The organism is Isoptericola sp. NPDC055063, assembly GCF_053608125.1.
This window is the reverse complement of the sequence record NZ_JBSGUW010000011.1, coordinates 157,363-206,443: the sequence shown is the minus strand read 5'-3', so window position 1 is coordinate 206,443 and position 49,081 is coordinate 157,363. Positions and strand designations below refer to the sequence as shown.

Below are 49,081 nucleotides of genomic sequence, written 5' to 3'. Positions count from 1 at the left end.
CCTCTCCCCCCCCGCGAAACGGGTATTAGACGCTGTGATGCCCCCTTTCACCCCCCCCTCCCTTTTCCACCTTCTTTTTCGCCGGGGTCACGGAGCGAGCGCGACGGCGACACGCCGGGTTTGCCCCGGGCACCGGGGTCGCGGTTAGCCTGACCGGCGACCGCGCACCGTCGCCGCTCCCGAGCCGTCGGCGCGCGCCCCGCCCGCCCCCGACGCCCCACGGTGATCCGCCCGCATGACGACGCCCGTCCGAGACCACGCCCGCCCCGCCCCCGCCGGGGCCGCCCGGACCCCGGACCGCCCCGCCCCGCGACGGCCGTTCCGGCCCGAGGTGCAAGCCCTGCGGGCGCTGGCGGTGGGGATGGTCGTCCTCTTCCACTTCTGGCCGGGCCGGGTGCCCGGCGGCTACGTGGGCGTGGACGTCTTCTTCGTCATCTCCGGCTTCCTCATCACCGGCCACCTGCTGCGCGAGGCGGAGTCCACCGGCCGGGTCCGCCTGGGGCGGTTCTGGGCGCGCCGGGCCCGCCGCCTGCTGCCCGCCGCGTACCTCGTCCTCGTGGCCACCGTCGTCGCGACGCTCCTCCTGGCCCCGCACTCCCTGTGGCAGCAGTGGTTCCGCGAGACGCTCGGGGCCACCCTCTACGTCGAGAACTGGGTGCTCGCGGCCGACGCGGTCGACTACCTCGCCGCCGACGCCGACCCGTCGCCGGTCCAGCACTACTGGTCGCTGTCGACGGAGGAGCAGTTCTACCTGGTGTGGCCGCTGCTCGTGGTGCTCGCCGCCGCCGTCGCGGCCCGCACCGGCCGGGCCACGCGCCGCACGACCGGCGTGCTGCTCGCCGTCGCGACCCTCGCCTCGTTCGCGACGTCGCTGTGGCTCACCGCCGCGGACCCCGCGCCCGCCTACTTCGTCACGAGGACCCGCGCCTGGCAGTTCGGCGCGGGCGCGCTGCTCGCCCTGTGGCTCGCGCGGACGGGCTGCCGCCCGGTGGGCGACCGTGTGCGGGTCGCGGCGAGCTGGGCCGGGCTCGCCGTCCTCGTCGCGTGCGCGTTCGTCTACGACGCCGGCACGCCGTTCCCCGGCACCGCGGCGATCGCGCCCGTGCTCGCGACCGTCGCGGTCATCGGCGCGGGGACGCCGGCGGGCAGGTTCTCCCCCGCCGGCCTGTTCGCCTGGCGGCCCGTGCCGTACGCGGCGGAGATCTCCTACTCCCTGTACCTGTGGCACTGGCCGGCGATCGTGTTCCTGCCCCTCGCCCTGGGGCACGAGGCCGGGCTGCTCGAGCGCGTCGTCCTGCTGGCCGGCGTCGTGCTGCTGGCCGACCTCACCAAGCGGTGCGTCGAGGACCCCGCGCGCTTCTCCCGGCGCTGGGACCTGCACCGCACGGGCCGCGCCCTGTCGCTCACGGTGGCCGGGGCGGCCGTCCTCGCCCTCGTCGCCGGCGGCGGGCTCGCCGTCGCGAAGCACCGCGTGCAGGAGCAGGAGGCGGTCGCGGCGCGCATCGTCGCCGACGAGCCCGCCTGCTTCGGGGCCGAGGCGATGGACCCGGCAAGGCCCTGCGACAACCCCGCGCTCGACGACGTGGTCGTCCCCGCGCCCGAGGCCGTCTCCGACGACATCGCCCGACCCTTCGACTGCTTCGTGGACAACGACGAGTCAGCGCTCGCGGACTGCACCTTCGGCCCGGTCGACGACGCCGACGTCCCGCACGTGGTCCTCGTGGGCGACTCGCACGCCCGCGCCCTGATGCCGGCGTTCCGCGAGCTCGTCGACGAGGGCCGGATCAGCCTCAGCGTGCAGTTCAAGTCCTCCTGCGCGTGGAGCACTGGCCCCACGAACGTGGGCGGCGAACCCGCCCGCACCTGCGAGGAGTGGAAGGACCAGCTGGGGCCCTGGCTCGAGCGGCAGGCGCCGTCGACCGACGCCGTCGTCACGACCGGCTACCTCGACTACCTCTCCGGGAGCGCCGCGGAGCAGGCCGCCGACCTCGCCGAGGCGTGGGAGCCCGTCGCCGACGAGGGCGTCCCGATCGTGGCGCTGTCGGACAACCCGCAGCACGACGACGAGCCGTCCCTCTGCCTCGACCGCGGCCTGTCGAGAGACCCGGCCCGCTGCGACCAGCCCGAGCAGCAGGCGTTCCCCGACCGCCAGGTGTACGAGGACGCCACCGAGCAGGTGCGCGGCGCGTCGTACGTCGACCTCACCGACCTGTACTGCCAGGACGGCACCTGCCCCGCCGTCATCGGCGGCGTGAACGTCTACCGCGACACGCACCACGTCACCGCGACGTACGCCCGCACCATGACGCCGTTCATCGAGCGCGAGCTGCGCGAAGCCGGCCTCCCTGTCTGACCGCCCGCCCCCACCCGAGGTGCCGAACAGGCAGTTGACACCGTTATGGACGCTTGTAGGGCTCCATAACGGTGTCAACTGCCTGTTCGGCGAGCTGCGGCGAGGGCGGAGCGGACCGTCGGCCCGACAGCTTCGCGGGCGACGTGCCCGGCGTCGAAGTGGAGGAGACGCACGCCGACCGCAGCCAGCGCGTTGTCCCGGTCCCGATCGCGGCGCACGCCACCGGGGCGGTCGTCGTGCCACGCGAAGCCGTCCATCTCCGTGACGAGCCACCCGTCGCGCAGCCGCCACGCCATGTCGCCGACGGCGAGCAACCGTCCGGCACGGTCGTGCACGGGAAACTGGAGCACGTCGGGCGGTACCCCCTCCGCGATGCACTGCCATCTCCCCCGGGACTCCAGCGGTGACGCGGCGAGCGGGCTCGCGAGCTCCCACAGCTCGTGGCGCAGTGCCACACCGCGCCGCCCTCGGGCATGGTCGTGGGAGCGCGCCAACCCGTGGCGGTCCACGGCGCCCAGCCGCAGCGCCGAGTCCAGGACCGCCAGCCCGTCGCCCATCGAGAGCTCCGGCACCGCCTGGGCGAGCGCCCACTCCGCGGAGGCGATCCGGCGCGGCCCCGTCCGTCGGTCGCCGAACTCCACGGTCGTCATGCCGTCGTCGAACTGCCGGAGCGGGGCGCCCGCCCGCCCAGGACGGCGTGAAGCGGCAGGGAGCGCGGTCCCGGAGCGATGCCAGGTCGGCAGTCCCTCCACGCCGTGAAGGGCGAGGGCGTCCCCACCGACGGCGATCGCATCCGGACCGTACGCGAGCAGCCCGATCCACGCGTGCCGGCGCCGGAGATGACCGTGCAGGACGTCGCCGTCGTTCTCCGGCGGCCACGGCGTCAGACGGGGCGCGGTGCGCACCGCGAGCGGCATCACGACACGCCCCGGTGCGTCCGCCGCCACCCGCGCTGCCGGTGCCACGGCGACCGTGTCGACGACGCCTCGGGTCACGGCGGACCAGCGCCCGGCGGCCACCAGCCGGGACCGTCGTGAGGCACCGACACCGTGCCGTTCGCACTGCTGCGCCGACAGCAGACCCTCCTGGGCGTCGGCGAGGCCCTGGAGGAGCGGCGGGATCGGAGCGAAGGTGCGCATCCCGACACACCACCAGGCGAGACCGCGCCGCGGGACCCCGTCGGACCGATCTGTGGACGGCCGAAACCTGGGGGCAGCCTCCGCGCCCTGTGCCGAACAGGCAGTTGACACCGTTATGGACGCCGCGGGGCGTCCATCACGGTGTCAACTGCCTGTTCGGCACCCCCCGGAGGGCTCGACTACATCATCACTGTCAGGCGGTGAGCTTGTTGTCCACCATGGAGAGGGCGGAGCCGATGGCCATGTGCATGTCGAGGTACTGGTACGTGCCCAGGCGGCCGCCGAAGTGCACGTCGGGCTCGTCGGCCATCAGCTCGCGGTAGCGCTTGAGCCGCTCACGGTCGGCGGGGGTGTTCACCGGGTAGTACGGCTCGTCGCCGCGCTCGGCGAAGCGGGAGTACTCGCGCACGATGACGGTCTTGTCGCTCGCGTACTCCCGCTCGGGGTGGAAGTGGCGGAACTCCAGGATGCGCGTGTACGGCACCTCGGTGTCGGCGTAGTTCATCACCGGCGTGCCCTGGAAGTCGCCCACCGGCAGCACCTCGCGCTCGAAGTCGAGCGTGCGCCAGGACAGCGACCCCTCGGCGTCGTCGAAGTACCGGTCCACCGGGCCCGTGTACACGACCGGCACCTGCCCCACGACGGCCTTCTTGCTCACCGGCTGCGCGTCGTCGAAGAAGTCGGTGGACAGCCGCACCTCGATGTTCGGGTGGTCGGCCATCCGCTCCAGCCACGCCGTGTACCCGCCGGTCGGCAGGCCCTCGTGCGTGTCGTTGAAGTACCGGTTGTCGTACGTGTACCGCACCGGAAGGCGCGAGATGATCGACGCCGGCAGCTCGCGCGGGTCGGTCTGCCACTGCTTGGCCGTGTACCCCTGGATGAACGCCTCGTACAGGGGCCGCCCGATGAGGGACACGCCCTGCTCGTCCAGGTTCGACGGCCGCTTGTCCCCCAGCTCCGCGGCCTGCTCGCGCACCAGCGCCCGCGCCGCGTCGGGGCCGTGCGCCGACCGGAAGAACTGGTTGATCGTGCCGAGGTTGATCGGCATCGGGAAGACCTCACCACGGTGCGTGGTGTACACGCGGTGCACGTACGACGTGAACGCCGTGAACCGGTTCACGTACTCCCACACCCGCTCGTTCGAGGTGTGGAACAGGTGCGCCCCGTACCGGTGCACCTCGATCCCCGTGTCCGGGTCCGTCTCGCTGTACGCGTTGCCGCCGAGGTGGTCACGACGGTCGATCATGAGCACCTTGCGCCCGCGGTCGGCCATCCGCTCGGCGACGGTCAGGCCGAAGAGCCCGGTGCCGACGACGACGAGGTCGGTCATGCTGCTGCCTCCAGGTCGGGGGTGGTCAGTCGGGCTCGTACCCGCCGCGCAGGCGGGTGTACGCGCGGTACCCGGCCTTGCGGACGGCCTCCGGCACCACGCGGTAGCCGGCGCGCACCACGACGTTGCGCACCATCTGCGGCCCGGTGAGGAACCCCTCGGAGTGCAGGGTGCGCTGCAGCGCGAGCTCGGACGCGAGCAGCCGGCGGCCGCCGCGGCGCGCGTAGGCGCCCGCGCCGACGCGGTACAGGACCAGCGGCTCGACGACGTTCTGCGCGTCGGCGCCGCCCGCGATCATGCGCGCGAACAGGAGGTAGTCCTCCATGAGGTCGAGGTGCTCGTACCCGCCCGCGGCCGCGACGGCGGAGCGCCGGTACACGACGGACGGGTGGTTGAACGGGTCGCGGAACCGGGCGGTGGTCGCGATGTCGGCGCCGGTCGGCGGCACGCGGACCATGCCCGGGTCGTGCTCGTCGTCGTCGAACTCCTGGATCGCGGAGCCGACGATGTCGCAGCCCGCCGCGACCAGCGGCACCTGCACGGCGAACCGCTCGGGGCGGGAGATGTCGTCGGCGTCGGCGCGCGCGACGATCTCGTGCTTGCAGGCCTCCAGCCCCGCCTCGAGAGCGCGGGCGAGGCCGACGTTGCGCTCGAGCGGCACCAGGGTGACGGGCACGTCGGTGAGCTCGTGCAGGCGGCCGAGGACGGCGGAGATGTCGGCGCCCACGGGCCCGTCGCGCACGACGACCACCTCGTCCGGCCGCAGCGTCTGGTCGCGCGTCACGGACAGGAAGCCGCGTTCGAGGTGGGCCGCGTCGTCGCCCGCGTACACGGGCAGGAGCACGGAGAACCGGTGGTCGTCGAGCGCGCCGGGCGCGGCCGCGGCACGGGGGGCCGCGGCGGGGCCCGCCGCCGGCCGCGGCACGGACTCCTGCCGCTCGGCCCGCCCCAGCTCGACCCGCGCGACGCTGAGCGCGGCGGGCCCGACGCCGGCGAGCACCTCGGTGTCGGCGCGGGGGCGGCGCACGACGCCGTGCCACAACCCGCGCCCGCCGGCCTTGAGGAGGGTGCCGCGGTCGGAGGAGCGCGCCACGGTGCGGGCCCAGCGCCGCAGGGTGGACCCGCCGTACAGGACCCGCTCGGACAGGCCGAGCGCGGACGAGCGCGTGAACATCCAGACCTTGTTGCGCACCTCGTAGTAGAAGCGCGGGCCCGGGTCGTGGTCGGTGCCGACGAGGCGGGCCGTGCGGTGCTCGACGACGCTGCCCGGCACGTACAGGCCGGTGCCGCGGCGCAGCATGCGCGTGGAGTACTCGAAGTCGTCGTTCCAGATGAAGTAGTCGCTGACGGGCAGCCCGTGCTGCCGCACGGCGCGCGCGTCCACCATCATCGACACGAACGACATCGACCGGACCGGCACGGCTCCGGCGGCCCGCGCGCGGTTCAGCTCCGCGGGCGACGCGCCGGGGCGGGTGCGCGGCGTGTTCATCGGGTGGTCGCTGCCGTCGGTCCACACGACGCGGCTCGCCATGGCGGTGACGTCGCCGGCGTAGGCGTCGCGCGCGCCGAGGAGCGCCTCGAGCGCCGTCTCGGTGGGGACGGTGTCGTCGTCCATGAGCCATACGAGGTCGGCGTCCAGGTCGGCGACGGCGGTCGCGATGCCGACGGCGAAGCCGCCCGCGCCGCCGGTGTTGCGCTTGAGCGCGACGACCTCGGGGGCGCTGGGGTGGGACCGGGCGACGTCGAGCGCGTCGTCGGTGGACGCGTTGTCGACCACGAGCACCCGGTCGACGGGCCGGGTCTGGGCGGCCAGCGCGTCGAGGGCCGCGCCGAGCAGCGCGGACCTGTTGTACGACACGACGACCGCGACGACGGAGGGGGTGGACATCCTGGTCATCCTAGTGGGGCGCCCGGGGTGCGAAGGTCGCCCGCCAGGTCTCGGGGTCGACGAGCGCGGGCGCGGCGGCGCGCCACCGCGCGGACACGGGTCCCCACCGCAGCGCGAGGCGCACGTGCGTGGCGACCGTGGCCCCGAGCAGCCGCCAGAACCGCCGCGGGTCGCGCCGCAGCCAGGTCCCCGAGGCGCCGTCGCCGGCCAGCACGAGCACCGAGTCGTGGCGGGGCGTCTCCCACCAGGTCGCCTGCTCGCGGGTCAGCACGGACGCGGGGACGGACCCGCCGCGCGCGGGCCGGAGCTGGCGCAGCAGCCCGGCGGCCGCGAAGCGCGCCAGCGCCGCCGACGTCGGCTTCTCCCCCGGCCCGCCCGCCCGGGCCCGCCCCGCCGCGGCGTCGAAGGCGGGGTCGCCGGCGCGGTGCACCGTCGTCTCCGGGTACGCGGCGCCGACCGCCCGCGCGGCAGGAACCACGCGCTCGAGGTCGGCGTGCAGGTCGCCGGGCCCGGCGAGCACGTCGCGCAGGGCGCGGACGTGCAGGTCGACGGCGTAGTACCGCATCCCGAGCAGCAGCTTGAGGTCGTTCGCGAGCAGCAGCGGCAGCAGCAGCCCGGCCCGCGGCCGGCGTGCGCGCAGCAGCGCGGCGGCCACGCGGTTGCGCACGTGCAGGTAGGCCTGCCACTCGACGGTGTCGTCCTTCTCCGTCCACGCGACGTGCCACAGCGCGGCGCCCGGGAACGAGACGGTGGCCCGGCCGGCGTCGCGGGCCCGCAGGCCGAACTCGGCGTCGTCCCACTTGAGGAACAGCGGCAGGGACAGCCCGACGGCGCGCAGGACGTCCGTCGGGATGAGGCACATCCACCAGCCGTTGAAGTCGCTCTGGCCGCGGGCGTGCAGCCAGGGGGTGTCGCGCAGGGTGCCGGCGGCGAGGTCGTGCCACTGCTGGTCCGCCTCGGGCGGCCCCCAGTTGAAGCTGCGCTCGTGCACCACCTCGCTGAAGGAGTTGAGCACGGTGGGGCGGTGCAGGTCGAGCATGTGCCCGCCGACGACGACGGGCGTGCGCGCGGCGCGGTGGAACCGGATCGCGCGCAGCAGCGCCTCGGGCTCCACCTCCACGTCGTCGTCGAGGATGAGGACGGCGTCCGCCGCGGGCCGGTCCAGCGCCTCGAGCATGCCGCGCGAGAAGCCGCCCGACCCGCCCAGGTTGCGCTGCTCGATGACGGTCAGCCGGTCGCCGAGCGCGGCCGCTGCCTCGGCGTACCCCGGGTGGTCGGCGACGCGGCGCGAGCCCTGGTCGACCACCAGCACCGTGCCGACGGCCTCCGCGAGCGCGGCGGAGCCGGCGATCCGCTCCAGCGTGGCGACGCAGAACTCCGGCTTGTCCATCGTGGTGATCGACAGGCACACGTCGCCGGTGCGGCGCGGGGCCACGTCGACCAGCCAGCGCGCTCCGGTGACGACCACCGCGTCGTCGCCCGCGTCGACCTCGAACCAGAGCCAGCCGCCGTCGGCCGCACCGGCGACGTCCGCGTCGAGCGCGACCGTGCCGCCATCGGGCGCCACCTGCGCGGCCGCGACCGCGCTCGCGGCGCCGCTCGCGTCCGAGCGGACCAGGCGCACCTCGCCGGGTCCGGAGGCGTCGACCTCCAGCCGCACGGCCGCGACGCCGGCCCACCGCACCCAGTACGACGCCGGGAACGCGGAGAAGTAGGTGGCGAACCCCTGGGTGGATCCGGCCGGCACGCGGACGGTGCCGTGCTCGACGGCGGCGGGGCCGTCCTCCACGACCAGGGCGCGGCGGTCGGCGGGGGTGGACAGGATCAGCTGTTGCGCGAGATGCACCGGGTGAGCCTAGCCGCGCTGCACGCGCCGCTTGGCGCGCGAGCCGAGCGCCCGGACGAGCTCGCGGCCGCTCGCGTCCGCGAGCGCCTTGCTCCTCGTCAGCTCGCCGCGGAGCGCGGCGTTCTCCTCCTCCAGGCGGGCGACCTCCTCGCGGGCGGTGGCCAGCCGGTCCTCGTCGCGGCGCCCCTGCCGGGTCACCCCGAGGATCGCCTCGACGGCGGCGTCGATCGGCACGACGGCGCTGCTCAGCGGCGCATCGTCGCTCGACGGCACCTCGGCGGTCAGGAGGTCCAGGTCTCCGACCACCCGGACGCCGGACTCCCGGATCTGCGAGACGGACCGCGCCGCCCGTTCGTGCGCCACGTCGGCGGCCCACGTGGGCAGGACGAGCTTGGTGTCGTGCTTGCCCGGCTTGCGGCGGGTGAGGACGGAGACGGACGCGCTGTCGCGCAGCCACTTGCAGTACTCGAGCCACGTGAGCTGCTTGCGGAGGCGCTTGTTGAGCGCCCGGAAGAGCTCCGCCTCCTCGAGGGACAGGCCGCGGTTGCTCGACCTGCCGTCCAGCTTCGCGGTGCCCAGGAGCCCGTGCTCGATCCCGAGCATCGACTCGAACGCGTCGAACAGCAGCGCGGGCGTGGACTTGTCCACGACGACGACCGTGACGTTCTCCGGGCCGAAGGCCTCCGCCCACCGCGTCACGACCCGGCCCTGGTCGATCCGGTCGCGGAAGGAGCTCAGGGCGGACGCCGGATCGTCCGACATCACGCCCTCGAGCCACTTCTGGAAGGTGGCCGTCTCGCCCTCCTTGGTCATCTGCTGCCACAGCGAGGGGAGGATGGAGGCGTAGTTGCGGAGCGTCACGACGACGTGCGCGCGCTCGCCCAGCTCCTCGCGCCACCGGGCGGCCGTCGCGTCGTCGGCGTTCGCGCCGAACTCGTGCCCGATCCAGATCCGGTTGTCGGTGTCCCGGTCGATCTCGGCGCGCAGCTTGCGCCAAGCCCCCTCGACGGGGGTGGTGTCCCAGCCCCAGTGGTGGCCCATGAAGTCGTTCACCGCGCTGCGGTGGTTGAAGGTGCTCCCCGGGTAGCGGACCCCGCGGGCGAGCAGCTCTGGCCGCAGCGCCGCGGCGGCGTTCTGCAGGCTCGTGGTCCCGGTCTTCATCAGCCCGATGTGCAGCAGCAGGGCCCGCTCGGGCAGCTGCAGCGACTCGGACTGGCCCGCGCTGGTCGACATCCCATCTCCTCCAGGACCGTCTGGTCCCCCCTCGACACCGGTTCGTCGCGCCGAAGGTAACCGGCGTCCCTGCACGCAGGCTGTGCGCTCCGTCGCGACGCCCGGCCGGGTCCCCCTTGCGACGACCGCGAGGCTACCAGCGCGCCAGGGAGATGTGGCTGACCCGCACCTTCTTCCCGTCCTTCACCTTGCGGAGGGTCACGGTGCCGTCCTGGTGCCCGGAGAGGACGAGAGAGAAGATCCGGTCGCCGTCCGACGGCTTGTTGAAGTCGAAGGTGCCGCGCACCGCGCCCCCGACGAGCACCTGGAGCTTGCCGTCACCGGGCGCCGTGGCCCCGCGCACCACGACGCGGTGCACCTCGTTGGCGCTCTTGAGGCTGATCGTCGCCCCGCCCTTGGAGGTCTGGTAGGCGTAGTCGCCGTAGTACACCGGATGGTGCACCTTGCTCCAGCCGCTCGAGAACGACCACGACCTCGGCAGGATCGTGGTGGTGGTCCACACCAGGGTGGTCATGGGCCCGCGGTGGTACTTCTGCCCGACGGCGCGCACCGCGAGCTGGCGTGCCGTGCCGCGCTTGAGGTTCACGGTGACCGACGTCGCCGTCGTGGCCTTGAGCACCCGCCAGTAGTTGGTGGACGGCATGTCGGAGCTCCAGTGCGCCTCGCGGTACAGCACCTGGTAGTAGCGCGCGCCGGACACCGCCTTCCACCGGTAGGTGGCCTTCGTGGACCACTGCACGGGCGACTGCGACGCGGACGGCGCGTACCGCTTCGGCGCCGCGACCGCCCACCGGATGGCCCCGTACTTCTTGATCGCCGCCTGCCGCCGCGCCTCCGCCGAGCTGCGCAGGCTGCCCATCTTCGCGGCCAGGTAGCGCCCGGGGCAGGCGGTCTGGTTCGTGGTCTTGTGCATGAGGACGATGGGCACCTTCACCGTGCTGCCGGGTCTCGCCCGCGTGCCCGACCCGGTGCTGCTGCCCGTGACCAGCGTGGTGGTGCCCTTGGCGTTGAGCTTGTACTGGTACGCCTTCCAGCCGATCACCTTGGACAGCGCGGTGAGCAGGGCGCTGGTGGGCTGCGCCGTGTCGAAGTTGCCCATCGCGGACACCCCGATCGTGCCCGTGTTGTAGCCGCCGGCCTGCGCGCCGATCGGGTTGTCGGTGCGCGCGTCCTTGCGGCCCTGGAAGACGTTGCCGTAGCGGTCCACGAGGAACTGGTAGCCGATGTCCGGCCACCCGCGGGACTTCGTGTGGTACGCGTAGATGCCCCGCACGAGCGCCGCCGACTGGCTCTCGGAGTAGCTGTTGGTGCCCGCCGTGTGGTGCACGTAGATCGCCTTGAGCGCCCTGGAGGTCTCGGGCCAGCTGCCCGCCAGCGACTCGTCGGCGCCCCAGCCGGCGCGCGTCACGATCTTGGGGCGGATCTCGAAGCCCGTGCCGGCGCTCGCGGACGACGGAGGCGCTCCGTCGTCGCCGACCAGGGCGTCGGCGCGCGACGTCCCCGGGTCGACGACGTCCACCTGCAGCCCGCGCGGCGATCTGCCGTCCGCGGTCCGCACGCGGGCCTGGACCCCGTCGGCGCCGGTGGAGACGATCGGTTCGGTGCCGGCGCGCCCGCCGTCGACGGTGACGCCGTCCAGGCCCAGCGCCTGCCACGCGCTCCAGCGGCCGTCCTCGCGCAGCCGCACGGCGACCTCGGTGACCTCGCTGGGCGTGGCGGAGTCCCAGGTGACGCCCGCGACGAGGAAGTCCTGCGTCGTGGTGCGCTCGCTCAGCGCGGCGAGCGCTCCGTCATCGGGCTCCTCGTGCGGGAGGGCCGTCGTGCCGCCGCCGGGAGCCACCTTCTTCGCGGTCTCGGCCGCGGAGGGCGCCTCGTGCTCCTCCCCCACGGCGGCGTCCAGCGCGCCCTTCTGGTGGCGGGCGTCGGTGTCGACGCCGCGCACGGGGACGTGCTCCACGTCCGGGGCCACGGCGTGCGCCTCCGGCACCGGGAGGGAGACCGTCGGGAGGACGACCCCGGCGAGCGCCAGCGCCAGCACCGTCGTCGTGGTGACGCCCGTCCGCGCCGCCGCCCTGGCCCTCGACCGGGCCTGCGTCCCGGCCTGCTTCCCGGGCGTCCCGTCGTCCGGGCTCGTGGTGGTGGTCGTCATGCTCGTCTCCGCTCGTCCGTCATGGTCGCGCCGGGCATCTGACCCGCCCGACGATAAGGAGTGCCGGGCGCACAGGCACGCCGAGAGCGCCGCCCCGTTCCGGATGCTGGGCCCCCGCCCCTGGGGCACAGTGCAAGAGGGGGTGGTCACGATGAGCAAGGGACGCTGGGCGCGCCGCGCGGTCGCGGGGGCGGTGGCGGCACTGGTGACGCTCGCGGGCGGGACGGTGGCGGCGACGTCGGCGCAGGCCGCGGTGCCGAGGTCGTTCACCCTCACCGGCTCGGGGTTCGGCCACGGCGTCGGGATGCCGCAGTACGGCGCGTACCAGATGTCGCGGCAGGGCAACCTCGGCCGCGACATCCTGCGGTACTACTACCCGGGCGCCGCGGTGTCGTGGAAGACGACCCCCAAGGACGTGCTGGTGCAGGTCTTCGGCCCGGACCCGGGCGGCTCGACGGCGTACGGCGACCGCAAGGCGTCGACCACGGTCACGGTCACGGGCGGCGACTGGCGGCTCCGCAGCGCGGCGGGCACCACCCTGGCCTCCGGGACCGGGACCACCACCCTCAAGGTGGCCGCGACCGCCGCGGCACGGACGCGCGTCACCGTCGGGACGAAGTCGTACGAGGGCGCGCTGCTGCGCATCCACTGGTCGGGCACGCGCTACTACAAGCCGACGGGCAAGAAGGCGGTGGCGACCGTCGCGGGCACGCACGGTTCCTACCGCAACGGCCGGCTGACGGCGACGGTCCAGCAGGGCTGGACCAACCTCACCAACGACGTGCTGCTCAACACGGAGTACCTGTACGGGATCGCCGAGATGCCGTCGTCGTGGGGCCTGAACGGCGGCTTCTACGCGCTCTCGGCCCAGGCGATCACCGCCCGCTCCTACGCCATGTCGAAGCCGTCGCTGCGGGCCGGGTGCCGCTGCAACGTCGTCGACGACGTGCGCGACCAGTACTACTCCGGCTGGAAGAAGGAGAGCGAGGGCACGGACGCGAAGTACGGCAAGGTCTGGACGTCCGCGGTCCGGGCGTCCGTGCGGAGCGCCACGGAGGCGCGCGTGCTCACGTACGCAGGCGCGCCGGTCGCGGCGCACTACTACTCCTCCAGCGGCGGGCGGACGGCCAACTCGGAGGACGTCTGGGCCGCCGTGATCCCGTACGAGCGGTCCGTCGCCGACCCGTACAGCAAGGCCGCCCCCGGCAACTCCTACGCCTCGTGGACGCGCACGATCACGCAGGCGCAGGCCCGCACGCTGTTCGGGCTCGGGGACGTGAAGTCGATCAAGGTCACCGCGAAGTGGTCCAGCGGGCAGCTGCGCACGCTGGTCGCGACGTCGTCGACCGGGAAGACCGCCACCGTCACCGGCAAGGCCGACGTGATGCGCGCCAAGGTCGGCGCCCGCACGACGGCCGGCTCGATGCCCGCCGCGTGGATCACCCGGATCACCGCTGTGGCGTAGCCGCGCCGCTCAGCCGGTCAGCGGCTCAGCGGCGCTCAGCCGTCGACCGTGAACGAGTCGAGGTCGATCCCGTGCCCGGCGAGCACGGCGCGGGCGCGCTCGACGTCGTCGTCGTCGAAGTACTGCTTCCACTGCCCGATCGAGCCGTCGCGGGTGAAGTAGCCGTCCAGCTTCACGACCATCGACCGCCCGGTCCGCTCCTCCATGGCGCGCACGGTGGTGATGTCCGAGAGCGCGAGCGCGACCTCGACGGCGTCGTCGTCCAGCGGCAGGGCGAGGAACCGCACCACCTCGCGGAACCGCCGGCCCGGGTCCTCCTTGAGCGCCTCGTAGGAGGCCACGTGCACGTCGGGGTCGCCGCGGTAGCTGTCCAGGGTCAGGTAGTGCCGGGCGTACGTGTCGAGCATCGTCTCGATGACGTCGCGCGGGTGCTCCGCCTTGTCCCGGTGCTGCGGCCGCTGCTTGATCGTGTAGTGGTACAGCGACACGACGTAGTCGAGCGGGTTGCGGTACAGCATGATCTTGCGGCCCGGGGAGAAGACGAACGGGTCGACGTCGTGCCGGAAGTGCTGCATGGTCACGTCGGACACCCCGTGCCGGGCGAGCAGGCCGGACGGCGGCCGGTAGGGCTCCGCCTCCCGGAACACCTGCCAGCGGTTGTTGCCGTAGTACTCCTGCTGCAGCTGCGGGTAGGAGATCGGCACGCGCACCTGCGGGTCCGCGAGGGCCCGCGCGTAGTTGGTGAGGAAGAACCGCATCCAGTGGGTGCCGGACTTCTGGATCGTCGCCACGGTCACGACGTCGGCGCGGTGCAGGCGGCCGAACGCGTCCGCGAACGCGGTGCCGCGCTCGTCGGCGAGCGTCCCGAGCCGCCAGCGGGCGACGTCGCCCAGGTAGCGCAGCGCCTCCCCCGGCTCCTCGGGCAGCGCCGCGAGCACGGCCGCGTCCTCGCCGGCGCGCAGGCCCGTGAGCGCGCCCGCGAGCCGCGCGTCCTTCGACGTGGTCCCCGCCCCCGCGGCGAGGGCGTCCCAGTCGCGGGTCAGGAGGGCCGGCCCCAGGTGCGGGGGCAGCCGCTCCTCGGCGGCGGCGCGCGCCCGGCGCGCCACCCTCGTGGGGGTGAGCCAGCGGGCCGTGTCCCGGGCCAGGTCCCGAGCCATGTCACTTCCTCCGGTTCCGGTAGTACTGGGAGAGGATGCCGCTGCCGACGGCGACGGTCGCGACCGGGCCCCGGGCCCGCTCGAGGGTGCGCAGCGCGTCGCGGCGCCGGCCGAGCCGCATGGACGCGATCGCGAGCCGGCGCTGCTCCGCGGTGGTGAGGCGCCGCTTGCGGCCGGTCTCGGCGAGGAGCCGCGCGGCCTGCTCGGTCCGCCCCTCCGCCAGGTGCGCCTTCACGGCCCGCAGCACGTCGGCAGGCGCCTGGGCGGCGGTGGTCGACAGGTCGGTCTGGCGGCGCAGGTCGCGGATCAGCTCGTTCTTCTCGGCGTCGGCCAGGTAGCCGAGCCACTCGAGGTCGAGGGTGTCGTACCGGTCGTCGCCGCCCGCGGGCTCCCACGGCTTCTTGCCCACGTAGTGCAGCACCCGCACGTCCTCGTCGTGGAACAGCGCCGGGTGGTGGGAGAAGATCCGCTTGGTCGTGTTGTCCTCCGGCGGCAGCGCGCGCCACGACTCGAAGAACACGTTGAGGAAGCCCTGGTCGCCGCCGTCGTACGACGGGGTGTGCGCCAGGCGCGACATCATCGCCTCGAACGTCGCCTGCGACGGGGTGAAGGCAAAGACGCCGGAGTTGAAGACGCCGGGGTTCGGCGCGTCGAGGCCGGCGTCCGGGACGGCGGCGAAGTCGTCGCCGGCGAACAGGTCGTCGACGTTCTGCTTCACCACGGCGTCGCTGTCGACGTAGACGGCGCGGTCGAGGAAGTCGAGCCGGAAGACGTGCAGCTTCGTGTAGGTCGCCGCGAACCGCTCCTGCACCTTCTGGTCGGTGCCGCCCGCCCGGCCCGCCCGCAGGACGGGGTTGGCGATCGGCGGGACGTCGAGGGTGCGGATCCCGCTGGCGGCGAGCGCCGCCTTGTCGGCGTCGGGCGTGCACAGCGCGACCAGGGGCACGTCGGTGACGCGGCGCAGCGAGTTCGCGAGCGCCCGCGCGCCGTGGTGGTAGGAGCCGGAGACGACGGTGACGTAGGCGCACCGCCGCCCGTCGACGTCCTTCCACGCCGGGCCGTCCACCCTCGGCACGGTGAGCGCCTGGACGCCCCCGGCGGCGGGCAGCTCGATCTCGACCGTGTCCTTGGTGGCCCCGACGACCGACCCCTCCCCCGGGGCGAGGGCCGGGCGGTCGGCGGGCAGGTCGTCGGCCGGCGGCACGTACAGGTGCAGCAGCTCCGACTGGCTCACGGAGCGGACCGTGGCGTCCGGGTACGCGGCGAGGCAGGAGCGCAGGAATGCGAGGTCGGTGTCGAGCCCGTGCGCCGCCTCGTAGCCGGGCGTCGCGTCCTTGGCCTCCAGCCCGAGCTCGGCGACCTGCGGCATCGTGTACCCGTAGCGCACGTCCTTCGACTCGTACAGGTCGATGCCGGCCAGGTAGACCTCGCGGAACCCGACGCCCAGCCCGAACGCGAGCGCCTGCATCCCGGTGGTGGGCAGGCCGGGGCGGCTCATGAAGTGGCGCGCGAGGCGCGGGGTGCGCGCGGGCACGGCCCACGAGTCCAGCTCGGCGACGTCGGTGAGCGGCTCGAGCCCGTACCGGTCGCCGTCGCGGTGCGCGGCGTGCCGCATGGGGGATGCCAGGCGGCGCACGTCGTAGCGGCCCGACCGGATCTCGTCCTGCAGCAGCTTCTCGAGCCGCTCGTGCGGGACGGCGCTGAACCACGCGTCGACGCGGTCGCCGAAGTGGTAGTTGCTCTCCAGGAAGAACCAGTTCATCCGGAAGACCACGACGTCGGCGGGGATGCGGTGGTACGGCGGCATCGCCGACGACGGGCCGTTGCCGACCACGAGCAGCGGCCGGTCGGTGAGGCCGGCGAACGAGGCGATCTCCGCGTCGCCCGGCTCGCGGCCGAGCGGGACGCTCCGCATGGTGGGCATCGGTGCTCCTGTCTGGGTCGTTCCGGTCGGTGCTGGGCGGGGGCGGGCGGGCTCGGGGTCAGCGCGGACGCACGAGACGGCGGGCGCGGCGCGCGGCGCGCGACACCAGCGACCCGCGGGCGACGGACGCCCGCGCGGCCCGCAGGGTGGCGCGCACCTGCTCGATCTCCGCGCCGAGGGTGCGCAGCTCGGCGTCCTTCGCCCCGAGCTCGCGCTCCGTGGCGCCGAGCTCCTGCTCCTTGGCGCGGAGGCGCTGCTCGGCCTTGGCCTTCTCGACGGCGGCGTCGTACGTGCGGGCGGCGAGGCGCCGCTCCTTCGGCGTCAGCGGCGTGAACGACGGCGCGACCGCCACCCCCGTGAGGCGCTCGTAGATCGTGGCGAGGTTCACCAGCGTCGCGTCGTAGAGGCCGCGGCGCGTGACGGCGAGCTCGTCACGCAGCTCCCCCTGCCGCTCGGTGACGTCGTGCACCGTGCGGTAGAGGTCGTCGGTGAACGTGGCGGCCCGCGGGTCGAGCGCCCACTCCGCGTGCCCGATGTCGGTCGCGAAGTACCGCGTCTTGTGGTGCACGTGCAGGGACAGGGGGACGGTGCCCATCCCGAACGGCACCATCTGCGCGTGGCCGCGGGTGCCGAGGATCACCGGGAGGTCGGCGAACGCCTCCAGCCCCTGGAACAGCACGTCCCGGCGGCCCCACAGCACCCGCTCGGAGTCGACGAGCCCGCGCTCGGCCAGCAGGTCGTGGAACCGCATGTCGGCGCGCGCGTGCGGCACGCTCACCAGCCGCCACCCCTCGCCGCGCAGCCGGGCGAGCACGTCCGCCTGGTCGGCGTAGATGCGCCCGGGGTCGAACCCCGCGGCGACCTGCCGCTTGCCGACGATCGACTCGACGGCGAGCACCCTGCCGTCACCGACCTCGAGGCGCTCGCGGTACAGGTCGGGGAACAGGATCGACGAGATCGTCGTCGGGCACGGCTGGTACTCGACGCGCTCCGGGTCGTGGTCCACGTACTCGCGGATGGTGCGGACCGAGCCGTGGTTGCGCAGCCCGAAGAACACGGACTTGTCGAGCGTCAGGTTGAGGTGCTCGCGGAACGGCTCCGCGAAGTCCTCCTGGTCGATGAACCGGTTGTTCCCGACGGCGAAGACGACGATCGGCACCTTGAGCCGGCGCAGCTGCTCCAAGGAGATGTTCCACTGCCACCCGGAGCGCGCGTTGGCGTTGGTGTCGCGCAGGAACAGCCCGCCGCCGCCCACGACCACCGCGTCGAAGTGCTCGTTGATGTGGTCCACCAGCTTCGGCCCCACCGGGTCGCGCAGGGACCGGCTGCCGGCGACCTCGAAGCACGCCCCGCCGGCGAACCCCTCGAAGGTCTCCCGGACGGCCTCGAACAGGAGGGTGTCGCCGTAGTTCCCGTACGTCTTGATGTCGAAGTGGAACAGGCGCAGGCGGCGCCCCGGTGGGGCGGGGCGCGCGGCGGCGGCGTGAGTCGGCACGGCGCGAGCGTAGGCACCGGATGGCCGGCGCAAGGCCGGAAACCGGCGGGATCACCGGCTGCTCATCGAGAGTTCATCTGCGCGCCACGGTGCGCTCCGTGGGAGTTCGCCGAGGGCCCGCGGGAGGGCCGTCGGCGGGCCGGTCAGAGGGGGCGCGCGTCGCTCTCCAGGAGCACCGGGATGCCGTCGCGCACGGGGTACGCGAGCGGGCGCTCCGGGTCGGTCGAGCGCAGCTCGGGCTCGCCGTCGGGGCCGACGCCGTCCACCAGCTCCGCGCCCGTCACGGGGCAGCGCAGGATGCCGCGCACCCACGGGTCGATCGTCGGCGTCGCGGGCGCGCCGGTGTCGGTCGTGCCGTCGGTCGTGCCGTCGCTCATGCGTCCTCCGTCCGCCGCACGAGCGACAGGACGTCGTCGCGCACCTTGACCATGATGTCCTCGTCCGCGGCCTCGACGTTGAGCCGCAGCAGCGGCTCGGTGTTCGACGCGCGCAGGTTGAACCACCACTGCGGGTGGCCGTCCCAGTGGGCCACGGTGAGCCCGTCGAGCTCGTCGACGTCGGCCTGCGGGTAGGCGGCGGCGTAGGCCTCGCGCACCCGCTGCGTCGCGGCGGCGGCGTCCGGCACCGTCGAGTTGATCTCCCCCGACGCCACGTACGGCGAGTACATCTCCGCCAGCACGGACAGCGGGTGCGGCTGCCCGCCCAGGGCGGCCAGCACGTGCAGCGCGGCCAGCATGCCGGTGTCGGCGAAGAAGAAGTCGCGGAAGTAGTAGTGCGCGCTGTGCTCGCCCCCGAACACCGCGTCGTGCTGCGCCATCTGCGCCTTGATGAACGAGTGCCCCACCCGGGTACGCACCGTGGTCGCGCCGGCGGCCTGCAGGAGGTCGGGCACGGCGCGGGACGTGATGAGGTTGTGGATCACCGTGGGCGTGCGGCCCGCCTCGAGCTCCTTGGCCACCTCGCGCAGCCCGACGAGCGCCGTGACGGCCGACGGCGAGACCGGGTCGCCGTGCTCGTCGACGACGAAGCAGCGGTCGGCGTCGCCGTCGAACGCGAGGCCGAGGTCGGCGTCGTGCTCCACGACGGCGGCCCGCAGGTCCTCGAGGTTCTTCGGGTCCAGCGGGTTGGCCTCGTGGTTCGGGAAGCTGCCGTCCAGCTCGAAGTACAGGGGCACCACGTCCAGCGGGAGGGCGGGCAGCCCGGCGGCCGTGCCGAGCACCGCGGGCACGGTGTGCCCGGCCATGCCGTTGCCGGCGTCCACCACGACCTTGAGCGGCCGGATGCCGGAGACGTCCACCAGGCCGCGCAGGAACGCGGCGTAGTCGGCGAGGGTGTCGGCGTCGGTCACCTCTCCCGCGACGGGTGCCGCCTCGGCGGCGGCCGGGTCGTCGAGGAGCCGCTGCGCCAGCTCGCGCACGTCGGCCAACCCGGTGTCCTGCCCGACCGGGCGGGCGCCGGCGCGGCACAGCTTGATGCCGTTGTAGACGGCGGGGTTGTGCGACGCGGTGAACATCGCGCCCGGCGCGTCCAGGGCGCCCGACGCGTGGTACAGCCCGTCGGTCGAGCACAGGCCGATCCGCACGACGTCGAGCCCGGCGGCGGCGACGCCCGCGGTGAACGCCTCGACGAGCTCGGGCCCGGAGTCGCGCATGTCGTGCCCGACGACGACCCGGGTCGCCCCCTCGGGCGCCGCGACCACGCGGGCGAACGCCGCCCCGATCGCGCGGGCCACGGCCGGCGAGAGCTGGTCCGGCACGGTGCCGCGCACGTCGTACGCCTTGATGATGGTGGCCAGGTCGATCGTCACGTCCCACAGCGTACGTGCCTGCGCCCGTCCGGGCGGGGGCCTCGCGGGTGGGCCGCCGGGTGGTTCTGCCACGGGCCGCGGGCCCGGACCGCGGCCCATGTGGAAGGGTGGTGTCCGTGCCCGAGCTCTACCCGCTGGAGAACACCGTCCAGCACTACGACTGGGGCTCGCGCACGCGGCTGCACGACCTGCTCGGCACCGCCCCCGACGGCGACCCGGCCGCGGAGCTCTGGCTCGGCGCCCACCCGAGCGCGCCGTCCGTGGTGGGCGGCGACGGCTCCCTGCTGGAGCTGGTGCGCTCGGCGCCGGACGCAATGCTCGGCCGCCGCGTCGCCGACGAGTACGGCCCCCGCCTGCCCTACCTGCTCAAGGTGCTCGCCGCCGACCGGGCGCTCTCCCTGCAGGTGCACCCGAAGCCGCACGCGGCCCGCGCGGGCTTCAACCGCGAGAACCGGAAGGGGCTGGCCCCCGGCGACCCGGGCCGCTCGTTCCACGACGACCAGCACAAGCCCGAGATGGTGGTCGCACTCACCGAGTTCGAGGGCCTGGCCGGGTTCCGCGCCCCCCGCGCGGTGCTCGACCTGCTCCACGGCCTCGACGGCGACCTGGTGGGCGACGTGCGCGCGCTGCTGGCCGCCGACCGGTCGCCGGGCGGCGTACGGGCCGCGTTCACGCGCCTCGTGGCGGCGCGGCGCGACCCGGGCACCGCGGCGGACGTCGCGGCCACGGTCGCCGCGGTGACCGCGCGGCTCGCGGCGGGCTCGCCGTCGTCCCGGGCCGACGCGACGGTGCTGCAGCTGGCCGACCAGCACCCCGGCGACCCGGGCGCGCTCGCCTCCCTGCTCCTCAACCGTGTCACCCTCGACCCGGGCCAGGGGCTGTTCCTGCCCGCCGGGGAGGTGCACGCCTACCTGTCGGGCCTGGGCGTGGAGATCATGGCGTCGTCGGACAACGTGCTCCGCGCCGGCCTCACCACCAAGCTGGTCGACGAGGCGGCGCTCCTGGAGTGCGCGTCGTTCGTGCCGCGCCCGCCGCAGCCGCCGCGCACCCACGCCGCGGGCGGGCGGGGCCAGGTCACCACCTACCGGGCGCCGGTGCGGGAGTTCGCGCTGACGGTGGCGGACGTCGGCCCGGACGAGAAGGTCGAGCTGCCCGACCAGGGGCCGCGGATCGTGCTGTGCCTGTCGGGCGAGCTCGAGGCCCGCGCCGAGGGGTGCCCCGCGCCCGCGACGCTCGGCCGCGGCGCCTCCGTCTTCGTCCCGCACGACGCCGGCCCGCTGCGGCTGTCCGGAGCCGGGCACGCCGTGTGCGCCTGGGTGCCCTGAGTCACCCGGCGGGAGCGTCCGCGGCAGCGGGGGCGTCCGCGGCGGCGGGGGCGTCCGCGGCAGCGGGGGCGTCCGCGGCAGCGGGGGCGTCCGCGGCGGCGCCGAGACCCTCCAGCGCGGCGACGACGTCCGCGGCCCGCCGCTCCGGCGCGAACAGCACGTTGTGGTACCGGGTGTAGGTGTACCCGACGCCCGAGGGGTAGGTGAGGTCCGGCCGCACGGGCACGGCGCGGCGGTTGTCGTCGTCGACCACCCAGGCGCGCGTGTAGCCGCGCCGGCCGAGCAGGTCGTAGATCGTGGCGAAGTCCTCGCGGGAGAGCACCTCGGCCAGGAGTACGGGCCGCTCGGCGTCCAGCAGGCCCCGCGCCCCGGCGAGGACGTGGCGCTCGTGCCGCTCGACGTCGAGCTTCACGAGGTCGACCCGGGGCCGCCCCTCCCCGTCCCACCAGGCGTCGAGCGTGGTGACCTCGACGTCGGTCGTCGTGGCCCCGCGGGCCGCGCCGCGTTCGGCGATCGCCTCGAACGACGACCCGGTGGCGAGGCGCGCCGACGCGTTGTGGTGCAGCGTCAGCGTGCCCGGCTCGGCGGAGACGCCGACGGCGTGCACGTGCACGCGGCCCGCGAGCCCGGAGAGCCGCACGTTGGTGGTCGCCCGCCGGGCGATGCGGTCCAGCACCTCAAAGGCGTGCACGACGACGTCGGGCGACGACGCCCCGGCGACCAGCGCGAAGACGCCGGTGTGCGCCCCGACGTCGAGCACGTGGTCGGCGCGCGCCGCCAGCGCGGAGAACACGGCGGTCGAGAGCGACTCGTAGGCGTTGGGGCCGAACCAGAACGACACGGCCGCGACGAGGTCGTCGTCGTCGAACCACATCCAGGCCGGGCGGCTCCCGCCCGCCTGGACCAGCACGGGCCCGGTGTACGGGTGGGCGCGGCGCAGGGCGCGCAGCTCGGGAGACTGCACCCGCGTCGGCACGGAGCGGCCGTCCGCCAGCCACGGGCGCGCGGCGTGCGCGTCGATCGCCGCCCGGGCGGGCCGCGGGGGCGCGGGCCGGGCCGCCGGGGGCCTCGGGGCCGGGGCGACGGGCGGCGCGGACCCACCCCGCTCCGCCAGGGCGCGGGCGACGCGCGCGTCGACGAGCCGGCGGAGCTCGTCGCCGGCGAGCGCGTCGGCCCACCTCAGCAGCCTGCGGCGCGCTCCCCCGCGCCGGTCGCCCCGGTCCTCTCCCGTGGTCCCGCCCATCGCGTCCTCCTCGTCAGCGGCTCTCCCGCCCCAGGCCCAGCCGGCGGCGCACGTACCGCGCGCCGCGCCCGGCGGTCGTCGCCGGGGCCGTGGGGTCCGACACCACCTCGAGCGCGCGGCGCACCTGCGTGGCGCGCGCCACGTCCCCGTCGGCGTACAGCTCCTCGCGCCGCTCGCGGAGCCACGCGCGCGCGACGTCGGCGCGGTCCAGGTCCGACCGGGGGGCCGACACGGGCGCCGGCGCGGCGGCGGCCGCCTGCGCGGCCTGCGCCGCCTGTGCCGCCTGGGCTGCCTGTGCCGCCTGGGCGGCCTCGCCGCGGGTCCGGCCCTCGAGCGCCATGGACTTCGCGTGCAGGCGGCTGGACAGCCACACCTCGAGCTCGCCGAGCGGCAGGCACTCGCGCTCGGACGGCACCCGGCCGGTGAGCGCGTGGTAGATCCGCGAGAGGTTCTCGAGCGAGACGTCGTAGAGCCGCTCGCGCTCGGCGCGGGCGCGGTCCTGCCGGGCGGCGTACTCGTCGTGGCACCGCTCGACGTTGGCGACGATCCGCGCGCCGAGGTCCGGGTCGTCCACGTCGATCAGGAGGTCGTCGACGCCCACCTCGCGGGCGAAGTAGACCATCTTCGGGGAGGTGTCGATCGGCACCACGAGCGAGCCGGCGCCGAACGGCACCATGGCCCCGTGGCCCCGCGTGGAGACCACGACCGGCACTTGCGAGAAGTGGCGCGGGCCGAGGAGCATGTCCCGCCCCTGGGTGTTCATCTCGACGAACGTGAAGTCGTCGAAGCCGTGCGCGCGCAGGTGGTCGACGACCGGGGTGTCGAACTTGGCGAAGAACGACGCGAGCTCGATCTCGTACCCCGCCTGCCGGAGGGACCGGCAGGCCCGCAGCACCTCGTCGGCGACGCGGTCGTCCTGCTCGGACGGCGAGCGGGTCACCTGCAGGGTCACGCGCCGCGAGCGCTCGGGCACGGCGTCCGGGTCGCCGGCGCCGTCCACGAGGTGGCGCAGGAACGTCGTCGGGCAGGGCTGGAACACGATGCGGTCGTGGAACCGCCGGTCCACGACCTCCTTGAGCCGCTCGATGGAGCCGTGGTTGCGCAGCCCCACGAACGGCGAGTTCTCGATGACCGCCTCGAAGTGCTCGGTGAACTTCGGGGAGAGCCCCCGGTGGTTGCGGTAGAGGTTGAAGCCGACCGCGAAGACGATCGTGCGCCGCATCTTCCGGGCCGTCGCGACGCTCGACCGGAACGCCCATCCGGACAGGTCGTGGTTGCGCGGGATGATGACGCCGCCGCCCGCGATCAGGCCGGCGTCGTACGTGTTCGCCTTCTCCACGAGCCGCGGACCGACGGGGTATCGGCTGTCCGCGCCGTCCTCCACGCGGAAGCAGCGCTGCCCGCCGAACGAGTGGAAGAGGTAGCGCACGGCCTCCGCCAGCAGCGCGTCGCCGTAGTTGTTGTGCGTGTAGTACTGCCAGGAGAACAGCCGTGCGGGGGTGGCCGGCGTCGTCATGAGGTTCCTCTCGTCTCAGGCCGCCGCGAGCGCGTCGCGCCCCGGCTGCCAGGCGTCCATGAGGCCGGTGGTGCCGGACCCGGTCGCGTCGTCCTGGAGCGCGCCCGCCAGCATGCGGGCGTCGGCGGCCGTCGGCGCCTCGAGGAGGCGCGACAGCGCCCAGGTGGCGGAGTCGGGGCGCATCGCCAGCAGCGGCACGCGCTCGCCGAAGCGGGCGAACACGTCGTCGACGAAGTCGGCCACGCCCCGCTGGATCTCGGCGTTGCGCCGGTCCACCGCCACGGTCGGGGCGAGGACGGGCCGCCCGTCGGGCCCGAAGCCGTGGCACTCGGGCAGGCCGACGGGCGTCAGCAGGTACTCCAGCACCGTGCCGTACCGGAAGAAGGTGCGGTCCTGCGACCAGGGCTCGAACCGGGCGCCGGTGATCACGGCGTACTCCAGGGCGTGCTCCATGCCGGTGAAGTACAGGCCGTCGACGCGCCGCCCGAGGCTCGTCATGATCGCCCGCTGCGACGACCCCGAGTACCCGAGGTCGACGACGACGGGCCGCTCGGCCGTGCCGAGCCGCTCGGCGTAGTGCCGGCGGGCTGCGGCGCTGCGCCCGGCGCACGCCGCCGCGACCTGCTCGGCGTGCTCCACGAGCACGGCCGTCAGGGCGGCCGCGCGGTCCCGGCCGAGCGGCGCGTCGAGCTCCGCGATCCCGGCGCGCGCGAGGGCGGGCTCCAGCAGCCCGACGACGCCCGCCCCGAACCGGGTGGTGAGGAGCGTGCGCGGCGTGTTCGCGGGGTTGAGCCCGTGCACGAACTGCGTCGCGGCGACGTGCGCGGGGTCGCCGGAGAACACCTGGAAGGCGGCGCGCCGCGACGCCAGCAGGTAGCGCCCCGGCGGCAGGTCGGGGTCCGTGGCGCGCAGCCGCTCGTAGACGCGGTGCGGCACGTACCCGTCGCGGGCCAGGAACGACACGTCGTCGTACCCGAGGTCGCGCGCCTGGCGCGCCACCCAGAGGGTCCAGCCGAGCAGGGCGGGGCCCGCCACCGCGTACCCGAGCGCGTAGGGGGTGCCGAGGGTGACGGCGCCCTTCGGGAAGGCGACGAACGGGTTGTCGAAGAACCGCTGCGCGACGACCCCCTTGACGAGGGACAGGCCCTTCTCCTCGCGGCACCCCCGCCACAGCCCGCCGAGCGCGTGCGTGCGCCGGGCGGCGTCGGCGGCCGCGGGCACGTGCAGGGTCTCGATGCCGCGCTCGGCGGCGCGCTCGACGTCGGAGACCCGGTTGTCGCCGACGTGCAGCAGGTCGCCGGCGTCGGTGCCGAGCTCGCGCAGGACGACGTCGAACAGCGCGCCGGACGCCTTGGTCGCGTCCGCGTCGGCCGACGCGACGACGAACCGCGGCTCGACCGGCAGGTGCGGCCCCACCAGCTCGAGCAGCTCGGCGGCGGAGTAGAAGGTGTCGGAGACGAGGCCGACCCGCTTGCCGAGCCGGTGCGCGAACAGCATGAGCGCCGCCCCGAGGGCGCGCGGCGCGAGGTGCCGCTCCTCGAGCGCGACCTCGGCCGCGAGCAGGGTCTTGCCGTCGGGGACGCCGCCCAGCAGCCGCGCCGTCTGGTCGGCCACGGCCTCGATCGGGTACTCGTCCCGCTCCGTGCCAGAGGCCCGGTCGGCCGCGCGCAGGGTGCTCACGGCCGCGTTGCGCGCGTTGCTGTAGCGCGCCATGGGCGGCAGGTCCGGCGCGAGCTCGCGGTCGAGCACGCTCACCAGGTCCGCCGCCCGGCCCGCCGGCCGCGTCACCAGGGTGTCGAACACGTCGAACGAGACGTGCCGGGCCGGCGTCGCGAGCACGGTGCGGAACGCGGCCGGCAGCGCGGAGGTGACCGCCCCACCGACGCCGCGCACCGCGGCGAGCAGCGGGTCCTGGGTGGTCGGCGGCACCGCGTCGAACTGGCGCTCCAGCACCGTCCAGGGGTCGACCCCCACGTCGGCGGCGGGGAGCCGGTCGAGCGCGGGCACCCGGTCCCGCAGGGCCAGGTAGGTGGCGAGCTGCCCGGTGCGCTCGGCGCCCAGGCTCGCCGACATCCGCAGCCCGAAGTCGACGTCCACCCGGAACGACGGCACCCCGAGCAGGTGCGGTGCGGTGAGCAGCAGCGTCGAGCTCACGGCGACGACGGCGGCCGGCCGCGACGTCGCGATCAGCACCTCGAGGGGCAGGTCGCGGCCCGACATGAGGCTCAGGCCCGCCGCCGCGTCCGCCGGCAGCGCCGCGGCGATCCGGTCGTGCACGGCCGACGCGTGCCGGGGGTGCGGCTTGTAGGCGACGCGGTAGCCCTTGGCCAGCAGCGCCTCGACGGCGTCGCGGTAGACGTCGACGAGCTCGTCGGTGGAGACCGCGTCGCCCTTGCGGTCGAAGTACTGCTCCACCAGCACCACCGTGTCGGGGGTGAGGCCGGCGTCGTGCCGGCCGCAGGCCCGCTCCAGCGCGCCCGTGAACGCGGTCGCGTCGATCTCCTCGAACAGCTCCGGGCGGTCGAGGGCGGACAGCGGGGCGAACGCGCCGAGGTAGTGGTGGTACTCGACGCGCACCACCCGGTCCAGGAACGTCAGGGCTCGCAGGTTGTCCGGGTAGAGCCCGGCCATCCCCTCCTCGAACAGGCTCACCCCGGCGTCGGGGAACGCCCCGGCGAGGGCGTCGAGCAGCCAGTGCGAGTGCGACAGGAACATCCGCAGCTGCCCGGGCGTCCTCCCGCCGCACAGGGCGGTCATCCGCTCGGGGTCCGCGAGGATCTCGAGGTACTCCGCGGGCTCGGGGAGTAAGGCGACGCTCCGCACGCCCCGCAGGCGGCGGATCCGCTCGGCCAGCACCGGCTCGTCCGCCGGGTCGGAGAAGAGGACGACGACGTGATGGTCGTCCTCGGGCCCCACGTACCGGGACGCGAACGAGTTGACCGCCGAGTACAGGCCCGTGACCAGGTGCAGGGTGGTCATGCGCGGATCCCCACCGCGCGCCGGCCCGCCGCCGACCACAGCCGCGCGTACGTGCCGGCGGACGCGCGCCGCTGGCCACGGCGGCGCTGCACCTGCGCGAGCACCCGCAGGTTGCGCACCGACCCGGGCCACCGCTCGAGGTTGTGCAGCGCCACCTGCTCGGCCTCGTCGAGCCGGCCGGAGTCCATGAGCTCGCGCGCCACGAGCCAGCGCTTGCTGGTCGTGACCCCGCCGAGCACCCCCGCCGGCAGACCCGGAGACGCGGCGCCACCCGCGCCGCCCGGCCCGTCCGCCGCGGCCTCGGCGGCCTCGGCGTCGCGCCGGGCCCGCTCGCGCCCGAGCTGCCAGAGGGTGAGGTAGCCCAGGTAGTCGGGGCCGAGGCGGTCGAGCCAGAGGCCGACGAGCGACTCGGGCAGCTCCGGGGCGCGGTTCCACGGCTTGGGGCCGACGAAGTGCAGCACCTTGACGTCGCCGAGCCCGACGACGCCGGGGTTCGACTCGAGCATCCGCCACAGCGTGTTGTAGGAGCTGTCCAGCCAGGCGACGTCCGGGAAGTAGCTGTTCAGGAAGCCCTGGTCGCCGCCGTCGTACGACTCGAGCGTGCCGTTCTTCGCCATCATGTCGCGGAAGACGTCGGCGTCCGGCGTGAAGGCGAAGACGCCGCTGTTGAAGATCTCGCGGTGCAGCGTGAAGCCGAAGTCGGGCGCCGCGGCGAACCCGTCGCCGTCGAACAGCTCGTCGAGCCCGTCGAGCACCACGGTGTCCGCGTCGAGGTAGACGCCGCGGTCGAGGAACGTCAGCGCGAAGACGCCGAGCTTGGAGAACGTGAACTCGAACCGCCCCTGGTGCCTGCCGCCGAAGAGCTCGTTGCGGATGCGCGGGGCACGCACGATCGTGAGGTTCTCCGGGAGGAACGGCACGTCCGGGATCCGGTAGCCCGCCGGGACGAGGGCCAGGAGCGGGTAGGACGAGACCGCCGCCAACGACCGCGCCATGGCCAGCGCGCCCCAGAAGTACCCGTCGTCGTCGAAGTAGGTCACGTACGCCACCCGCCGCTCGCCCGAGGGCGTCTGCCGCGTCGCCGCGAGCCGGTGCGTCGCGAGGTCGGCGCCGGGCTTCGCCTCCGGCGTCATGCGGGCCCCCGCCACGGCCGGGGCGTGGGAGACGAACTGCTTGAGCGGCTCGCTCGCGGCCCCGTCGACGATGGCGGCCCCGGGGAACGCGTCGCGCAGCCGCTTGAGGTGACCCAGCTCGTAGGAGTACGCGACCCGGCTCGACGAGCGCAGCCCGGCCGTGACCGCGTCCTCGGTGAGGATCGAGCGGCGCACCTTGCCCACGTACGTGCCGTCGGTCTGGCCGTCCAGCACCACCACCTGCTCGAAGCCGAGCGACAGCGCCGTCGCGAGCATCGCGGTGAGCATGCTCGGCGGGTGCGGGTCCGCGAGGACCGCCGCCGTGGCCGGCGTGCGCACGAGGTAGTCCGCCCAGTCCTCGAGCTGCCCGTCGCGGACCATGCCCTCGAGGGTGTGCGCCACGAGCTGCTCGGCGCGGCGCAGGTCGGTGAGCACCGCGCCGATCTCGTAGTCGCCGCGGTAGACGGTGGCCCGCACCTTCGCCAGGGCGGCCTGCCGGGGCGGCACGAACCACGCGGCGATCTCGCGGCCGAACCAGAAGTGGTCCTCCGCGGCGACGTCCCCCTCGCGGAACACGTACGCGCCGGCCGGGAGGCTCGCGTAGTCGATCTCCTCCAGCGACACGCGCGCGGTCACGAGGACCACCGGCCGCGTCACGTCCAGTCGGCTCAGAGCCTCCACCGGCCCGCCCTTCCCGGCCCCGACGGGGCCCGCTCCCTGCTCCTGCGGGAGCCGCGCTCCCAGTGACCTGCCAGGAGACTAGGCACGCCCGGGGGCCCGTCCGGGCGTCTTCGCGAGAACGTCGACGGAACGTTCCAAGAGTTCATCGCGCGGCCCCGCGGCGTTCACCCGGGGGCGTGCCGGGCCCGCCCCCGGGCCCCGCGCGCACCGCGGAGTTCGCCGTCCGGCGCACGGGGTTCGCCTCGCCCGCCGCGCCGGCCGCCGAACGACGTCGGTGGCAGCACGACGTCGGTGGCAGCACGACGTCGGCGCGCGACGGCGCACGACGTCGGCGCGCGACGGCGCACGACGGCGGCGAGGGACGAGCGCCGCAGGAGGGCGGAGGAAGGGCGGGCGGAGAGGCGGCAGGGGCGGCGTGGGCCGCGACCGGTCAGTCGGCCTCGCGCAGCACGCGCAGGTGGCCGCGGCGGGCGGTCTCGGTGACCGACGAGGGCTCGCTCGCCGGCTCCTGGCGCACGCGTCCGGCCTCGCGGACGGCCTCCGCGAGCGCGGACAGGTCGTCGGGGGACGGCGCGGGTTCCTCGAACGCGGGCGTGAGGCGCACGACCTCCCACCCGCGGGGAGCGGTCAGCCCCTCCGCATGCTGGGCGCACAGGTCGTAGCTGTGCGGCTCGGCGTGCTGCGCGAGCGGACCCAGCACGGCCGTGGAGTCCGCGTACACGTACGTGAGCGTCGCGACGGCGGCATGCGTGCATGCCGTGCGCGAGCACTGCCTCACCGATCTCACGTCCGGGACAATACGCCGCGGCCGGGGGGCGGCGCGCGGGGCTCGCCGCACCGGCGCCCTCGTGATCGCACCGTGACCCGCGACGAGACCCGCGACGAGACCTGCGACGAGGCCCGCGCCCAGGTTCCCCGCCCAGGTCCGCACCCGGCTTAGGCTCGTCGGGTGCACCACGCCGCCGACCCCTCGCCCGACCCCGAACGCGTGCCGGCTCCCGCGCCCGTGCCCCCCGTGCGGCGCCGGGACCGGCGGGGGCGCGGCGTCCGCGGCCCGCTGCTGCCGCCGGGGATGCCGGCGCACCGCACCCGCGCCGAACAGTTCGACGACCTGGTGCTCGACGTCGTCGAGTCGCTGCAGCGCCGGTGGGGCCCGCAGCTCGCGGGGACGGAGTTCGCCGTCGAGGACGTGCCGCCGTCGGAGCCCGCGCCGTGGGAGTCCGACGGCGTGCCGCTGGGCCGGTGCTTCCCCGCCGAGTCCGGCCGGTCCGCACGCGTCGTGGTGTACCGCCGCCCCGTGGACTTCCGCGCCGCCGACGACGCCGACCGCGCCGACCTCGTGCGCGACGTCGTCGTCGAGCAGGTGGCGCACCTGCTGGCCCGCACGCCCGAGGAGATCGACCCCGGTTACGACTCCTGACCCGCCCGCGAGCTGTCAGGGCCAGGGCAAGGTATGCGTGACCGTGGCCCTGACAGGTCGCGTCAGCCGGCGTCGACGGCGCGCACCTCGACGGCGCCGGGGGTGGTGACCGCGGGGGTGGGCGCGACCGACGCGACGAGGGTCCCCGCGGACGCGGTCCCGTCGTCGGCGCGCAGCACGGCGGCCCACGTCACCGCCACGTCGCCGCCCTCCGCGTCGCCCCGGTCCACGCTCACGCCGGCGGGCACGGCGCCGTCGTCGACGACGTCCGCCAGCTCGACCGAGGAGGTGGCCCCGGCGGTGAGGTCGACGTCCGTGCTGCCGATCTCGGCCCCCGACGCGTCGTAGGCCCGCAGCGTCACCGGCACGACGCCGGCCGGGTCGGTGTCGGGGTCGCGCACCGCGGGCAGCGCCGACAGCACGATCCCCGTGGCCACTCCCCCGGGCACGCCCAGCTGGCCCGCGGCCCCTGCCGCGCCGGTGACGGCGACCGGCTGCCCGGCGGACCACGCCACGTCGTAGGGCGTGCCGTCCACCACGGAGTCGTCGGGCTGCGCGCCCGGCCGGTCCGAGCGCGCAGCGCCCACGACCGGCACGTCGGCGTCGACCACCACGGTGTACGCGCCCTCCGGCAGGCCGCCCAGCGGCACGTCCGTCACGACGCCCGCCGGCAGCTCCACCTCGTCGGCGCCCCGCAGCACGACCGGCCCCGACGGCCCGTACACGCTGATGCGGGCCGTCCCGTCGGCCTCGCCCGGCACGAGGACGCGCAGCCGCGGGGCGTGGGGGTCGTCGACCGCCTCGCCGCGGCTCTGCACGCCGGGCACGGCGAGGGTCTGCCGCGGGCTCGCACCCGCCGTCAGCAGGTCGACGCCGGCGGGCAGCAGCCCGTCGATCGCCTGCGTCTGCAGCGCCGCGGTGACGCGAGCGCCCGAGGCGCGCACGTTCACCGCGAGCCGGTCCTGCTCCGGGGCCACGGACTCGAGGCGGGTGGTCACCAGGTCGTGCGGCGCGACGGTGAACGTGCCGCTGCCGCCCAGTGCCACGGGACCGTTCGGGCCGTACACGTCGAGGGCGACGGTCGCGGGGCGCTCGGACGGGTTCTGCACGGTGAGGGTGGCCGTCTGGCCCACCTCGGTGCCCCCGCCCACGAGCCATGCCGACGTCGACGGCGCGGCGCACGACCCGGCGCCCAGCCCGCGCAGGTCGCCCTGCGTCGTCACGGACGCCATCGTGCCCGCGGCGCGGAACGGCTCGTCCGCGACCGGCGTCGCCCGCAGCACGCGGGTGCCGGTCACGTCCGCCTGCTGCGCCGCCCCGGCGTCCCCGACGGCGAACGGTGCCGCGGACCTCCCGTCGAGCCCCGTCGTGCTCACGTCGCCCGTCGCGCCGCCCAGCACGACGGCGCCGAGCCGGCTGGTGGTGGGCACGGGCGTGGCGTCGAACTGGGAGTCGCCGACGTCGGCGCCGTCCGGCAGCGCGACCGGCCGCGGGCACACGAGCGTCACGTCGGCGGGCTGCACGCCCACCGTCCGCGTCCCGGCCGCGACGGCCCGCTGCTCCGCTCCCGTCCACGACTGCGCCCACTGGTCGCCGAGGACGGCCACGGCGGCCAGCGCCGCCACGGCCGCCAGACCGGTGACCGCCGCCGCCGTGGCGCGCACGCCGCGCCGCACCCGGGTGTCCGCCACGTCCTCGCCCGTCCTTCCGTCGCGCCGCGCCGTCATCCGCGCCGTCATCGCCCGCGCCGCCGTCCGACCGGCAGCGCCAGCAGCACGTGCACCAGGAGCACGACGCCCGCCAGCCCGAGCCACGCGGTGCGGTGCGGCGACTCGTAGGCCACCTGCACCCGCCCGGCGTCGGGTCCGACGGCGAACGCCTGCGTCCCGCCGGCGTCGACCGCGGCCAGCCGCCGCCCGTCGAGCGTGGCGCGCCAGCCCGGGTCCGCCGACTCGGCAATCCGCAGCGTGCGCTCCTGCCCGCCCCGGGTCAGCCGCGCGCTCACGCCGGTCCCGTCGGACGGCACCGTCCGCACGGCGCTCTTCGGCGCGAAGAACGGCGTGGGCTCGCCGCCGGCGTCGCCACGCAGCACCGTCGCCCAGCCGGGCGCGGGTCCGTCGGTCGTGACGCGCCAGACCAGCGCGCCCTCCTCGGTGACCCGCGCGAGGCCGGGCACCAGGTCGAGCGTGGTGACGAGGTCGGCGTCGCCGCCGACGGGGACCTGCACCGCCCCGATACCGAGCGCCGCGAGCCGGTCGGCCACGTCCGTGGACCGGCCGGTCGCCACCTCGGCCACGACCTGGTCGAGCAGCGCGGTGTCCGCGCGCTCCGGGCCGGCGAGGACCCCGGCGGCCCGGGCCCGCACGACCGTCGACGAGTCCTCCAGCCGAGTGCCGTCGGCGTGCAGCAGGGCGTAGTCCACCACCGCGGCACCGGACGTCGCGCCCTCGCCGCCAGGCTGCACCCGGTCGACCTCCAGGACGCGCGCGGAGCGCGGCGGCGCCTGCATCTGCGTGCCGACCGCCGGCACGACGGGCTGCTCCGCGGCGTGCAGGTCGCCGACGGCCCCGCCACCGGTGGAGCCGAGCACCCAGGAGCCGAGCTGCGCCGCGGGCAGCGCGAGGGCGATCACGCCGACGGCCACGACCCCCGCGACCCCGACGCGCTGCAGCCGACCTCGCTCGGGCCGGGCGACCGGAGCCACCGTCGGGACCCGGCCCGTCGTCGGGAGCGCGCAGATCGCGGCCGCGCCCAGCGCCAGGAGCAGCACCGACAGCCCCACACCCGGCCAGCCGGTGACGCTCGCCGCGTCGTCGTCCGCCGTGGTGCCGCTGGCGACGACCGTCGCGACGGCCACCACCGCGACGGACAGGCCGGTGGCCGCGGCGAGCCAGGCGAGCCGCACCCCGCGCACCGCCCGGCGCCGCACCAGGGCGACGGCCGCGAGCACGAGGACGGCCGCGCCCAGCAGCGCGGGCCCGACCACCGCGAGGCGGCCGAGCACGCCGTCGGCGCCGAGCCACGGCTCGAACCACACGGTGTCCCCCGGCAGGCCCAGGAGCAGCTCCACCGCGGTGGGGGTGCCCTGCGCGGCCAGCGGCGCGCCGGGCTCCGCCACCAGCAGGCGCCACCCGCCGTCCGACCAGCTGCCGAGCACCTCGCCCCAGAAGGGCAGCGGGACGACGACGGCCGGCAGCAGCACGAGCAGCAGCGACCGCCACGACCGCCGCACGACGAGGGCCGCGACGCCGAGGAGCACCACCGCCACCGGCAGCAGGATCGGCGCGGCGCACACGGCGACGGCCAGCAGCAGCCCGGCGGCGCCCGCGGCGCCCAGCGACCCGCGCCGGCGGGCGGGCGTGTGCACGACGTCGCGCGCGTGCGCCCCGACGGTGCGCAGCACGGCGACGAGCAGCCACGGGAGGGTGAGATGCACGAGCACCGCGCCGAGCCGGCCCGAGCCCAGGGACGCGAGGAACCCGGGCGCCGCCGTCCAGGCCAGGGCGGCGACGGCGCGCACCACGACCGAGCGGGTCAGCGACCCCGCCGCGAACCATCCGCCGAGGGCGGCCAGCGGCAACGCGGCCAGCACGAGGGCGTTCACGGCCGTCTGCAGCCCGCCGCCCGCGAGGGCCGCGAACGCCGTCAGCGGCAGCAGCAACGGGTCGGCCGCCGCGCGGACGCCGAGCCCGTCGCGCACCCAGCCGGACGTCGCGGCCTGCCACACGTCGCCGACCGTCCCCGGCGCGGGCAGCAGCCCGCCGCCCACCACCCGGCCGCCGTCGGCCAGGACGCCCTGCCACGGCCCGAACAGCGCGACGTCGAGCGCCACGACCGCCGCCACCACCACGGCCAGCACGACGCGCCGGGTCCCCGCGAGGCGACGCAGGTCCGCGCGCTCCAGCTCGCTGGGCGCCCACCGCGCGCGCTGGGCCTCGGCGCGGGCCAACCGGGCGTCGCGACGCTCGCCGAGCACCTGCCGCCACGTGCCGAGCAGCGGCGTCAGCACCCGCCGCGGCAGCCGCCGGGTCCGGGCTGCGCGCCGCCTGGCCCGGTACAGGGGCACCACCCGCAGGGTGGTCACCACCGCCGCGACCAGCTCGTCGCGGGCGTGCGCGGGCCGCTTCAGCGCGAGGCGGTACATGGCGGCGAACGGCGACCAGAGCAGCGTGGCGAGCCACACGAAGGGCAGCAGGGGCAGCGGGGCGTCGACGAGGCGCAGGTACAGCTGGCTGCGGCGCCGGGGGTAGCGCGACGCCTCGAGGTCGGGCGCGGCGGAGGGGCGGCCGCGCAGGCCGAGCAGCGACGCCTGCGCGTGCCGCACCACGGCGTCGGGCACCACGACCACGCGATGGCCCGCGAGCCGCGCCCGCCGGCACAGGTCCAGGCCGTCGCCGAACGGCCCGAGCTCCGGGTCCGTGCCGCCCAGCTCGGCCCACACGTGCGCGCGGACCAGCGCGCCGGCGAGCCCGACGGCGAGCACGTCCTCGCGGGCGTCGTGCTGGCCCTGGTCGATCTCGGTGTCGTCGATGCCCGTCATCCGCCGCCCCAGCGGGGAGACGGTGCTGCCGACCTCGACGAGCATGCTGGCCTCGGCGCCCGGCGTCCCGTCCGCGCCGACGGGCCAGCGGCGCTGCTTGCACCCGGCCACGGCGACCGCGCTCGAGTGCTCCACCGCGCGCAGCAGCCGGGTGAGGGCGTCCGGGTCGGGGGCGGAGTCGTCGTGCAGGATCCACAGCCACCCCGTCTCGGGGACGCCCACCACCTCGGTCGCCCGGTCGACGGCCTCGCCCAGGCTGCGGACGCCGGACGCCGCGACGAAGCGGGCCCCGCCGAGGCGCAGGTCGGGGTGCAGGGCGGTGGTCTCCGAGGCGCCGACGTCCACGACGACGACCTCGTCGGCGGCGCGGTCCTGGCGGGCGAGCGCGTCGAGCGTCGCGTCGAGGAACGGGGTGCGGCCACGGGTGACGACCACGGCCGTCACGGTGACCACGAGCGGGACGGCACCGGTGCCGTCCATGCGGTCGCCGGCGGCGGGAACGGGCGCCACAGCGGCGGTCGCGCCCGGAGGTGCGACCTCTCCGCCGGGGCGGGCTGGGGTCGGGTGCGGAGCAGTCATCCTGCCCGCCATGATGCGACGGGCCCCGATCCCGTCGTGGGATATCCGACCCGTGCGTGTCGGGCCGGACATCCCCGCCGGTTCAACCCTGGTTCAGCGCCGGGTCAGACGGCGCGGCGCTTCAGCTTGCGGCGCTCCCGCTCGGAGAGCCCGCCCCAGATGCCGAAGCGCTCGTCGTTCGCGAGCGCGTAGTCCAGGCACTCGGCCCGGACCTCACAGGACGTGCAGACCTTCTTGGCCTCGCGCGTGGACCCGCCCTTCTCGGGAAAGAAGGCCTCCGGGTCGGTCTGGGCGCACAGGGCTCTCTCCTGCCACCCCAGGAGGGTCTCGTCGTCGACCGTGGCGTCACCGAACAACGGCAGCACCGGCGCTACGCGCTCGGGCTCACGACCGACGTCTGACGGGAAGACCCCCCGGTCCCCATCGAGCAAGTTCCACATGGCGTGCCCCTCCATGCCGTTCTTTAGGGAAACTGCATACCTGGAATTACACGCGTGTCTTTCGAAGGCGTCAAGTCGAAATGTGCTAGTGATCTCGATCTCCACCGCCCATTCACATGCGCGCGGGGCGCCGACCCTCCGGGCCCCTCGTAGGCTGACCTGCGTGAACCCGCTCCCCGCCGCGCACCGGACCCCGTCGACGATCTCGCAGATGCTCGATCGTGTCCTGTCGGAGCCGGGACGCCCGCGGCTCACCTGGTACGGCGACGGCGGCGAACGCGTGGAGCTCTCCGGAGCCGTCCTGCAGAACTGGGTGAACAAGACCGTCAACCTTCTCGTCGAGGAGTTCGACGTCGCACCGGGGACGGTCGTGGTCCTCGACGTCCCCGCGCACTGGCGCGGGGTGCTCTGGGCGCTCGCGGCGTGGCGGTGCGGCGCGACGGTGCGCCTCGCCGACGCCCCGGCCGCGGGCGGGGACGTCGTCGTGACGTCGCGGCCCGACGCCTGGTCCACCGTCCTGTCCGGTCCCGGCGCGGCCGACCTCGTGGCGGTCGCCCTTCCCGCGCTGGCCCGCTCCTTCGACGGCGACCTCCCCGCGGGCGCGATCGACGCCGCGGGAGCGGTCATGACCTACGGCGACGTCATCGGCTGGGCGCCCGAGACCGACCCCGCCACCATCGCGCTCGAGGCGACCGGCACCGACCCGGTCGCGTTCGCCGACCTGCTGGGCGCGCCGCGCCCGTCCGCGGAGCGCGTCCTCGTCGACGGCGCGCTCCCCCTCGCGGACCTGCTGCGCGGCCTGCTCGCGACCTGGGCCGCCGACGGCTCCGTGGTGCTCGCGTCCGCGGCCACCGCGGCGGAGCTCGCGGCAGACCCCGCGCGCCTCGCCCGCCTGCGCGAGACGGAGCGGGTCACCGCCGACCTCTGAGGCGCCGCAGGTTCACCCGGCCGGGACGGCCCGGGTGCAGCACAATGAACTGCCATGCGCGGCATCATCCTGGCCGGGGGCAGCGGCACTCGCCTGCACCCCATCACGCTCGGCGTGAGCAAGCAGCTCGTGCCCGTCTACGACAAGCCGATGATCTACTACCCGCTGTCGACGCTGATCCTCGCGGGCATCCGGGACGTCCTGGTCATCACCACCCCGCACGACGCGCCGCAGTTCCACCGACTCCTCGGCGACGGCTCCGAGTTCGGCGTCTCGATCGAGTACGCCGTCCAGGCCGAGCCGAACGGCCTCGCGCAGGCGTTCGTGCTCGGGGCGGAGTTCGTCGGGCAGGACGAGGTCGCCCTCGTGCTCGGCGACAACATCTTCTACGGCCCCGGGCTGGGCCGGAGGCTCACCCGCTTCCACGGCCTGGTCGGGGGCGCCGTCTTCGCCTACCGGGTCGCCGACCCGACGGCGTACGGCGTCGTCGAGTTCGACGGTGAGGGCCGCGCCCTCTCCCTGGAGGAGAAGCCCGCGCACCCCCGGTCCAGCTACGCCGTCCCCGGCCTGTACTTCTACGACAATGACGTCGTCGAGATCGCCAAGAACCTGGAGCCGTCCGCGCGCGGCGAGTACGAGATCACCGACGTCAACAAGGAGTACCTGCGCCGCGGCACCCTCCAGGTCGAAGTGCTGCCCCGCGGCACCGCCTGGCTCGACACGGGCACCTTCGACTCGCTCCTCGAGGCGTCCGACTACGTCCGCACGGTCGAGCGACGGCAGGGCCTCAAGATCGGCTCGCCCGAGGAGGTGGCCTGGCGCCGCGGGTTCCTCACCGACGACGAGCTGCGCGTCCGGGCGGAGAAGCTCGTGAAGTCCGGCTACGGCTCCTACCTGCTCGGCCTCCTCGACTCCTGATCTGCTCCCCCTCCCGCCGCGCGCTCGACGAGCGCCACGCACGAGGCGGGCGGGGCGGGGTGTCGTGTCCCGAGGCTGGTCGGGCCTGGCGGGAGCACCCGAGGGACGAGAGCGCGGATGGCGCGCCTCGGGGCACGACACCCCGCCCCGACCGCCTGCCCCGTCCAGCCTCGCGACGCGACATCCCCACCACCCGGCCCTTCGGTCGGGATCGAGCCGGGCCCGGTCAGCCGCGCGGTGCCCTCCCCCAAGCGACGAGACCTGTGCCCGTGCGCGGGAACGCGCGCTGCACGACGCGGAACGGCCAGGTCGCAGCACTCACCAGGGCGCCCTGCGTCCCTGTCGTCGGCTGGAAGAGCCGGCCGCTGCGCGCGGTGCGGTCGGCGGTGCTGCCCTCCTCGCGCAGCCCGGGGCGGCGGCGGGCGAGCTGGTTGCGCGCCGCCTCCAGCGCGTAGCCGAGGGGGACGCCGTACAGGCGCAGGCCGACGTCGACGAGACCCGCGTCGCGCAGAAGCGCCACGAGGACGGCCGGGTCGTAGCGGCGGAAGTGGCCGACGGCCTCGTCCATGGGCCCGAACCGGCGCTGCCACGCGGGGGTGGAGAGCAGGAGCATGCCGCCGGGGCGCAGCCGCGCGGCCCATTCGCGCAGGGCGGCCGCGTCGTCGTCGATGTGCTCGATGACCTCGAAGGCGCAGACGAGGTCGAAGCGCTCGGCGGCGGGCAGGGCCTCGAGGGGCCCGTGCACGACGGTGCCGGGGACGCCGGCGTCGACGAGCCGCTGCTCGGCCACGCGGGCGCTGTCTGCGTCGAGCTCGACCCCGGTGTACGCGGCGGCGCGTGCGGCGAGGCGGACGCCGACGGCGCCCTGGCCGCACCCGACCTCGAGCACGCGGCCCGCGGCGCCCGGCAGCAGCGGTTCCACGACGTCCCACCGCAGGCTGCCGTACAGCGTGAGCGGGGGCGGGGTGGTGGCGACGGGTGGCACGGGCGCTCCTTCGGCCGGACGACGGTGGCTGCGGGTCAGCCTGCCAGCACGTCGGCCGCGGCGGCGTCCCACCGCGCGGCCCAGTCGCCGATCGGCTCGACCCCGACGGCCCGCAGGGCGTCGTGACCGAGCACCGACCAGGCCGGCCGAGGAGCGGGACGCACGAACGCGGCCGACGTCGTGGGCTCCAACGGCGTGCTCAGCCCCGCAGACGCCAGGATCCGGCCCGTGAACCCGAACCACGACGTCTGCCCCGACGCCGTGCCGTGATACGTCCCCGCCGGGGCGCCCGCCTCCACCAGACGGACGATCAGGTCGGCCAGGTCACGCGTCCACGTCGGCTGACCGACCTGGTCGTCGACCACCGTGAGCTCGTCGCGCTCGGCGGCGAGGCGCGCCATCGTCCTCGGGAAGCACGCGCCGTGCGCGCCGTAGAGCCAGGCGGTCCGGACGATCAGGTGGTCGGGGGCTTCCGCCCGGACGGCCCACTCCCCCGCGGCCTTGGTCCGCCCGTACGCCGACACCGGCCTCATCGGGGCGTCCTCCGCGTACGGCTGGCTGGCCGCACCGTCGAACACGTAGTCCGTGGACACCTGCACCAGCCGCGCCCCCGCCGCGTGCGCCGCCCTCGCCAGGTGCGCCGCACCGACCGCGTTCACCCCGAACGCGTCCGCCTCGTGCGACTCGGCGTCGTCCACCGCCGTCCACGCCGCGCAGTTCACCACCACGTCCACGTCACGCACGGCGGCCGCCACCGCGGCCGCGTCCGTGACGTCGAGCTCCGCGCGGCCGGCGGCGCGGACGGGGACGCCCGCTCCACGCAGGACGGCCAGCAGGTCATGAGCGAGCATCCCGCCCGCCCCCACCACGAGCCAACGGGGCGCGGCGGCCCCGGCGGGTTCGTCCACGCGGGCGGCGTGGGAGGCGACATCGCGGACGGCATCGGAGGCGACGGTGCTCACGCCTGCGATCCTAGGCGTGAGCGGGCCGGCCCGGTCCGCTCACGCTCACCGACTCTGCCCATCCTTGGAGGAGCACCAGTGCAGTTCCGCGAGCTGGCCGTGCCCGGCGCCTACGAGATCACCCCCACCCAGCACGGCGACCCCCGCGGCGTCTTCCTCGAATGGTTCAAAGCCGGCCCCTTCACCGACACCCTCGGCCACTCCCTCGACCTGCAACAGGCCAACGCCTCCGTCTCCGCCGCCGGCGTCCTGCGCGGCATCCACTTCGCCGACGTCCCGCCCGGCCAAGCCAAGTACGTCACCTGCGCCACCGGCGCCGTCCTCGACGTCGTCGTCGACCTCCGCGTCGGGTCGCCGACGTTCGGGCGCTGGGACTCCGTCCTGCTCGACGACGTCCACCGCCGCGCCATCTACCTCGGCGAAGGCCTCGGCCACGCCTTCATGTCCCTGCAGGACAACTCCACCGTCCTCTACCTGTGCTCCACCGGCTACAACCCCGCCCACGAGCACGGCATCCACCCCCTGGACCCCGACATCGGCATCGCCTGGCCCACCACCGCCCCCGACGGCACCCCCCTCACACCGCAGCTGTCCGACAAGGACACCACCGCCCCCACCCTCACCCAGGCCAAGGCCCAAGGCCTGCTACCCACCCACCAGGCCGTCCAGGACCACCTCGCGACGCTCCGCGCCTGATCCCGCCCGCCTGACGAAGTAGCCCGGGCCTGCCGAGGTAGTGGTCTGGGCCACTACCTCGGCAGGATCCCCACTACCTCGGCCGGGCGAGGGCGCCGGCGCCCGCGAGCGCCAGGTCGGCGAGCGTCACCAGCACGCGGCTGACGAGCACCAGCAGCAGCACCTCGGCGTGCGGCAGCGCCCCGGCGAGGACGGCGAGCAGCACCAGCTCGCGCGCGCCCGCGCCGGCGGGCACCACGACGACGAGGAACCCGACCACCCAGGCGAGGGCGTAGCCGCCGACGGCGAGCGCGACGCCGCGGGCGTCGGCGGGCATGCCGAGGCCGACGGCCAGTACCCAGACCTGCGTGCCCGCGAGCAGCCACCCGGCCACGGACCACAGGGTCGCGGCGCCCAGGCCGCGCCAGCCCAGGGGCCGCTCCAGCGGGGGCCGGCGGGCGACGCGCAGCGCCCACGCGACGAGCCGGTTGAGCACGGGCGGCAGGAGGACGACGGCGACGGCGGGCAGCAGCCACAGGACGGGGCCCGCGGACCCGAGCGCCCCGGTGGCGACGAACGGCAGCGCCACGACCCCCACGACCGCGCCGGAGACGACGCCCACCAGCGTGGCGACCGCCGTCGTCGTGACCGAGGTGCGGCGCGCGATGCCGTGCCCGACGCCGAGCTCGGCCGCGGCGACCACGTTCCAGACCCCGCCGGGGACGTACTTGCCGAGCTGGCTGAGGCCGAAGACGCGCAGCGCGACGCGGAACCCGGCGGGCGCGCCGAGGTCGGCGAGGACGACCCGCCACGACACGAAGGTGCACAGCACGAACGCGACGGACAGCACGAGGGCGACGGCGAGGCGCTGCCAGGACAGCTCCGCGGCGGCCCGGGCGAGGTCGTCGCGGGCGGCGACGACGGCGTAGACGGCGAGCCCGATCGCGAGGACCAGGAAGCCCCACCGCACCCAGGGTGAGCGCAGCACGGTGAGCGCCCGCGCGAGCACCCCCGTCCCTCCGGTCCCGCCCGTCACGGCCGCACCCCGCGCGCGCCGAGCAGCTCGACCAGGGGGTCGACGACGGCGGCGGGGCGGACGAGGCCGCGCCCGGTGGCGGCGCGGGCGCGGGCGGCGGCGAGCGCGGCGGGGTCGCGCAGGGCGAGGAGCCGCTCGGCGAGGGCGGCGGGGTCGGCCGGCGCGACGAGCTCGAGGTGGTCGCCCAGCAGCCGGCGCTGCGGCTCCGTGTCCGACGTGACGACCACGCACCCGGCGGCCAGCCCCTGGAAGACCTTGTTCGGCACCACGCGCAGCCCCTTGGGGGTCGCGGAGAAGATCCCGAGGCAGACGTCGTGGGCGGCGACCAGCGCGGGCAGGTCGGCGGGCTCCACCCAGTTGCGCCAGGTGACACCCGGCACCCCGTGCAGCCGGTCACGGACGGCGGGCAGGTCCTGCCCGGAGCCGACGAGGGTCACCTTCAGCGGCCGCCCGTCGCCGGCGGCCGCGCGGGGCAGCGCGTCGGCGAGGGCGTCGGCGAGCACGGCGGTGCCCTGCAGCGGCGTGAACAGGCCGAAGAAGACCAGGCGCAGCGGCCGCTCGTCGTCCGCCCCGCCGGCGCCGCTGTCCGGACCGTCGGGCGCGGCGTCGAACCACTCCTGCGGCGCGCCGACCGGCACCACGAGGCCGCGCCGGGCGCGCGACGGCACGAGGTCGGCGAGCATGCGCGCGTGCTCGGGCGTGTCGAGCAGGACGACGTCGGCGCGCGTCACGGCGAGCCGGTCCAGCCCGCGCAGCAGCGTGACGCGGGCGCCGCGGGCGCCCCGGTCCGTGGCGGTGTCGCCGGCGAAGACGAGGTGGTCGAGCAGGATCGGCGTGCGGCGGCCGAACACCAGGCGCGCCAGCACGACGTCGAAGTGGCCCAGGTAGCCCACGAGCACGGCGTCGGGGCGACCGTGCGCCCGGCGGTGCGCCGCGGCGTCGCCCACGAGCAGGAGCCAGCACCGCAGCAGACGCACCAGGAGGACGGGGAGCCGCCACGGCTGGCGCAGCATCCGCACGCGCTGGGCGGTGCTGAGGCCGAGCGGCCGGTCGAGCTCGTGCACGGCGTACCCGTGCGCCCGCAGCCCCGCCACCAGGACGCCGACGCGCGGGTGCCGGGCCGCGTCGTACGTGCCGAACGCGACGATCACGCGCGCGCGTCCTCGTCGTCGGGCACGGGCTCGGGCACGTCGTCCGGAAGGGCGTCGGGCTCGACGTCGGGCACGACCTCGTGCACGACGTCGGCGACGGACGCGGGTCCGGCCGCGCGGCTCCCGCGGCCGTACTGGAGCACCTTGATCCGCTCGAGCGTCTCCTCGGCCAGGGCGCGATTGGTGCGCAGCAGGTCGGCGATGACCAGCAGCGCCAGGCACAGCAGCGCCCCGACGAGCATCGCCCCCGCGAAGACGAGGGACTGCACGTGGCCGCCCGCGTCGCCCTGCGCGAGGTAGACGAGGAACCGCACGGCGGGCACGGCCGCGGCCACGAAGAACAGCGCGGCCAGCGTGAGGAAGACCAGGTGCGGGCGGAACATGATCCAGGAGCGCAGGATCGCGCGGCCCGAGCGGCCCATGTGCTGCCAGATGCTGGAGAACAGCCGCGACTCGCGGGTCTTCGCGTTGGTCGTGATCGGCAGGCTCGCGATCCGCAGGCGCTTGTTGCCCGCCTGGATGATCGTCTCCATGGTGTAGCTGAACTCGGTGACCACGTTGAGCCGCAGCAGCGCGCCCCGCGAGTACGCCCGGAACCCGCTCGCGGCGTCCGGCAGCGACGCGCCCGCCGCCGCGCTGACCACGCGGCTGCCGACGCGCTGCATCAGCTTCTTGAACGGGGAGAAGTGCGCGATGGTCGCCGTCTGCCGGTCCGCCACGACGATGTCGGCCTCGCCGGCGACGATCGGCGCCACCAGGTCGCCGATGCGCTCCGACGGGTACTGGTTGTCGCCGTCCGTGTTCACCACGACGTCGGCCCCGTGGGCGAGTGCGTAGTCGACGCCGTCGCGGAACGACCGTGCCAGCCCCATCGTGCTGGTGTGGCGCAGCACGTGGTGGACGCCGAGCCGGCGGGCCACCTCGGCCGTGCCGTCGGTGGAGCCGTCGTCGACGACGAGGATCTCGACGCTGTCGAACCCGGCGACCTCACGCGGCACGGTCGCGAGCACGAGCGGGAGGGTCCCGGCCTCGTCGAGGCACGGGATCTGGACGAAGAGCTTCATCGCGCATCCTTCGGGGCACCGGGGGCCGACGGCGGCGTGCTGCCGGTGGCCGAGCCGGTCGGGAGAGACGCCGCGAGTCTACGGGCCCAGTCGACGGCGACGGCCAGCCCCGCCACGAGGGCCAGCACGCAGGCCGAACCGGTCACCAGGAGGGCGGGCTCCGCGAGCGGGCTCCACGCGAGCCAGCGCTCGACGGCGTCGCCGAACGTCTCCCCCGGGCCCCGGTAGAACGCGCCGAACCCCCAGACGAGGCCGGCGACGGCCGCGGCCAGCGCGAGGGCCGCGACCACCGGCAGCGCGAGCGCGAGGCGCCGGTCCCGACGCCCCACCAGCTGCCAGACGGCGACGGCGAACAGCGCCGCGAGCGCCGCGATGCCGCCGAACACGTACCGCCCCTGGACGGCGACGAGCCCGCCCGTGTCCGCGTGCGCGGACCAGCTGTTGTACGCCACCCCGAACGCCAGCCCGGCGGGCAGGAGCGCGAGGGCCAGCGACGCGCGTCGTGCGCCGGGCAGCACCACGGCGGCGAGCACGACGGCGACGAGCGCCACCGAGCCGAGGACCACCCACGTGCCGTCGAGCCGCACCTCCAGCCACGACAGGTTCCCGAAGAACGCCTGTGGGAGCTTCTCCACGATGAGGCGGGGCACGTCCTCGTCCGCGACCTGTGCGACGGTGGCCGGGTCGCGGGGCAGGCCCACGGGCTGCACCGCGCCGAGGGTGATCACGTTGCGCACCCACCACCACCCGCCGACGACCAGCGCGACGACCCCGGCGACCACGAGGCGCGCGAGCCGCGCCGGCCAGCGCCTCCCGCGCGCGAGGAGATAGGCGACCCCGACGGTCGGCAGCACGAACGCGGCCATCACCTTGGTCAGCAGGCCGAGCCCGACGACGACCCCGATCGCGACGGCGACCCGCCACCGCAGGTCGCCGGTGACCACGCGGGCCGCCAGGTACGTCGCGGCCGCGCACGTGAGCACCACGAGGGCGTCGTTGTTCACCGCGCCCATGATGTGCCCCAGCTGCGGCAGGAACAGGGGGAACGTCGCCGCGACCAGGCCCGCGGACGGCGAGCCGGTGATCCGGCGGGCGGCGCCCGCGGCGAGCGGCACGGACAGGGCCAGCAGCGCGACGTCGAGCAGCCGCAGGGCGAGCATCTGCAGGTCCCAGCGCCCCTCCGTCAGGCCGGTGACCCGCAGCCAGCCGGCGCCGAGCGCGTAGTAGAGCGGGGGGTGCTGCGTCATCTGGTCGACGGTCGTGCCGGACGACGCGTCGCCGCGCGCGTTCGTCGCGTCCAGCCGGAGGCGCTCGTCGCGCGGCACGGGCTCGAGGTCGACGAACTGCCGCACGTCGGACCGGTGCACCCACCGGCCGGGCGGGTCCGACGGGTAGCCGGACTCGTGGACGGCGTCGACGACCCCCGGGGCGAGGTAGGCGTCGCCGGGGGCCGGCCATCCCCCGCCGTACGCGATCCGGAGCACGCTGTTGAGGTGGTTCTGCTCGTCCGGCGCCTGGAACGGCGGGGTCACGACGGCCCACAGCGCGGCCCACGCCGCCACGGCCAGGGTGATCACGACGACCGCGCGCCGGTAGCCGCGCGGGCCCGGGCGCAGGGCGCTCGTGAGGGGTGGCGATGCGGGCTCCGGGCGTACCTGCCGCGTGGTGTCCGTCACGACCACAGTGTCCCAGAGGCGCACCGCGCCGGCGCCGCGGGCGGCACTGGACGGACGGCACGGGTGAGCGGCGGAGTTCGCCCTCCGCTCCCCTCCCCGCGCCGGCGGGCCGTCGGTAGGGTGCCGCCCATGCGTGTTCTCGTGACGGGCGGTGCCGGGTTCATCGGGGCGAACTTCGTGCAGCAGACGGTGCGTGAGCGGCCAGACGCCGTGGTGACGGTGCTGGACGCGTTGACGTATGCCGGGGACCGGTCGTCGCTGGCGCCGGTCGCGGACCGGATCAGGTTCGTCGAGGGCTCGGTCACGGACGCCGACCTGGTCGACGACCTGGTGGCGGACGCGGACGTGGTGGTGCACTTCGCCGCGGAGTCGCACAACGACAACTCCTTGGCCGACCCGTCGCCGTTCGTGCAGACCAACCTGGTGGGCACGTTCACGCTGCTGGAGGCGGTGCGCCGTCACGGGGTGCGGTACCACCACATCTCCACTGACGAGGTGTACGGGGACCTGGCGCTGGACGACCCGGCGAAGTTCACCCCGGCCACGCCGTACAACCCGTCCAGCCCGTACTCGGCGTCGAAGGCGGGATCGGACCTGCTGGTGCGCGCGTGGGTGCGCTCGTTCGGGGTGGCCGCGACGATCTCGAACTGCTCGAACAACTACGGCCCGTACCAGCACGTGGAGAAGTTCATCCCGCGGCAGGTCACCAACCTCATCGACGGGGTGCGGCCTCGCGTGTACGGGGCGGGGGCGAACGTGCGCGACTGGATCCACGTGGCCGACCACAACGCGGCGGTGTGGGCGATCGTCGACCGCGGCCGCATCGGGGAGACGTACCTCATCGGCGCGGACGGCGAGACGTCCAACCTGCAGGTGGTCCGCACCCTGAACGAGCTGTTCGGGCGCGACGCGGACGACTTCGACCACGTGACCGACCGGGCGGGGCACGACCTGCGGTACGCCATCGACGCCACGAAGCTGCGCACCGAGCTCGGCTGGACCCCGCGGTTCACCGACTTCCGCTCGGGCCTGGCCGCGACCGTCGACTGGTACCGCGAGCACGAGGAATGGTGGCGCCCGGCGAAGGCCGCCGTCGAGGCGAAGTACGCCCGGACCGGCCAGTGACGGGGCCGCTGACGGGCGCGAGGAGAGATCGGTGACCGACCCACACATTTCCTCTACCGTCCCGGTCCTCGGGCACCGCAGCGGCGCAACAGCGACCCTCTATGCTCGCTTCCCGTGAGCCGCACCGCCCCCCGACACGTCGCCTCGGGCCCTGACTCCGTCAAGGGGCCCTCGCACGCGCGCGCCCTGCGTCAGCACACGCTCGCGCGCACTCTCGGGATGGGTCTGACCGCCGTCCTGGCGTTCGTCGCCGTCGGCGGTGCGACCGCGGCGGTCCGGCTCACGAACAACATCACCTCCGTCGACGCCGACAAGCTCCTCGGCGACGACCGCCCGGAGAAGGTCCTGCCGAAGGACCCCAACGCGGACATGCCGCTGAACATCGTGCTGATGGGCTCGGACAGCCGCGGCGGCGACAACGCCGACATCGTCGGCGACGGCACGATGGGCGCCCGCTCGGACACGACGATGATCATGCACATCTCGTCCGACCGGTCCCGCGTGGAGATGCTGTCGATCCCCCGCGACACCACGATCGACGTGCCCTCGTGCCCGACGTCGTCCGGCGGCGAGACGTCGCCGCAGTACGGCGTGAAGTTCAACGCGGCCTTCGCCCAGGGCGTCAACGCGGGCGGTGACGTGGAGTCGGGCGCGCTGTGCGCGCAGAAGACGATCGAGACGATCACCGACGTCCAGATGGACGGCTTCGTCGTCGTCGACTTCGCCGGCTTCGAGAAGATGATCGACGCCCTCGGCGGCGTGAAGCTGTGCATCCCGAACGACATCGACGCCCCCAAGGCGGACCACCTGGTGCTGTCCGCCGGGATGCAGGAGCTCGACGGCGACACCGCGCTGAAGTACGCCCGTGCCCGCACCGGGCAGGGCCTCGGCGACGGCTCCGACCTGGGCCGCATCGGCCGCCAGCAGGAGCTCGTGGCCGCCCTCGCCCGCGAAGTGATGAGTGCCGGCACGCTCGCCGACCCGGCCAAGACCCTGAAGTTCCTCGGCGCGGTGACCGGGTCGATGACGATGAGCAGCAACTTCGCGTCCATCCAGGGACTCGCCGGGCTCGCGTACAGCGCCCGCAACGTGCGCCCTGCGACCATCTCGTTCATGACCGCCCCGTACATGTACGACCCGAACAACGCGGCGAACGTCGTCCTGACGGACGAGGCGGACGAGGTCTGGTCCAACCTCAAGCACGACAAGCCCCTCAACGACGCCATCCAGGCCGACAAGAAGAAGAAGGCGGGCAAGAAGGACGCGGGCGCGGAGGACGCCGACGCGACCCCGGTGTCGAACGACGACGCGGGCGCGACCGACGAGGCCACCGCAGGCGGCGACGCCAAGGACGGCAGCGACGCCACGAGCAGCGAGGAGCCCGACCCGAAGCGGACGCGCGAGGCAGGCAAGGAGGCGTTCACGGGCGCCGACGTGACCTCGGTGTGCGGCTGAGCCTGGGGACACGATGAGCAACGACGACCAGCGCATCCCGCCGAGCTTCACGCCGTCCGGCGGCCGTTCCGACCGCCCGGCCGGCTCCGGCGACGCCATCCCCGTGGGCGGGGCCTCGGCCCGTCCCCCGGCGCCGCCGACAGGGGGCCGCGTGGGCCGGCGCGACGACGCCGCCCCCGTGGAGCCGCGGGTGCGCCGCCAGTCCTCCCGGGAGATCCCGACCACGCCGCCCGAGCGCCGCGGGGCCGCGGCGCCCAAGCCCCAGTCGTTCGCGCCGCGCGGCTCGCGGTCCTCGGCGCCGGCGTCCCGCGCGCCCCAGGCGCGGCAGGGCTCCGGGACCCGGGTCATGCCCGCACAGGCACGCACCGCGCAGTCCGCGCGGCGCGGCACCCCGCCGCCGGCCGGCCCCAGTGGCGCCGCTGCGGCGACCGCGGGCGGCGGCTTCCGCGTCCGCAAGGGCCGGGTCGCCGGCCTGGTCCTCATCCTCCTGCTGGTGCTCCTGCTCGCGTGGCCGATCGGCCTGATCTTCTGGGCGAACGGGAAGATCCAGCACGTCGACGCACTGTCCGGCGCGGCGGGGACGCCCGGCACCACCTACCTGCTGGCGGGGTCGGACGAGCGCGGCACCGGCACGGTGCCCGAGGACGGGACGTCGGGCGCACGCACCGACACGATCATGGTGCTGCACAAGCCGCGCAGCGGCCCTGCGGCCCTCATCTCGATCCCCCGCGACACGTACACGGAGATCCCGGGGCACAAGGCGAACAAGATCAACGCCGCGTACGCCTTCGGCGGCGCGCCCCTGCTCGTCGAGACCGTGGAGGGCCTCACCGGCCTGACGGTCGACCACTACGCGGAGGTCGGGTTCGGCAGCGTCGAGGAGATCGTCGACGCCGTCGGCGGCGTCGAGCTCTGCTACCCGAAGGACGTGGACGACAAGCGCAGCGAGCTGCACTGGGAGGCCGGCTGCCACCAGGCCGACGGCGAGACCGCGCTCGCGTTCTCGCGCATGCGCTACTCGGACCCCAAGGGCGACATCGGCCGCGCCGAGCGGCAGCAGCAGGTCATCGCCGCCGTCGCCGCGAAGGTCGTCAAGCCGAGCGTCCTGCTCAACCCGGTCGACCAGGTCAAGCTGGTCAACGCCGGCACCGACGCCCTCACCGTGGACGAGAAGACCGGCATCGTCGACCTCGGCCGCCTGGGCCTCGCCTTCAAGGCCGCGACCGGCCCTGAGGGCGTCACCGGCACCCCGCCGATCGCAGACCCCGGCTACGACCCGGGCACCGGCGTGGGGTCCACCGTGCTGCTCGACCCCGACAAGACCGACAAGTTCTGGGCCGACGTCCGCGACGGCGACCTCGAGCCGGGCAGCACCGTCGGCGGCATGCCGGGCTGAGCCCGCGCACCGCTCCGCGAGGTGGTGCCCAGCCCTCGGCAGGGGGGGGGTGGGGCCAAACAGCCTCC

At 75.1% G+C, this 49,081-nt stretch carries 35 protein-coding genes; 10 read left to right on the top strand and 25 right to left on the bottom strand.

Annotated elements, in window-relative coordinates; translation table 11 throughout:
* Positions 1-235 precede the first annotated feature (235 nt).
* Positions 236-2,353, top strand: a complete 2,118-nt coding sequence (locus ACWF41_RS15080; RefSeq protein ID WP_380327101.1) for an acyltransferase family protein — start codon at positions 236-238, stop codon at positions 2,351-2,353.
* A gap of 74 nt (positions 2,354-2,427) precedes the next feature.
* On the opposite strand, the gene ACWF41_RS15075 is transcribed toward ACWF41_RS15080, so the two are convergent.
* From ACWF41_RS15075 to ACWF41_RS15050, 6 genes are all read right to left on the bottom strand, one after another.
* Positions 2,428-3,492, bottom strand: a complete 1,065-nt coding sequence (locus ACWF41_RS15075) for a hypothetical protein (RefSeq protein WP_380327188.1) — start codon at positions 3,490-3,492, stop codon at positions 2,428-2,430.
* 193 nt (positions 3,493-3,685) lie between these two features.
* Positions 3,686-4,822 (bottom strand): UDP-galactopyranose mutase, encoded by a 1,137-nt coding sequence (glf, locus tag ACWF41_RS15070; protein ID WP_380317869.1) that lies wholly within the window; start codon positions 4,820-4,822, stop codon positions 3,686-3,688.
* 25 nt (positions 4,823-4,847) lie between these two features.
* A complete protein-coding gene (locus ACWF41_RS15065; RefSeq protein WP_380317866.1) occupies positions 4,848-6,710 on the bottom strand; it encodes a glycosyltransferase in 1,863 nt (620 codons plus the stop codon).
* Between the two features lie 10 nt (positions 6,711-6,720).
* Positions 6,721-8,556 carry a glycosyltransferase gene (locus ACWF41_RS15060; RefSeq protein WP_380317863.1) on the bottom strand — a complete coding sequence of 612 codons (1,836 nt, stop codon included), beginning with the start codon at positions 8,554-8,556 and terminating at the stop codon, positions 6,721-6,723.
* A 9-nt stretch (positions 8,557-8,565) separates the two neighbouring features.
* Positions 8,566-9,789 carry a hypothetical protein gene (locus tag ACWF41_RS15055; RefSeq protein WP_380317860.1) on the bottom strand — a complete coding sequence of 408 codons (1,224 nt, stop codon included), beginning with the start codon at positions 9,787-9,789 and terminating at the stop codon, positions 8,566-8,568.
* Positions 9,790-9,922: 133 nt separating this feature from the next.
* Positions 9,923-11,938: a peptidoglycan recognition protein family protein gene (locus tag ACWF41_RS15050; RefSeq protein WP_380317857.1), complete on the bottom strand. Its 2,016-nt coding sequence runs from the start codon at positions 11,936-11,938 to the stop codon at positions 9,923-9,925.
* A gap of 151 nt (positions 11,939-12,089) precedes the next feature.
* Here ACWF41_RS15050 and ACWF41_RS15045 point away from each other — a divergent pair, with 151 nt between their 5' ends.
* The gene (locus ACWF41_RS15045) at positions 12,090-13,403 is read left to right on the top strand and encodes a SpoIID/LytB domain-containing protein (RefSeq protein ID WP_380317854.1); all 1,314 of its coding nucleotides are present in this window, start codon (positions 12,090-12,092) and stop codon (positions 13,401-13,403) included.
* Between the two features lie 35 nt (positions 13,404-13,438).
* Here ACWF41_RS15045 and ACWF41_RS15040 read toward each other — a convergent pair whose 3' ends face one another.
* The 5 genes from ACWF41_RS15040 to ACWF41_RS15020 form a co-directional block, all read right to left on the bottom strand.
* On the bottom strand, positions 13,439-14,560 hold the full coding sequence (locus ACWF41_RS15040) for a sulfotransferase domain-containing protein (RefSeq protein ID WP_380317851.1): 1,122 nt from the start codon (positions 14,558-14,560) through the stop codon (positions 13,439-13,441).
* 1 nt (position 14,561) lies between these two features.
* Positions 14,562-16,484: a glycosyltransferase gene (locus tag ACWF41_RS15035; protein ID WP_380317848.1), complete on the bottom strand. Its 1,923-nt coding sequence runs from the start codon at positions 16,482-16,484 to the stop codon at positions 14,562-14,564.
* A gap of 58 nt (positions 16,485-16,542) precedes the next feature.
* Positions 16,543-17,979, bottom strand: a complete 1,437-nt coding sequence (locus tag ACWF41_RS15030) for a polysaccharide pyruvyl transferase family protein (RefSeq protein WP_380317845.1) — start codon at positions 17,977-17,979, stop codon at positions 16,543-16,545.
* Positions 17,980-18,122: 143 nt separating this feature from the next.
* Complete coding sequence (locus ACWF41_RS15025; RefSeq protein ID WP_380317842.1) at positions 18,123-18,356, bottom strand: Trm112 family protein; 234 nt, start codon at positions 18,354-18,356, stop codon at positions 18,123-18,125.
* Positions 18,353-19,786 carry a phosphomannomutase/phosphoglucomutase gene (locus tag ACWF41_RS15020; protein WP_380317839.1) on the bottom strand — a complete coding sequence of 478 codons (1,434 nt, stop codon included), beginning with the start codon at positions 19,784-19,786 and terminating at the stop codon, positions 18,353-18,355. The genes ACWF41_RS15025 and ACWF41_RS15020 overlap by 4 nt, the downstream gene beginning before the upstream one ends.
* Positions 19,787-19,902: 116 nt before the next feature.
* Here ACWF41_RS15020 and manA point away from each other — a divergent pair, with 116 nt between their 5' ends.
* Complete coding sequence (manA, locus tag ACWF41_RS15015; RefSeq protein ID WP_380317836.1) at positions 19,903-21,111, top strand: mannose-6-phosphate isomerase, class I; 1,209 nt, start codon at positions 19,903-19,905, stop codon at positions 21,109-21,111.
* 1 nt (position 21,112) lies between these two features.
* Here manA and ACWF41_RS15010 read toward each other — a convergent pair whose 3' ends face one another.
* From ACWF41_RS15010 to ACWF41_RS14990, 5 genes are all read right to left on the bottom strand, one after another.
* Positions 21,113-22,354 (bottom strand): FkbM family methyltransferase, encoded by a 1,242-nt coding sequence (locus ACWF41_RS15010; protein ID WP_380317833.1) that lies wholly within the window; start codon positions 22,352-22,354, stop codon positions 21,113-21,115.
* Positions 22,355-22,367: 13 nt separating this feature from the next.
* Complete coding sequence (locus tag ACWF41_RS15005) at positions 22,368-23,870, bottom strand: polysaccharide pyruvyl transferase family protein (protein WP_380317830.1); 1,503 nt, start codon at positions 23,868-23,870, stop codon at positions 22,368-22,370.
* 15 nt (positions 23,871-23,885) lie between these two features.
* Complete coding sequence (locus ACWF41_RS15000; protein ID WP_380317827.1) at positions 23,886-26,849, bottom strand: polysialyltransferase family glycosyltransferase; 2,964 nt, start codon at positions 26,847-26,849, stop codon at positions 23,886-23,888.
* Positions 26,846-28,618, bottom strand: a complete 1,773-nt coding sequence (locus ACWF41_RS14995) for a glycosyltransferase family protein (RefSeq protein WP_380317824.1) — start codon at positions 28,616-28,618, stop codon at positions 26,846-26,848. The genes ACWF41_RS15000 and ACWF41_RS14995 overlap by 4 nt, the downstream gene beginning before the upstream one ends.
* A 475-nt stretch (positions 28,619-29,093) precedes the next feature.
* Positions 29,094-29,450, bottom strand: a complete 357-nt coding sequence (locus ACWF41_RS14990; RefSeq protein WP_380317822.1) for a DUF3499 domain-containing protein — start codon at positions 29,448-29,450, stop codon at positions 29,094-29,096.
* 162 nt (positions 29,451-29,612) lie between these two features.
* On the opposite strand from ACWF41_RS14990, the gene ACWF41_RS14985 reads away from it, so the two are divergent.
* Positions 29,613-30,083, top strand: coding sequence for a metallopeptidase family protein (locus ACWF41_RS14985; RefSeq protein WP_380317819.1), 471 nt, complete (start codon positions 29,613-29,615; stop codon positions 30,081-30,083).
* A 62-nt stretch (positions 30,084-30,145) separates the two neighbouring features.
* Here ACWF41_RS14985 and ACWF41_RS14980 read toward each other — a convergent pair whose 3' ends face one another.
* The 3 genes from ACWF41_RS14980 to ACWF41_RS14970 form a co-directional block, all read right to left on the bottom strand.
* Complete coding sequence (locus ACWF41_RS14980) at positions 30,146-31,774, bottom strand: DUF5719 family protein (RefSeq protein WP_380317816.1); 1,629 nt, start codon at positions 31,772-31,774, stop codon at positions 30,146-30,148.
* A 44-nt stretch (positions 31,775-31,818) separates the two neighbouring features.
* Positions 31,819-35,103: a glycosyltransferase gene (locus ACWF41_RS14975; RefSeq protein WP_380317813.1), complete on the bottom strand. Its 3,285-nt coding sequence runs from the start codon at positions 35,101-35,103 to the stop codon at positions 31,819-31,821.
* Between the two features lie 203 nt (positions 35,104-35,306).
* The gene (locus tag ACWF41_RS14970) at positions 35,307-35,642 is read right to left on the bottom strand and encodes a WhiB family transcriptional regulator (protein ID WP_380244291.1); all 336 of its coding nucleotides are present in this window, start codon (positions 35,640-35,642) and stop codon (positions 35,307-35,309) included.
* Between the two features lie 163 nt (positions 35,643-35,805).
* Here ACWF41_RS14970 and ACWF41_RS14965 point away from each other — a divergent pair, with 163 nt between their 5' ends.
* Both ACWF41_RS14965 and rfbA read left to right on the top strand, forming a co-directional pair.
* Positions 35,806-36,570 (top strand): TIGR03089 family protein, encoded by a 765-nt coding sequence (locus ACWF41_RS14965; protein WP_380317810.1) that lies wholly within the window; start codon positions 35,806-35,808, stop codon positions 36,568-36,570.
* Positions 36,571-36,624: 54 nt separating this feature from the next.
* On the top strand, positions 36,625-37,488 hold the full coding sequence (gene rfbA, locus ACWF41_RS14960) for a glucose-1-phosphate thymidylyltransferase RfbA (RefSeq protein WP_380317807.1): 864 nt from the start codon (positions 36,625-36,627) through the stop codon (positions 37,486-37,488).
* A 226-nt stretch (positions 37,489-37,714) separates the two neighbouring features.
* Here the strand turns inward: rfbA and ACWF41_RS14955 are convergent, their stop codons facing one another.
* Positions 37,715-38,473 carry a class I SAM-dependent methyltransferase gene (locus tag ACWF41_RS14955; protein ID WP_380324530.1) on the bottom strand — a complete coding sequence of 253 codons (759 nt, stop codon included), beginning with the start codon at positions 38,471-38,473 and terminating at the stop codon, positions 37,715-37,717.
* 35 nt (positions 38,474-38,508) lie between these two features.
* Positions 38,509-39,381, bottom strand: coding sequence for a dTDP-4-dehydrorhamnose reductase (gene rfbD / locus ACWF41_RS14950; RefSeq protein ID WP_380324533.1), 873 nt, complete (start codon positions 39,379-39,381; stop codon positions 38,509-38,511).
* A gap of 132 nt (positions 39,382-39,513) precedes the next feature.
* Here rfbD and ACWF41_RS14945 point away from each other — a divergent pair, with 132 nt between their 5' ends.
* Entirely contained in the window at positions 39,514-40,131 is a 618-nt protein-coding gene (locus ACWF41_RS14945; RefSeq protein WP_380324527.1) for a dTDP-4-dehydrorhamnose 3,5-epimerase family protein, read from the top strand.
* Positions 40,132-40,204: 73 nt separating this feature from the next.
* On the opposite strand, the gene ACWF41_RS14940 is transcribed toward ACWF41_RS14945, so the two are convergent.
* From ACWF41_RS14940 to ACWF41_RS14925, 4 genes are read right to left on the bottom strand one after another with little or no spacing between them, the layout of a single operon-like run.
* Positions 40,205-41,146 (bottom strand): lysylphosphatidylglycerol synthase domain-containing protein, encoded by a 942-nt coding sequence (locus ACWF41_RS14940; protein WP_380324522.1) that lies wholly within the window; start codon positions 41,144-41,146, stop codon positions 40,205-40,207.
* Complete coding sequence (locus ACWF41_RS14935) at positions 41,143-42,297, bottom strand: glycosyltransferase (RefSeq protein ID WP_380324519.1); 1,155 nt, start codon at positions 42,295-42,297, stop codon at positions 41,143-41,145. Before ACWF41_RS14935 ends, ACWF41_RS14940 begins: the two co-directional genes overlap by 4 nt.
* A complete protein-coding gene (locus ACWF41_RS14930) occupies positions 42,294-43,361 on the bottom strand; it encodes a glycosyltransferase family 2 protein (RefSeq protein ID WP_380324516.1) in 1,068 nt (355 codons plus the stop codon). Before ACWF41_RS14930 ends, ACWF41_RS14935 begins: the two co-directional genes overlap by 4 nt.
* A complete protein-coding gene (locus tag ACWF41_RS14925; protein ID WP_380324513.1) occupies positions 43,358-45,037 on the bottom strand; it encodes a DUF2142 domain-containing protein in 1,680 nt (559 codons plus the stop codon). Before ACWF41_RS14925 ends, ACWF41_RS14930 begins: the two co-directional genes overlap by 4 nt.
* Positions 45,038-45,166: 129 nt before the next feature.
* On the opposite strand from ACWF41_RS14925, the gene rfbB reads away from it, so the two are divergent.
* The 3 genes from rfbB (at position 45,167) to ACWF41_RS14910 (ending at position 49,013) form a co-directional block, all read left to right on the top strand.
* Positions 45,167-46,162, top strand: coding sequence for a dTDP-glucose 4,6-dehydratase (rfbB, locus tag ACWF41_RS14920; protein WP_380324510.1), 996 nt, complete (start codon positions 45,167-45,169; stop codon positions 46,160-46,162).
* Positions 46,163-46,276: 114 nt separating this feature from the next.
* Entirely contained in the window at positions 46,277-47,617 is a 1,341-nt protein-coding gene (locus ACWF41_RS14915; RefSeq protein ID WP_380324507.1) for an LCP family protein, read from the top strand.
* A gap of 13 nt (positions 47,618-47,630) precedes the next feature.
* Positions 47,631-49,013 carry an LCP family protein gene (locus ACWF41_RS14910; protein ID WP_380324504.1) on the top strand — a complete coding sequence of 461 codons (1,383 nt, stop codon included), beginning with the start codon at positions 47,631-47,633 and terminating at the stop codon, positions 49,011-49,013.
* Positions 49,014-49,081: the final 68 nt, after the last annotated feature.

Excerpts from the sequence above, each read along its gene's own strand:
- ACWF41_RS15080 (WP_380327101.1), top strand. The coding sequence starts at position 236 with ATGACGACGCCCGTCCGAGACCACGCCCGCCCCGCCCCCGCCGGGGCC.
- ACWF41_RS15075 (WP_380327188.1), bottom strand. The coding sequence starts at position 3,492 with ATGCGCACCTTCGCTCCGATCCCGCCGCTCCTCCAGGGCCTCGCCGAC.
- glf (WP_380317869.1), bottom strand. The coding sequence starts at position 4,822 with ATGACCGACCTCGTCGTCGTCGGCACCGGGCTCTTCGGCCTGACCGTC.
- ACWF41_RS15065 (WP_380317866.1), bottom strand. The coding sequence starts at position 6,710 with ATGTCCACCCCCTCCGTCGTCGCGGTCGTCGTGTCGTACAACAGGTCC.
- ACWF41_RS15055 (WP_380317860.1), bottom strand. The coding sequence starts at position 9,789 with ATGTCGACCAGCGCGGGCCAGTCCGAGTCGCTGCAGCTGCCCGAGCGG.
- ACWF41_RS15050 (WP_380317857.1), bottom strand. The coding sequence starts at position 11,938 with ATGACGACCACCACCACGAGCCCGGACGACGGGACGCCCGGGAAGCAG.
- ACWF41_RS15045 (WP_380317854.1), top strand. The coding sequence starts at position 12,090 with ATGAGCAAGGGACGCTGGGCGCGCCGCGCGGTCGCGGGGGCGGTGGCG.
- ACWF41_RS15040 (WP_380317851.1), bottom strand. The coding sequence starts at position 14,560 with ATGGCTCGGGACCTGGCCCGGGACACGGCCCGCTGGCTCACCCCCACG.
- ACWF41_RS15035 (WP_380317848.1), bottom strand. The coding sequence starts at position 16,484 with ATGCCCACCATGCGGAGCGTCCCGCTCGGCCGCGAGCCGGGCGACGCG.
- ACWF41_RS15025 (WP_380317842.1), bottom strand. The coding sequence starts at position 18,356 with ATGAGCGACGGCACGACCGACGGCACGACCGACACCGGCGCGCCCGCG.
- ACWF41_RS15010 (WP_380317833.1), bottom strand. The coding sequence starts at position 22,354 with ATGGGCGGGACCACGGGAGAGGACCGGGGCGACCGGCGCGGGGGAGCG.
- ACWF41_RS15005 (WP_380317830.1), bottom strand. The coding sequence starts at position 23,870 with ATGACGACGCCGGCCACCCCCGCACGGCTGTTCTCCTGGCAGTACTAC.
- ACWF41_RS15000 (WP_380317827.1), bottom strand. The coding sequence starts at position 26,849 with ATGACCACCCTGCACCTGGTCACGGGCCTGTACTCGGCGGTCAACTCG.
- ACWF41_RS14975 (WP_380317813.1), bottom strand. The coding sequence starts at position 35,103 with ATGGACGGCACCGGTGCCGTCCCGCTCGTGGTCACCGTGACGGCCGTG.
- ACWF41_RS14970 (WP_380244291.1), bottom strand. The coding sequence starts at position 35,642 with ATGTGGAACTTGCTCGATGGGGACCGGGGGGTCTTCCCGTCAGACGTC.
- rfbA (WP_380317807.1), top strand. The coding sequence starts at position 36,625 with ATGCGCGGCATCATCCTGGCCGGGGGCAGCGGCACTCGCCTGCACCCC.
- ACWF41_RS14930 (WP_380324516.1), bottom strand. The coding sequence starts at position 43,361 with ATGAAGCTCTTCGTCCAGATCCCGTGCCTCGACGAGGCCGGGACCCTC.
- rfbB (WP_380324510.1), top strand. The coding sequence starts at position 45,167 with ATGCGTGTTCTCGTGACGGGCGGTGCCGGGTTCATCGGGGCGAACTTC.
- ACWF41_RS14910 (WP_380324504.1), top strand. The coding sequence starts at position 47,631 with ATGAGCAACGACGACCAGCGCATCCCGCCGAGCTTCACGCCGTCCGGC.